Raw genomic sequence first — 54,040 nt, 5'->3', positions numbered from 1 at the left:
GCACCAACGGGCCCGCCTTCCTCGCCGCCATGCAGGGGTGGATCGCCCAGCACCCCGAGGCCGTGGGCTATGACTGGCTCTACGACATGCGAATTTATCACGGCACGGTCAGCCACGACGACATGACGCAGTTCGCACGCGCCTATGCCGCCATCGCGGACGAGCGGGACATGGGCCGCTACGCCGTCTTCGTCTCGCCGGATCCCGGCCTGCCGCTCTGGATCCGCGCCTGCGCGCTGCATTTCCCGCGGCGCATCTTCACCGTGGTCCGGACCATGGCCGATGCGGAGAAGCTGCTGAGGCGCGACTTCTCCGCCAAGTAGGGCTTCAGCCCGGCAGTTCCAGCACGTTCTTGCTGATGATGTTGCGCTGGATCTCGTTGGTGCCACCGTAGATCGAGGTCGGCCGCGCCTGGATGTAGAGCGCGCCGGGATTGAGGTTCCGGTTGCCCTCCATCGGCCCGAAGAGGCCGGCATTCTCGCCGGCGATCTCCATCATCGTCTCGGTGATGCGCTGGAAGAGCTCGGACTGGATGACCTTGAGCTGCGAGACGTCCGCGCCCAGCGGCCGGCCCTGCTTCAGCACCTCGACATAGCGGCCGTAGAGGGCCTTGAGGTCCTCCAGGTCGCAGCGGTGGCGGGCATAGCGTTCCTGGAAGGTGCCCTCTTCCGCCACGCCCATCCGCTCGGCGAGCTGCTTGAGCCGCGTCAGCGCATAGGCGCTCTGGCGGGGCGAGCCGAGATAGATGCGCTCGAAGGAGAGCAGCGCCTTGGCCATGTCCCAGCCCTTGTTGAGCTGGCCGACCAGGTTGGCCTTGGGCACCTTCACATTGTCGAAGAAGACCTCGCAGAATTCGTCGTGCATCTCGAGGTTGATGATGGGGCGCACGGTGATGCCGGGCGTGTTCATGTCGACGAGCAGGAAGGAGATGCCCTCCTGCTTCTTCGCCGCCTTGTCGGTGCGGACCAGGAGAAAGATCCAGTTGGCGTCCTGCGCGAGCGTGGTCCAGATCTTCTGGCCGTTCACGACATAATGGTCGCCCGCATCCACCGCCTCGGTGCGCAGCGAGGCGAGGTCGGAGCCGGAGTTCGGCTCGGAATAGCCCTGGCACCAGATGTGCTCGCCGCTCAGGATCTTCGGCAGGTACTGCTGCTTCTGCTCCTCCGTGCCGTAGCGGATGACCAGCGGGCCCAGCATGATGATGCCGTGGTCGTTGCAGCGGGCGCAGCCGTGGCGCTCCAGCTCCTCGGTGAAGATGATCTGCTTGGCCGGCAGCAGGCCGAGCCCGCCGTATTCGCGCGGCCAGCCGGGGGCGAGCCAGCCCTTCTCGGCGAGCTTGAAGTACCAGACCTTGTTCTCCTCCCAGTGCAGGCGCTTCTCCGGATTGCGGATCTCGGCGGGGTAGTTGGCCTCGATCCAGGCGCGGATATGCGCGCGGAAGGCGTCGTCGGGGAGGGCGTTGAGGTCTTCGGGCTCGCGGCCGGTGATGGCGTTCATGTCTTTTCCTCGGGTGCGAGGGGCTCCGCCCCTCCCTTCATCCTTCACCGCCGAGGGGACCGAAGCAATGGCCTTCGCGGCGCGCGGAAGGGACCCCCTGGAGGGCTGCTACGCCCCGGAGGTTCCTCGACCGCAGGAGCCCTGGCTGGCCGGCCTCGGATCACGGAAAGAGCCGCTAAGCTTCGGCAGCGACGGGCTTCCCCTGTCGGGAGCCCTGATGATTGGCCCAGGCCCGCGTGAACTCCGCGCCGGCCAGGAAGATCAGCCCTGAATAGTAGAGCCAGACGAGCACCACGATCATGGTCCCGGCCGCACCGAAGCCGGCAGCAACGTTGCTATGGCCGATGTAGAGCCCGATCAGGGACTTGCCGATGGTGAAGAGGATCGAGGTCACCAGCGCGCCGACCAGCACGTCGCGCCAAGCCAGCTTTCGGTCCGGTAGGACCTTGTAGATCGCCGCGAAGAGCAGCGTCAGAACCCCGATCGTGACTGCCAGGTTCAGTGCAAAGGCGACGGCGGCACCGCCCGGAAGGGACGCCTCGAGCCAGGAGCCGACGGCAACGATGGAGGCGCTGACCGCCAGCGAGGCGATCAGGATGAAGCCGGTCGCCGCCACGAGCCCAAGGGCGGCGGCCTTTGCCTTCACGAAACGCGACACCGTTTCCGTGATCGTGCCGGCCTCGGGCGTCTCCGTCTTCCAGATCAGGTTCAAGGCCGTCTGCAGCGCTCCGAACGCGCCGGCTGCCGTGAGCAGCAGCGTGCCGAGGCCGATGAGGATGGCCCAGCCTCCGCGTGCATCCCCCAGGGCCCCGTCGGCCATCTTGCGGAGATCCTCCGCCGCCTGTTGACCCATCATCCCGCTGAATTGGGCGGTGAGCACCTCGTCTACCTGATCGCGTCCGAACACCGCCCCGGCGATTCCCACGGCGATGAAGAGCAGGGGCCCCACCGAGAAGAGCGTGAAGTAGGCGATGCTCGCCGCCGTGGTGAGGCAGTTGTCGGCCCCGAACCCTTTGGCCGCATCCTTCAGAATTTCCCAGATTCGACCCATCGCCATGCCCCCGCCTGCTGGCAAAACCGACGTACCGCATGGAAGGTTTCGGTCGAGACTTAGATATTCGTGGTAGCTATCGCGCTTACAATCTTAACATAGATCATACCATGAGAAGAAATACTTACAAATGTTGTTAAGACTCCGGGGAGGCGTCAAGCAAAAGTCGCCTGCCGGCCCGAAATTCTGCTTGTCCGGCGGAAACCGTAGTTGGCCGCCGGGTTTGTGAAGGGGGGGACATCGTCCTCGCCGCCTTCATCGGAGATCGCCATGAGCGACAGATCGCAACCATCAACATCGTCTCGGGACATGCTCGACGACGTCGGAAGAGATGCAGGCGCCATAGCCGGCCGCGTTCAGGCACAGGCTTCGGAAGCGGTGGGCGCCGCAAGTCAGGCTGCGGGCAAAGCCGCCGAGGAAGCCAAGGCCCAGGGGGCGGAACTGCTCGGCCAGGCGCAGGAACGCGCCGAGGGCCTGGTGGAGGAAGGCAAGGCCGCGGGAGCCGAGCAGGCCTCCGGTCTGGCGCGGGCCGTTCATCGCGCCGCCGACGACCTGGAAGGCTCCTCGCCGGACATCGCCCGGCACGTCCGGTCGGCGGCGGATTCGCTGAACGGGATTTCCGAGGCGCTGCGCGAGCGGAGCGCGGGTCAGCTCTGCCAGGACGTGGCCGATTTCGCGCGTCGCCAGCCCAGCCTCTTCTTCGGTGCCGCCGCCGTCGCCGGCTTCGCCCTGGTGCGCTTCGCCCGAAGCTCCGCCGGCGAGCGGCAGGCGGCAGTCAGCGGGCAGTCTGCGCCGTCGCCGTCGCGGCCCAGCTCCGGCATGGCCCCGGGCTGGACCCGGGAAGGTCCCGGCGAGGTCGCACGGCCCGCGACCATGGCCGGCGCCTCCCTCGGCGGCGCCGCGGCACATCGGGCGGGCGATGCCGAGCCCGGCCAGATGCCGACCGCCGCCGCTGGATCGGTGCCGAAGCCGCGTCCCGTCACGGCGGGAGGCCAGACCGGCGGCAGGATCCCTGACGAGAGCTCGGAGTCGCCGCTATGAGCGACGAAACCCAGCGCTCCGTGCCCGACCTGCTGGGCGACCTCGTCACCCAGGCGACGACGCTCGTGCGTCAGGAAGTGCAGCTCGCCCGTGCCGAGATCAATGAGAAGGTCTCCTCGGTGGGCGCCGCCATCGGCGCCATGGCCATCGGCGGCATCCTGCTGCTGGCGGCCCTGATCATCCTGCTGCAGGCGGCCGTCGCGGCACTCGTCGAATATGCCGGGCTGCCGGCGACGATCGCTGCGCTCATCGTCGGCGTCGTCGTGGCCGTGGTCGGCTACATCGCGCTGCATGGCGCGATGGGCCGGTTGAAATCCGCCACGCTCGTTCCGCATCGGACGGCGGCGCAGCTCGGGCGCGACGCCGAGGTCATCAAGGAGCAGATCCCATGAGCAGCACCACCATCGACCCGGGCGGCAGGTCCCCGGCCGATATCGAGGACGATGTGGAGCGGACCCGGGCCAATGTCTCCGGCACGCTCGACGCCTTGCGGGAAAAGCTGGCGCCGAGCCAGATCGTGGACGAGGTGATCGACCGCGTCTCCGACTATGCGCGGGGCAGCGGCGGCGCGGAATTCGCCCGCAACCTGGGCAGCGCGGTGCGCGACAATCCGCTGCCCGTGCTGCTGATCGGCGCGGGGATCGGCTGGATGCTGCTGTCCCGCGGCGGCTCCGGCACGTCCATGCCGGAACGCGATCCGCTCCGCCTCCCCCCGCCCCGGCGCCCCTTCCAGGAGACGGGAGGACAGTCCTCCATGGTAAGCGGCGCGATGGAGCAGGTGGGCAAGGCGGCCAGCGCAGTCGGCGAGGCGGCGACGCGCGCCGGCTCCTATGTCAGCGAGACCGCCTCGCAGGTGGTCCAGGCCGGCTCGAGCCTCGCCAGCAGCGCCATCGAGGGCGGCGCGAGCGCCTCGCAAACCGCGGCCTCCCTGCGCGACAGCGCGGGCTCCGCCACGGAGCAGGCCACCGCCGCCGTGAAGGCGGGCTGGTCCTCGGCCACGGGGGCCGTGGAGGCACAGCCCTGGCTGCTGGGCCTCCTCGGCGTTGCTGTCGGCGCGACGCTTGGCGCGGTGCTGCCGCGCACGCAGGCGGAGGACGAATGGCTCGGCGAGGCGGCGGATGCCGCGACGGAGCGTGTCAGCCATCTGGGCCGGGAGGCCGTCGAGCAGGTTCGCGCCGTGGCGGGCGAGCATCTGCAGGGCGCGAGCGATACCGTCGCCGAAGGCTTTGCCAAGGTGAAGGAGCGGCTCGACGAGGGAAGCCTCTCGGGGGCCGGTGAAGCTCTCGGCGAAGCCCTGAGCACGACCGCGAAAGCCGCCGGGGACGCCGCCACGGGCCTGGCGGGGGAGGTCAACGACCGGTTGGCGAAGGATGAGACGCCGGCTGGCGAAGAGCGGAGAGGCTGACCACACCAGGTCGGTCCTTGCCGTCCAGGCACCGGCGGTGGCGGCTCGTCCGCTCTTCCGTTGGATCGGTGACGAGGCAAAAGGGCGCGTGGTTCACGCGCCCTTCTTCGCCCTTGAGGACTCCGAGCGAGCGCGCGCCGCGAGACAACGCCTCGCGACGGAAGAAAGGGCTGCCATGACCCCCGAAGGCGACGGGCTCGATGTGCTGGTGATCGGCGGCGGCCCGGTCGGCCTCACCGCGGCCATCTACCTTGCGCGCTTCAAGCGCCGCTTCGCCGTGATCGATGCGGGAGAGTCCCGGGCGGCCAGCATCCCGGAGAGCCACAACATCCCGTTCTTCGGGGACGGCATCCCTGGCAGCGGCATCCTGGCGCGAATCCGGGCGCATGCCGGCCAGTATGGCGTGGAGCCCCGGATGGGACGTGTGACCTCGCTGCTCCGCGACGGCGCCGCGCTGATGGCCGAGATTCGCCTGAGGGATGGCGGCCGTTGCCGGATGAGTGCCCGGCGGATCCTCCTGGCCGCGGGATCGAGGGACATCGAGCCGCGACTGCCGGACCTGCCGGATGCTGTGCGGCGCGGACTCGTGCGCTATTGCCCCATCTGCGACGGCTTCGAAGCGCGGGACCGGCGGATCGCGGTCATCGGCCATGGCACGCGGGGGTTGGCGGAAGCGGCCTTCATCGCCAGGACCTATTCGAACGACGTTTCGCTGCTGAGCCTCGGGGAGAAGCTGCTTCTCTCTCCCGAAGAGCTCGAGATCGCGCGCCGCCACCGGATCCGCCTCGTGGAGGAGGCGATCGCGGGGCTCGACGTGCGGGACGGCCGCATCATGGCCCTGCGCACGGGCGGCGGCGCGGAGCTGCGCTTCGACCTCCTCTACTCGGCGCTGGGCCTGCACTATCGCACCGAGCTGGCCGTCGGTCTGGGGGCGCGATGCGACGATTCCGGCGCGCTCGTCGTGGACGGGCACGGCCAGACGAGTGTCCCCGGACTTTACGCCGCGGGCGACATCGTGCGGGGGCTGGACCAGATCGTGGTCGGCATGGGCCAGGCGGCTGTCGCGGCGACGCATATCCATAACCACTGCGAACTGCCCCTGGACGGCGAAACCCGAACCATCGGCGCCGGAGGTGAGCGTCGCGCGGGGACGACGCTGGGCGAATGAGGGGGGGACGATGCCCCCCGGTTCACTTCCCCGTGAAGGCCGGCTTGCGCTTGCCCAGGAAGGCCTCGCGCCCCTCCTTGTGGTCCTGCGTCACGAAGAGCGTCGCCTGGAAATCGGCCTCGCGCGCCAGCGCCTTGTCGAGATCCTCGGCGAACCACTGCCGCGTGAAGGCGATGGGCAGCGGCGCGGATTCGGCCAGCGCCTGCGCCTTCTCCATCGCGACCTCGAGCGCCCGGCCCGGTGGCACCACGTAGTCGACGAGACCGATCTCCTTGCCCTCCGTGCCGAGATACTGGGTGTGGTGCAGCAGCATGTCGCGCGCGCGGCCGACGCCGATGCGGGCCGGCAGCGTCGCCGGCATGCCCATGTCCGCCATCAGGCCGATCTTGTGGAAGCCCGCCATGAAGCGCGCATTCTCTGCCGCGACCACCGTGTCGCAGAGCAGCATCAGCGAGAGGCCCGCGCCCACTGCCCAACCCTCGACGGCGGCCACGATCGGCAGGTTGCTGCGCGCCATGATGCGCACGAGGCGGTGCGTGCGGCGCATGCGCTCGCGCCCGTCATAGGGGTTCTCAATGTTCATCCCGGAGATGTCGCCGCCGGCGCTGAACACCCCGCCCGCGCCGGTGAGCACGAGGCAGCGGATGCTCCGGTCCGTGTTGGCGCGCTCGATCGCCTCCTCCAGCTCCTGCCGCAGCGGAACGGCCAGCGCGTTGCGGCGCGCGGGATAGTCGATGGTGAGCACGAGGACGGCGCCGTGCCGCTCCTCGGCGATGCGCATGACGGGCGCTTCGGTCACGTCGTTCATTCCTCGGTCTCCGGCGCCAGGGCCATGAAGCGCTTGCGGTGCAGCGCGGCGCCGCCGAGGGCAGGGGCCTGGACCATGGCGCGGCGCATGTAGAGGCCGGCATCGTAGTCGTCGGTGTAGCCGATGCCGCCATGCAGCTGCACGCAGGCCTGGGCGACGAGCATGGACGCCTCGCTGGCGCGCGCCTTGGCGCGGCTCACGATCGCCTTGGCCGCATCGCCGGACACCCCGTCATCCAGCGCGGCGGCCGCCTGCTCGACGGCCGCGCGGGTGAGCGCCACCTGCATCTTCGCATCCGCCGCCTTGTGCTGCAGCGACTGGAAGGTGCCGATGATCCTGCCGAACTGCTGCCGCGTGCGGAGATAGTCCAGCGTCATCGCGAAGCTCGCCTCCATGCCGCCGAGCAGCGACGCCGCGGTGGCGAGCGCCGCGCGGTCCAGCGCCTCGGCGAGCGCGGCCTTCACGTCGTCGGCGATGTGCGTCCCGGGACCGTGGCCGGTCCAGGGCTTCGGCACGATCGTGCCGAGATGGCCGCCATCCTGCGTGGATTCGGCCGTGATCTCGACCTGGTCGCGCGTCAGCACGTGCAGCATCACGCGGGCGCCGTCAGCGACGGGCCAGAGGATGTGCGTCGCGCCCGCGGCCATCGGCACGAAGCCGCGCGCGCCATCCGGCGTCTCGGCCAGGGCCAGCGTGTTCGCGCGGTCCTGCCAGGCGGTGAGCACCACGGCCTCGCCGGCGAGGAGCTGGCCCAGCAGCTCCGTGGCGCCGGCCGCGGCCAACAGGTCGGCCGAGAGGGCGCAGCCGATCAGCGGCTCGGGCGCGAGCGAGCGGCCGATCTCCTCGGCCAGCGCGACCATCTCGCCCATGCCGAGGCCGGTTCCGCCGGCATCCTCGGAAACGGCGAGGCCGATCCAGCCCGCCTCGCCCATCTGCCGCAGCAGGGCGGGGTCGAAGCCCGGCTCGGTGAAGCGCAGCCTGCGCACGCGCGCCATCTCCGCGCCCAGCAGGCCGCGCGCGGAATCGCGGATCATCTCGATGCTCTCGGCGCGGTCGCCCGCGAAGGGCGCGACGCCGGCGGCCGAAGCGCTCATGCCCCCGCCCTCACGACTGCGTGTGGAGCTTGGCGGCGCTCTTTGCCTGAAGCTCCTCCAGGCTGATCCTGTCCGCGATGTCGCGCACGACGAAGCCGAGGCCCTGCACCACGTCCAGCACGGCGAGGTTGGTGTAGACGCGGCTGACATTGCCCAGCGCCGTCAGCGGATAGCCGCACTTCTCCACGATCTTCGGGCGGCCGTCCTTGGTCGTGTGGTCCATCACGACCCAGAGGCGCTTGGCGCCGGCGCCGAGGTCCATCGCGCCGCCGACGGCGGGGGCCGTGTCGTTCTCGCTGGTCGCCCAGTTGGCGAGGTCGCCATTCTCCGCGACCTCGAAGCCGCCCAGCACGCAGAGGTCGATATGCCCGCCGCGGATCATCGCGAAGCTGTCGGCATGGTGGCAGAAGGAGCCGCCGGCGCGCAGCGTGACGAACTGCTTGCCGGCATTGATGAGCCAGGGCGTTTCCTTGCCCTTTTCCGGCGCCGGGCCCATGCCCAGCACGCCGTTCTCCGACTGGAAGAGGACCTCGCGCTCCAGCGGCACTTCGTTGGCGATGAGCGTCGGCATGCCGATGCCCAGATTGACCACCCAGCCCTCCGGAATATCGGCGGCGGCCTTCGCGGCCATGTCGGTGCGGCTGTAGGGCATTGGATGGTCCTCCTGAGGCCGTCGAAGCTAAGCCCGCGGCGCGCGGAGGTCCAGCGTGGGGCTTATGCGCGCCTTACGGGGCGGGACCGCGAACCGCATCGCGCCGCGACGCCCGCCAGGCGCAGCTTTCCGGCATGGAGAGGACCATGCCAGACCCTGACCGACCTGCCCGTTTCAACCCCACGGGCGACCTGCTCGACCTCGCCGAGGCGCGCCCCGGGGACCGCCTGCTGCTCGTGCATGGCGGACCGGAGCTGCTCTGCTCCGCGCTGCGCCATGGCTGCCGCTCCGCGGTCAGCCTGGCCGCGCCGCCACGCCATCCCGAGCCCGCCGACCTCGTGATCGCGGAGGGCGTCGCGAGCCAGGCCGAGGCCGTCGCGGTGGCCGAGAGCGCCCGCCGCGCCCTGGGCCGCGGCGGGAGGCTCGCCCTGACGCTGCGGGGCGCCGCCGCCCAGGCCGCGCGCCGCCTAGTCCGCAGCCTGCACGAATACGGCTTCTCCCGCGTGCGGCGCCGCGCCGGCCTGGACGGCGTGGTGCTGCTGCTCTGCCGCCAAGGGGCGGACCGGGGAGCGGTCCGATGAGCGGCGCCGGTTCGTTCGACGCGCTGCGCGGCGCCATCCCCGCGCTCGTGACGCCCTTCGGGGGCGGATACGCTGGACCTCGACCTGCACGTGCTCGCGCGTCTCGCCGACCGTGCCGTGCTGCGCGGCGCCGGCGGCCTCGTGGTCTGCGGCACGACAGGCGAGGCGCCCGCAATGCGGCCCGAGGAACAGGCGCGCGCGGTGCATGCCGTCGTCGAGGCGGTGGCCGGCCGTGTGCCGGTGATTGCCGGCATCGGCGCGCCCTGCACGGAGGCCGCCGTGGCCCTGGCCGAGGCGGCGGGCCATGCCGGCGCCGCCGGCCTGCTGATCTCGGCGCCGCCCTATGTGCGGCCGGGTCAGGAGGGGCTGCGCGCGCATGTCCGCGCCGTGGCCGCGCGAAGTGGCCTGCCGGTGATGCTCTATGACGTGCCTTCGCGGGCGGGCGTCGCCTTCAGTGACGAGACCGTCGCCCGGCTCTGGGAGGAGGGCGCGATCGCCGCGATCAAGGACGCGACGTCGGACCTCTCGCGGCCCGCGCGGCTGCGCCGGCTCTGCGGGGCGTAGTTCCCGCAATTCTCCGGCGACGACGGGACGGCCGCGGCGCATCTGGCCATGGGGGGCGAGGGCTGCATCTCGGTGACGGCCAATGTCACGCCCGCCCTCTGCGCCGCCATCGACAGCGCATGGCGGGCGGGCGACCTGCACCGCTTCGCCGAGCTGCGCGACCTGCTGGCACCGCTGCACGAGGCGCTTTTCGCCGAGACCAACCCGGTGCCGGTGAAGGCCGCGCTGCAGCTGCTGAGCCTCTGCCCGGCCGTGCCGCGGCTGCCTCTGACCAAGGCCGGCGAGGCGACGCTCGCGCGACTGGCGCGCGCGATGGCGGAGATCACGCCGCGGGAGGAGACGCGGGCCCGGGCCATGGCGCGCTCGCGCGAGTTGGCGCTGCACTGGCGGCGACCGGCGGCGTAGACGGCTGCCGAGGCGAGGGAGCGCATCCGCGGGAGGGCGAGCCCTCCCGCGCCGCCGGCATCACGGCGCCCAGGGCGCCCCGCGATCCACCCGCACCACGCGATTCACGTAGATGCCCGGCGTGGCGATTGCCTCGGGATCGAGTTCGCCGAGCTCCACGATGTGCTGCGTCTGGCAGATGGTCAGCTCCGCCGCCGTCGCCATCACGGGATTGAAGTTCCGGCCGGACTGATTGTAGACGAGATTGCCCCAGCGATCGGCCTTCCAGGCCTCGATCAGCGCGACATCGGCCTTCAGCCAGCGCTCCATCACGTATTTGCGGCCCTCGAACTCGCGCTCCTCCTTGCCCTTGGCGAGCAGCGTCCCGTGCGAGGTCGCGGTGAAGAAGGCGGGGATGCCGGCGCCGGCGGCGCGCATGCGCTCGGCCATGGTGCCCTGGGGCACGATCTCCAGCTCGATCTTGCCCTCGCGGTACAGCTCCTCGAAGACCACGCTGCCGGCGCTGCGCGGGAAGGAGCAGATGATCTTGCGGACGCGGCCAAGCTCCATCAGCCGGGCCAGGCCGACATGCCCCGTGCCGGCATTGTTCGCGACGCAGGTGAGGTCCTTCGCGCCCTGCTCGATCAGCGCCTCGATCAGCTCGTCCGGCTGGCCGGCGCTGCCGAAGCCGCCGATGAGCACCGTGGACCCGTCCTTCACGCCGGACAGGGCGTCGACCAGCGAGTCGACGATCTTGTTGATCATGTAGAGTTCCGCCCCCGAGTGCCGGCATCGCGGCGCACGGCGCGCCGCCCTTCTTCGCGGCGGATACTGCGGCGTCGGGCCGCAATCTCCAAGGGGGGCATCTGGGCGGTCGGTCGGGCGACCCTTCGACATTGCGCCGGCGATGTCAGCCGCGCGTCGGCAGGAGCTCCGTCACCTCGGCGCTGGTGGGCGCCCCGCCCATGATGTCGAAGTCGCCCGCCCTGAGGCGCCGCGCCGCGCCCACCATCGCGCCCATCGCCTGGCGATAGAGCGAGCCGCCGAGCGACACGCGGCGCACGCCGGCCGCCGCCAGCACCGCAAGCGGCACCGGGCCGCTGCGCGGGCCGAAGACCACGTTCACGGGCTTGGGCGCCACCGCCTTCACCACGGCCTCGATGGCCGCCATGTCGGGCAGGCCGGGCGCGTAGAGCACGTCGGCGCCGACCTCGGCGAAGGCCTGGAGGCGGCGGATGGTGTCGTCCAGGTCCGGGCGGCCGTTGAGGAAGTTGTCCGTCCGCCCGGTCAGGACGATCCTGCCGCGCGCGGCCTTTGCCGCCGCCTTCACGCGGGCCACGGCCGCGTCGAAGCCGTGGATCGGATCGGCCGGATTGGCCGTGGTGTCCTCGATGCCCAGGCCCGCGAGGCCAGCGGCGATGGAGGCCTCGACGGTCCGCACGCAGTCTTCCGGCGAGGGGCCGAAACCGTCCTCCAGGTCGCCGTTCACGGGCAGGCCGGTGAGGCGGTGGATCATCGCCGCGTTCTCGATCGAGACCTCGCGGCTCAGCAGCGCACGCCCGTCCGGCACGCCCAAGGCGAAGGCGATGCCGAGCGAGGTGGAGCCCAGTGCCGCGAAGCCCTCGCGCGCCAGGAGCACCGCCGATGCGCCATCCCATGGGTTGGGCATGACGAAGCAACCCTTCTGGTGCAGGTCGCGGAACGTTTCATAGGCGGCGCTCATGCGGCTTTCCTCCCTTGGGAGGCATGAGCCTAGACGGCTGCGGGCGCCGGACCGTTCGGCGTTTTCCGAAGCTCAGCCCTGCTTGGCCCTATTCGCCTTCCTCGGCATAGGGATTTTCCGTCCCGCGCAGCTGCAGCCGGATCGGCACGCCGGGCATGTCGAACTCTTCCCGGAAGCCGTTGAGCAGGTAGCGCTGGTATTCCTGCGGCAGCTGCTCGGCGCGCGTGCCGAAGATCGTGATGGTGGGCGGCCGCGCCTTGGGCATGGTGGCGTAGCGCAGCTTGAGGCGCCGGCCCTCGACCAGCGGCAGCTGATGCTTCTCCAACATATGCGCGAACCAGCGGTTCAGCGCGCCCGTGCCGATGCGGCGGTTCCACCGCTCATGCGTGCGGCGGACGGCGGGCATCAGCTTGTCCACGCCCGCGCCGGTCGCGGCCGAGATGGTCACGACCTCGATGCCGCGCAGCTGGTTCAGCGAGGTTTCCAGTGTGTCGGAGATGCGCTGGCGGGCAGCGGCGTGGTCCTCGACCGCGTCCCACTTGTTCAGCGCGATCACCACCGCGCGGCCCTCGCGCTCGGCGAGGCGGGCGATGCGGATATCCTGCTCCTCCAGCCCCAGCAGGGCGTCGAGCACCAGGATCACCACCTCCGCCTCGCGCAGCGCGCCGATGGAGGAGGCGACGCTCATCTCCTCCAGCCGATGCGTGATGCGCGCGCGCTTGCGCATGCCCGCGGTGTCCACGATGCGGATCGGCCCATGCTCGTCCTGCCACTGGCTGGCGATGGCGTCGCGCGTGAGGCCGGGCTCGGGGCCCGTGATCATGCGCTCCTCCCCCAGCAGAGTGTTCAGGAGCGTGGATTTTCCGGCGTTCGGCCGGCCGAGGATGGCCAGGCGCAGCAGCTTGGCGTCGCCCTCCTCCTCGATTTCGGGCTCGAGCTCGGGAAGGTGCTCGGCGATGGCCTCCATCAGCCCCGCGATGCCCTCGTTGTGCTCGGCGGAGACGGCGATGGGATCGCCGAGGCCGAGCTCATAGGCCTCCATGGCATTGGCAGCGCCGCCGCGTCCCTCGGCCTTGTTGGCGACGAGGATCACCGGCCGGCGCGCCCGGCGCAGCCAGTTGGCGAAGGCCCGGTCGGAGGCGGTGATGCCGGTGCGGGCATCCACCACGAAGACGGCGACGTCGGCCTGATCGAGCGCCGCCTCGGAGCTCGCCCGCATGCGGCCGTACAGCGTCTCGGGCGCGGCCTCTTCCAGCCCGGCGGTGTCGACCAGCAGGATGTCGCGGCCGCCCATCTGGGTCTCGGCCTCCTTGCGGTCGCGGGTCACGCCGGGCGTGTCGTCCACGATCGCGAGGCGCCGCCCCACGAGCCGGTTGAAGAGGGAGGATTTGCCCACGTTCGGCCGGCCCAGAATGGCGACCACCGGAAGGCTGTCGGAGTCCTTGCGCGGCCGATTCAGACCGTCGCGCCCGCCGGCGCTCCGATCATCGGACGCGGCCATTATCCTACACCGCGAAGGGCGACGACCGAGCCGCCGTCCGTCATCAGGTACACGCTGTTGTTGGCCACCACCGGCTGCAGCGTCGCGCCGTCGGGCAGGCGCAGGCGCTGGAGGGTCTCGCCCGATCCGGCATCCACCTCGATGAGCTGGCGGTTGCTGGACGAGAGCAGCAGGCGGCCGCCGGCCACCACCGGCGGGCCCCAGACGATCGGGCGGCGGCGGCGCGCCTCGTCCTCGAAGCTGGGCAGTTCGGAGATCCAGCGGACACGGCCGTTGTCGCGCTCCATCGCCATCAGCCGGTTGCCGCGGGTGAGGGCGAAGAACCAGTCGCCCGCGAGCGCCGGCGTCAGCGATCCGCCGACCTCCCGCTCCCAGACGCGGCGGCCGGAGCGCAGGTCGAGGCTGGTCGCCGCGCCCGCCATGCCGATGGCGAAGACCCGGCCGCGGTCGATGACCGGGAGCGCCGAGATGGCGCCGATATCGGCGATGGAGACGCCGCCCCGCGTGGTGCCGAGGCTCTCGCTCCAGAGCACGCGGCCGTCGGCGACGTTGAGCGCCACGATCTCGCCCGAGGCGAAGCCTGCCACGGCCACGTCGCCCTCGACGGCCGGGCTCGGCAGGCCGAGCGGCAGCGCCTGCACGGGCGAGGCGCGAAAGACCCAGGCGCGGGCGCCATTCTCGGTCGAGAGCGCGACGAGATGATTCTCGACGGTCGGCACCAGGATCTTGCTGCCGGCGATGGAAAGGCCGCCGCGGGCGGGCACGCCGATCGGCGCGCGCCACTTGATCTCGCCCGAGCCGGGATCGAGCGCCAGCACCTCGGCCAGGCCGGTGGCCACGTAGAGCACGCCGTCCGAATAGGCGATGGCGCCGCCCAGCGCGCCGTCGCGGTCGCGGCGGGGTCGGGTGTCGGTCTGCCAGCGACGCCCACCGCGGGCGACGTCGAGGCAGGTCACCCAGCCCAGCGCGTCGATGGCGAAGACCGCGTCGCCCACCACGAGCGGGGAGGCGGTGAGGCGCCGGCGATAGGCGTTGCCCGAGCCGATGGAGGTGCGCCAGACCTCGCCGATCGGGCGCGGCAGCGAGAGGTGGCCGGGCGCATGGCCCGCCGCGCCGCCGGCCGTCGGCCATTCGAGGTTGAGCGTGGGCGGCGGCAGCGTGAAGGCGCGGGCGGCCGCGGCCTGGTCGGCCGCGACCTCGCGCTCGGTGGAGAGCACGGGGCGGCGCTCGCCGGGCAGCGGGACCTTGGTGGTGCCGAGGAAGTCGTCCGCCCAGTCGCGGGCGGTTTCGCAGCCGGCGAGAAGGGCGGCGCCGCCCAGCAGGGCCGTGCGGCGACCCAGAAGTCGTTTCGTCGAATCCGGCATCAGCTTCCCAGTCCCTGGAGCAGGCGGCCGGCGCGGTCGCGCAGCCCCTGCGGAGTCGCTCCATCCGTCGTGATCGCCTGGAGGGTGGTCCGCGCCTGCTCGGTGTTGCCGGCCTTGAGGGCGGCGAGCGCCTGGACCTCCTGCGCCGAGGCGCGCCAGGGGGCGCCGGGCACGGCGAGGGGGGCGAGGCGGGCCTGGATCGCGGCCGCATCGCCCGAATCGAGCGCGCGCAGGCCCCACATCACGGTCGCGAGATCGCGGTAGAGCGGGTCGGCATCGGCATCGCGCGAAAGGGCGTCATAGGCGGCGAGCGCCTGCTCCGTCTGGCCGGTCTCGGCCAGGAGGGCGGCGGCGCGCAGGCGGGCGAGCGCGCGGTAGCCGGAGGGCGCGTCGGGCGCCATGGCGGTGAAGCGGTCGGCGACGGCCTTGAGGTCGGCGCCCTCCGCGGCGGCGTCGCGGGTTGCGGCCAGGAAGGATTCCGCGGCCTTGCCGGCCTCGCGCCGCTCATGCCAGCGCCAGGCCTCCCAGCCGCCCACGCCGGCGATGGCCAGCAGCACGACCCCGGTGATGAGGCCGCCATAGCGCTGCGCGAGCCTGCGCGCGCGCTCGGCGCGCATCTCCTCGTCAACCTCGTCGATCAGATCGGACAATACGGGTGCCTCAGCTTCGGGAGCAGGGGTATAGCGGCCCCTTTGCACGGCGTTAAGGCTTGCGGGCGCTTCATGGCGGTTGTGCGGCACCCGATCCCCCTCTCCCTGCCCCGATGGCCCCTGCTCCTGCTTCCCATCCTGGGAGGCTGCGACGGCCCGGCCCTGGTCGCGACGGCGGGGGTAAACGTGGCGTCGCTGACCCTGGTGGGGCGGACGGTGCCGGACATCCTGGTCTCGGGGGTGACGGGGCGGGACTGCTCGATCGTCCGGCTGGACCGGGGGATGTCCTATTGCGCGGCGCCGGCGCCGGCGCCCGGCCCGTCGCCCTATTGCACGCGCAGCCGGGGCAGCGTGGATTGCTGGGTCACCCGGCCGGGGACTATCCCGATGGTGCAGGGGGTGGTGGACGGGCCGGCGAGCCTCACCCCGGCGCAGGAGGCGGAGCGGGCGGCGCGGTGGCCGGGGCTGTGGTGACGCCCCGCTCGGTAACGCCCCGCTCGGTAACGCCCCGCTCGGTGACGCCCTGCTCGGTGACGATCGCGTCCATCGGAATGTCGTGCGGCTGGGGGAAGATCGTGGGGATGGCCGCGCGCGAGGTGCCGACGCCGAGGACCAGGGGTTTCTTCGTCATCGCAGCCAGGGTCCGGTCGAAGAAGCCGCCGCCATAGCCGAGCCGGTAGGCGCCGGGATCGAAGCCCACCACGGGCGCGATCACGATGTCGGGCACGACCTCCGCGCCTTCGGCCGGGATGGGGATGTTCCAGATGCCGCGCGCGAGGGGCGCCCCGGGCCGCCACTCCCGGAAGACGAGGGGACGGGCCTTCTCCACCACCACGGGCAGGGCGCAGCGGCCGCCGCGGGCGTGGACCCGCTCCAGCCAGGAGCGCAGGTCCGGCTCGCCGCGGAAGGGCCAATAGGCGCTGACGATGCGGCCGGCGACCTCGCCGATCACCGAATCCAGCCCGCCGGCGATGCGTGCCGTCTCCTGCCGGCGGGTTTCGGGATCGACCGCGAGGCGCTGCGCGATCAGCCGCTCCCGCTCGGCCTTCCGCCAGCGCGCCACGTCGCGGCGCTGCTCGGCATCGGGCTCGGGCGCATAGCCGAGATAGTCTGGATCGACCTCGTGCAGGAAGCAGGCGGGCGAGGCGTAGTCGCGGAATTCCGGCGGCTTGCTCACCGCTCCGGCTCCCGGCGGAACCGCTCGTCCTTGCCGAGCAGCACGCCCTGGCCCGCGGCGATGCCCATCTCCAGGCTCTGCGCGATGCGGCGGGCGCGGTCGACGAAATGCTCGGCCGCGGCCGGCGGGCAGGTCTCGCGCGCCGTTTCCCCGAAGAGCGCCAGCCAGCGGTCGAAATGCGCGGCGTCGATGGGGAGCGGCAGATGCAGCTCCATGGGATTGCCGCGATACGCCCCCGACATCAGCGCGACCGAGGACCAGAAGGCGAAGATGCGCTGCAGATGCGGCTCCCAGTCGGTGATCCTCGCATTGAAGACCGGCCCGATCAGGGTGTCCTCGCGCACCTTGGCGTAGAAGCGGCGCGTGAGGTCCTCGATCATCGCGGCATCGATGCCGGTGCGCGCGACGATCTCGGCGGTGGCCCTTGCGCGTCGCTCGGCGGCGTCGCGCGCCTCGCTCACCGGAAGGCGACCGGCTTGCCGATCGGGGCGCCCAGCACCTCGTCGTCGCGCATCGCCACATGGCCGCGGAGGATGGTTCCCACCGGCCAGCCCTGGCAGCGATAGCCGTCGAAAGGCGTCCAGCCGCACGGGCTGGCGATCCAGTCGTTGGTGATCTCGCGGGCCTTCTTCATGTCCACCAGCGTGAAGTCGGCGTCGTAGCCGACGGAGAGGCGGCCCTTGTTCACCGCGCCGTAGATCCGCGCGGGCCCGGCGCACATCAGGTCCGCCAGGCGCACGAGGCTGAGGCGGCCGGCGCTCACATGGTCCAGCATGACGGGGACGATGGTCTGCACGCCGGTCAGGCCGGCGGCGGTGTTGGGCCAGGGGCGCTCCTTGGCCGCGCGGGAATGGGGCGCGTGGTCGCTGCCCACCACGTCGACCGTGCCGTTCCGCACGGCGGCCCAGGCGGCCTCGAGATGGCGCTGCTCGCGGATCGGCGGGTTCATGACCGCATAGCCGCCGAGGCGGTCATAGGCCTCGTCCGTCTGGGTGAGGTGGTTCATCAGCACCTCGACCGAGCAGATGTCCTTGAAGCCGCCGAGGTATTCCAGCTCCTCGGCCGTCGAGACGTGCAGGATATGCGCCGGGCGGCCGGTCTTGCGGGCGATGGCCATCAGCCGCTTCGTGCCCAGCATGGCGCATTCCACGTCGCGCCAGACCATGTGGTTGCGGTGCGGCATGCCCTCGGTGAAGAGCGGCTTGCGCTCCTGCAGGCGGTACTCGTCCTCGGAGTGATAGCAGATGCGCCGGCGGCCGGAGCGCATCACGGCCTCCAGCGTCGCGTCGTCCTCTATCAGCAGGTCGCCCGTGGAGGAGCCGGCGAAGACCTTCACCGCGCAGACATTGTCCTCGGTCTCCAGCTCGGCGAGCTCGGCGATGTTCTTCTTGGAGGCGCCGACATAGAGGCCGATGTCGCACCAGGAGTGCTCGGCCACATAGGCGCGCTTCCAGGCCAGCTGCGCCGAATCCGTGATGGAGGGCGCGGTGTTCGGCATGTCGAAGACCGTTGTGAGGCCGCCGAGGATCGCGGCCCTGGTGCCGGTCTCAATGGTCTCGACATTGGGATCGCCCGGCTCGCGCAGGTGGACGTGGGCATCGATGAGCCCGGGCAGCACGTGGAGATGCGTGCAGTCGATGACCTGCGTCGCCTCGGACTTGCCCAGCGCGCCCATGGCGGCGATGCGGCCGTCGCGCACGCCGATGTCAAGCGGCTCGATGCCCCAGGGCAGGACGGCCTGGCCGCCGCGCAGGATGAGATCGAAATGGGGCATCGGGGGAAGAACTCCGCAGGTCGGGAAACGGCCGCAATCTGACGGGTCCGGCGGGGCGCGCAAGAGCGGCCCGTTGAGATCGGGCATAAGGATATGTCGATGAACGGTGGCAGCGTCGCGCAGCCTTACGGAACTGCTCGGCCTTGATGGGGGTGACGGGGCCCGCCATCGGCCGCATATCCCCGCCATGTCCCAGGCGCTGATCGTCGAGAACCTCGTGAAATCCTATACGGCCGGCCGCGCCCCCGCTGTGGACGGGCTGAGCTTCGCCATGCCCATGGGCGCGACCTATGGGCTGCTGGGCGGCAACGGCGCCGGCAAGACGACCACCATCGCCATGCTGCTGGGCCTGCTGGTGCCGAGTTCCGGGCGCATCGCGGCACTAGGGCACGACATGGCGAAGGACCGTTTCGCCGCGCTGGCGCGGATGAACTTCTCGTCTCCCTACATCGCCTTGCCGCACCGGCTTTCGGTCGCGGAAAACCTGCGCGTCTACGGCCATCTTTACAATGTGCGGAACGCCGAGGCGCGCATCGCCGAGCTGGCGCGCGACCTCCAGCTGGAAGACCTGCTGGACCGCCCCGCCGGCCAGCTCTCGGCGGGGCAGAAGACGCGCGTGGCCCTGGCCAAGGCGCTCATCAACCGGCCCGAGCTGCTGCTCCTCGACGAGCCCACGGCCAGCCTCGACCCCGACACGGGCGACTGGGTCCGCACCTGGCTGGAGCGCTACCGGGCGCAAACCGGCTGCGCCATCCTCCTCGCCAGCCACAACATGGCCGAGGTGGAGCGGCTCTGCGACCACGTGCTCATGCTCAAGCAGGGCCGCGTGGTGGACGAGGGCAGCCCGGCGGAGCTGGTCGAGCGCTTCGGCCGCGGCGACCTGGAGGAGGTCTTCCTGGACATCGCGCGGGGCACGCGCGCGGAGGCCGCGCAGTGAACGGCTCTCTCCGCCGGGTCTGGGGCCTGGTCTACCGCCACCTCGCGCTCTACCGCCGCTCGCTGCCGCGGCTGATCGAGCTCATGTACTGGCCCATCCTCCAGATGGTCGTATGGGGCTTCATCACCGCCTATCTGGCGGGCGTGCAGGACAATCTGGGCTCCGTCGCGGCCGGCGTGCTGCTGGGCGGGGTGCTGCTCTGGGAGGGTGCGCTGCGGAGCCAGATGGGCTTCTCCGTCTCCTTCCTGGAGGAGATCTGGTCGCGCAACCTCGGCCACATCTTCGTCTCGCCGCTGCGGCCGGGCGAGCTGGTGGCAGGCCTCGCGGCCATGGCCGTGCTGCGCACGATGATCGGCGTGATCCCGGCCATGCTGCTCGCCTGGTTCCTCTATTCCTTCAACATCTTCGCCCTCGGCCCGCTGCTGGTCGCCTTCTTCGCGGCGCTGATCATCATGGGTTGGGCCGTCGCCCTGGGCGTGACGGCGCTGATCCTGCGCTATGGCGCGGGGGCGGAGACGCTGGCCTGGTCGGTGCTCTTCGGCATCACGCCCTTCGCGGCGGTCTTCTATCCGGTAAGCATCCTGCCGGCCTGGCTGCAGCCCGTCGCGCTGGCGCTGCCGGCGGCGCACATCTTCGAGGGGATGCGCGCGGCGCTGACCCAGGGCGAGATCGCCTGGGGCCATCTGGGCGCGGCCTATCTGCTGGACGCCGCCTGGATCGCCGCCATGGGCTGGGTCTTCATGAGCCAGTTCCAGGCCGCGCGGGTGAAGGGCGCATTGCTGAACATCGGCGAGTAGCCTGGAGGGGCAGGTCAGGGGCCGGCCAGCCGGCCCGTGGCCGCCAGGAAGGCGAGGATGCGGTCCACGGCCACGAGCGTCATTCCCGCATCCGGCCGGGCCAGCACGCGCGGCCCTTCGGGCGCGGCCGGATGCACGGCGCGCAGCGCGGCGCCCGGCACCACCAGATGCGTGGCGTCCCAGGCATAGGTCGCCCCGGCCAGCACGAGCTGCCTCGGCCGCGCCATGGGGGAGAGGGCTGCCAAGAACGCGGCGCAGGACTCGGGCGGATTGGCCGGGTCGGCATCGCCATGCAGCAGCAGCACGGCCGCTCCCTGGGTGGCGGGCGTGGCGCGGCGGGCCGTCTCGGCCAGCGCCGGGTCGCAGCCTGGGTACAGCAGGGCGAGCGCAAGGATCGGCGTCCCCGCCGCCCATTCGCGCAGGACGACCCGGGCCCCAGCTCCCAGAGCGACGGCTGCCAGCCGGGCCAGGTCCAGCCGGCGATCCGCGGCGAGCGCTTCCCTGACATCGGGCAGCAGCCTGCGCGGCGTATCGCTCTCCGCGTAGGATTCGGCGACGGCGAAGCCGTTCTCCAGCAGCCGCAGGGCATAGGTGTCGGTCCGCGGGCCGGGGCCGCCGGTATCGGCGACCAGCACGACGAGCGGAAAGCCGCGGGGCGGCGCGGTGCGACGCGGCACCGACAGCATCAGGACGCGCGGCGATCCGCCTTCCGGCAGCGCGACCAGCTCCATCGTCGCGGCAGCCGCCGGCTGGGCGCGGGCGGGTGCCGCATGGAGCGGCACGGCGATCGCGAGGGCGGCAAGGCACAGCCAGGCTGAGGACGAACTCGTCGGCGGCATCGCGGCCCTTCGATCGAAGCGCCGGAATGGTAGGTTTCAGTGCCCGCGGCCTAAAGCGAAATAGAAGGCGCAGTAAGGAATTCCGTCATGCCAGGAATTCGAAGACGTCGCCTTCGGCGCGGCGCCCCTCGACATGGCGGCGATGCCAGATCGCATAGAACAGCAGATGCCAGGCCGCGTTCCCCAGCCGCCTCTCGGCCGCATGGCGGAAGAGCTGCTCGACCTTTCCGGGCAGGCACAGCTCGGCGATGCCCGGCTGCCGCGCCACCAGCGGACCGAGCCTGTCGGCGCGCCGCGCGATCCAGGCGCCGATCGGGACCGTGAAGCCCTGCTTCGGACGATGCGGCTCGGAGGCCGGAAAATGCCGCGCCAGCCATTCGCGCAGCAGCCATTTCCCGGTGTTCTTCCGCACCTTCAACGCGTCCGGCAGGCGGAAGGCCGCTGCCGCCACGCCCGGATCCAGGAAGGGCGTGCGGCCCTCGACGCCATGCGCCATGAGGCAGCGGTCGAGCTTGGTCAGCAGGTCGTTGGGCAGCCAGTCGGCGACATCCACGGCCTGGGCGGCCTGCAGGCGCGTGCGCCCGCCGGTCGCGGCCTCGGTCTCGGCGGCGGCGATCCCGTCGCGCCAGGACCGTGGCTGGCTGCGCAGCACCTCCAGCCGGTCGAAGGCTCCACGGGCGCGCATGGCGCGGCCCCAGAGCCACCAGGGCCGCATCGCCGCGCGGTAACGGCCATAGCCGCCGAAGATCTCGTCGCCGCCCTCGCCGGCCAGCACGACCTTCACGTCCTGCCGGGCGCGGCGGGCGAGGAACCAGGTGGGGATGATGGCGTAGTCGGCCGCCGGGTCGTCCATGGCGCCGACGATCTCGGGGAGGTGCTTCCAGACCATCTCCTCGGTGACCTGCACCTCGACGTGCTGCGCGCCGGCGGCCGCGGCGGCCTGGCGGGCGGCCGCGCGCTCGTCGGCGGCGCCCTTCACGTCGAAGCCGGCGGTGAAGGCCATGACCGGCGTGTCGTTGAGGCGGGCCATCATGGCGAGGATCGCGGCCGAATCCGTGCCGCCCGAGAGGAAGAGCCCGTAGGGCACGTCGCTGCGCTGGTGCAGCAGGACGCTCTCTTCCAGCGCCGCGTCGAGCCGGGCCAGGGCGGCTTCCTCGGAAATGGTCTCGGGCGGGCCCTCGGGCAGGGCGGCGCGGCGGTGGCGCTCGACGATCCGGCCGTCGGCGATGCAGAGGCTCTCGCCCGGCAGCACGCGGTTGATGCCCTCGAAGATGGTCTCGGCGCCGGTGGTGAATTGCAGCTGCAGCAGCTCGTCGCGCTCCTCGGGCCGGATCCGTGGCTGGACCAGGCCGGCGGCGATCAGCGCCTGCGGCTCCGAGGCGAAGGCGATGCCGGCCGCCGTCTCGGCGATGTAGAGCGGCTTGATGCCGAAGGGGTCGCGCGCCAGCACGAGGCGGCGGGTGGCGCGGTCGTGCAGGGCGATGGCGTACATGCCGCGCAGCCCGTCCACGAAGCGCAGCCCGTCGCGGCGATAGAGGTGCAGCGGCGGCTCGCAGTCGGACTGGGTGGCGCAGACGAGCTGGTTCCGCTCGCGCAGCTCCCGGTAGTTGTAGATTTCGCCGTTCGCGACGAGGGCGGCGCCTCCGGCGAAGAGCGGCTGGTCGCCCGTCACGAGGTCGATGATGGACAGGCGCGTGTGCGCGAGCGCCACGCCGCCCGCCATGTGATGCCCGGCGCCGTCCGGCCCGCGATGGGCCAGGGCGGTCGTCATCGCCTCCAGTGCCGCGGCGGGCAGGGAAGCGCCCGGGCGCAGGGCGAGGCCGGCGAGACCGCACATCGTCTAGAGCCTTTTCCGTTCGCAAGTGCTCACTGCAAAGCCTCTAGCTCGTCGATGTGAGGGCATGACTCAGGCTTCCGGTGATTGCCCCTGCAGCGACCATGCTCCAGGGACGACCTTCATCGCTGCACCTTGTGCAGGAAATCGCGCCACTGCGCGAGGACGGGGGCCTCGGCGAAGGATTTCTCGAATTCCTTCCGGCCGTTACAGGCCAGCCGCGCGGCATCCTGCGGATCGGCCAGGGCGGCCCGGATGGCATCCGCCAGCGCCTCGGCCGATTCGGCGGGGACCAGCAGTCCGGTCTCTCCGGGGTCGATGAGTTCGCCCGGCCCCTGGGCCGCCGCCGCGACGACCGGCCGGGAGGCGGACCAGGCCTCCAGCACGATATTGCCCAGCGGCTCGTGGCGCGAGGAGCAGACGAAGAGGTCGCAGGCCGCCAGCAGCGCGCCGGCGTCCTCGCGCCAGCCGAGGAGATGGACGCGCTCCGCCACGCCGCAGTCCCGGGCGAGGGCGGTCAGCGCCTCGCGCTCTGGGCCTTCGCCGCCGATGCAGAGCGTCGCGCCGGGGAGGAGCGTGAGGGCGCGGATCGCGAGGTCGAAGCCCTTGTTGCGGTGGAGGCGGCCCATGGCGAGCAGGCGCGGGCCTTCGCCGGGCAGCGCGGCCGGCGCGACGCCGGCGAAGTCCGCGGCGAAGTTGGGCAGGTAGTGGGCGTTCGCCGCCGGGCAGCCCTGGGCGACGATCCAGTCGCGCAGGTCGCGCGTGTTGCCGACCAGGTGGTCGCAGCTTTGGTAGTATCTGAGGTCGTAATAGCCGCCGAGGCGGCCGACCGTGGGCCAGGGCGTCGGCTCCGGGCCAGGGGGCGTCTTGCTGGCGGCGCGGTTCATCCAGGCCATGACGACGCCCGGCTGGAACTTCTTCAACAGCAGGCCGAGGCGCGGGCGGGTGACGATGTCGATCGGTCCGCCGAAGCGGAGCTCCACCGGGCTCAGCCCGCCGGCCGCCAGCCGTGCGGCGCGCTCCGGATCGCGGCGGATGATCGGCAGCACCTCGTCGCCCGCGCCGTGCAGGGCGAGGGTCAGGCGCTCGTAGAAGGCCTCGGCGCCGCCATGCCTGGCGCCGGCCATGATATTGGCGAGGCGGATCATGCCAGAGCCTCGAAGCGGGCGGCGATGTCCCCCCAGCCGGGGCCGGGGCCTCGCGCCAGGGCGGCGCGGTGCATGGCGAGCCAGGCCGCGTCGTCGGTGAGCACGCGGCGCGCGGCCTCGATGAAGGCGTCGGGCCCGCGGGCCACGATCCCGGTCACGCCGTCCTGGATGCGCTCGGCCACGGCGCCGCGGTTCATCACCACGCAGGGCAGGCCAGCGGCCTGGGCCTCAGCCAGCGCCAGGCAGAAGGTTTCGCCTTCGTCGCCGAGGTAGAGCATGCAGCGGGCCTCCAGGAGTCGTTCGCGCAGCTCCGCGCGAGGGACCGGGGAAAGGATGCGGGCGCCATTCGCCGCGGCGCGCCCCAGGATGGGCGCGGCCCGCTCAGCAAGGCGCGCATGGCCGCCATAGGTCGCGGCGCCGGAATAGGCGTGCAGCGCGCCCACGCCGATGCGGGGCCAGAGGGCGGCCAGCTCGTCCAGCCCGCGCGTCGGGTTCGAGGTGAAGACCGCGACCGGGGCGGGCGGCGACCGCTCGGCCACGGGCTCGTCAAAGGGGGGAGCCACGGCGAGGGGGATCTGCACGCGCCGGCCCGGCAGCCAGCCCGGCAGCGTCCCGGCGTGATGAGGGCCGAGCGTCACCAGAGCCGGCCGCGCGCGCAGCAGCGGCCAGGCGTGGCGGGGCTTGCGAAGGTAGCGCGCCGGATTGTGCAGCCAGAGCACGCGCCGGCCCTTCGGGAGCTCCGCGAAGAGGCGCGGCACGCGCGTGGCGATGACGAGGTCGGCGTGATCGGGGAGGGGCGCCGCCTCGCCCTCGAAATGCAGGTGCAACTCGTGTCCCCGCGCGGAAAACGCCCTCGCCAGCAGCGCCACCGCCGTCTCGACCCCGCCGAGCGGCCGTTGGCCGATGGCATCGGCCTCGATGCGCGGGCCCTCATTGGCGAGGACGATTCTCAATGGCTGGGCCTCAAGGCCGGTGCCGCTCCGGCTCCAGCCGGGCCTTGAGATGCGAGAGCAGGGGGAAGAGCCCCGCGCAAAGCGCGATCAGCAGGCCCCAGCCGCCCTCCTTGTAGCCCTTCCGCCCGATCAGGCATTTGAAGGTCCGCGAGACGAAGCGGCGCAGATTGTTGCCCAGCGTGCCGATGTCGCCGGCCTCCAGCAGGTCCGCCGCCTTGGCGCTGCTGTAGCGGTCGAGCCGGCGCAGCATGTCGGAGATGTCGCGGTCCACCTCGTGACGTATGCCGTGGGCGGTGATCCGCGCGCCCTCGCTGCCGGTCCAGTCCAGGCCCGGATGCACGCGCTGGGCCCGCCAGTGCTTGGCGCCCTTGCGGAAGAGGATGGGCTTCAGGGTCGTGCCGAAGCTGCCGCCCCAGCCGTGCAGGATCAGCCGCTCGCCCACATAGTTGTCGATGCGGATGCGGTGGAAGGCGTCGGCGCTGGTCTCGATGGTCTGGCGGATCGCGGCGCCGAGCTCGGGCGGGACGCGCTCGTCGGCGTCGATCTCGAGGATCCAGTCGCCGGTGCAGGCGGCGATGCCGGCGTTGCGGCGGTCGCCTTCCAGGGTCCATTCGCCCTGCAGCACGCGGGCACCCGCCCCACGGGCGATCGCCGCGCTCGAATCCGTGCTGCGGTCGAGCACGACCACGACCTCGTCCGCGAAGCCGAGGCCGGCGAGGCAGGCAGGCAGGCGGGCCTCCTCGTTGCGGGCGACGACGAGGGCGGAGAGCTTCATGCGGGCACCGGGGCAAGCAGGCGCGTCGCGGCCTCGACCACGGCTTCCACCTCCAACCGGTCCATCGGCGTGACGGCGGGCCGGCCATCGGCCAGCACGGAAGCGGCGCGGGCGCCGACGGGGCCGTATTCGCTGGCCGGGGTCGGGCCGAAGAGGCCGAGCGTGGGCACGCCGGTCGCGGCGGCGATGTGCATCAGGCCCGAATCATTGCCGACATAGAGCGCGGCCCGCGACAGCACGGCCGCCACCTCGGGCAGCGACAGCCGGCCCACGAGATCGACGGCTCCGGGCAGGGCCGCCAGGACCGGCTCGGCCATGCGCCGCTCCTGCGCGCCGGGCCCGCCCAGGATCGCGACATGGGCCCCGGGCAGCAGGCCGCGCGGGCCGGTCAGGCGCTGAACCAGCTCGACGAAGCGCTCCGCCGGCCAAGTCTTCACGTGCCAATTGGCCGTGGGGCCGAGGATGAGGCAGGGGCCATGGGGCAGTGCCGCCCCGGCGCGCGCCGCGTCCCCGGCATCGAACCAAACGACCGGGCGCGGGGCGGGCGAGACGCCCAGCGCCTCGGCGAGGTACTGGATGCGATGCCCCGGCCGCCGGCCGCCGCGCATCACGGCGCGGCTCCGCGTCCACAGCAGCCAGGCCATGGCCGAGCCGCGCAGGTCCACCACCAGGTCCCAGCGGCGGAAGGCGACCTTCCACCAGAGCTCCGGCCAGTGCAGCGACCAGCGCTTCTTGGTCAGGGGAATGATGCGCTCCAGCCCGGGCATGCGGGCGAAGATCCCCTCGGCCACGATGCCGCAGGCAATGGTGATGCGGGCCTCCGGATGCCGCCGCAGCAGGTGGTCGAGCAGGCCGGTCGAGAGCACGGCATCGCCGATCCGCGTCGAGGTGATGAACAGGATGCGCACCGCGCCCATCTAGCAGAAAGCGTCCTGGTTGAACCCCCTGTTGGAACTGCCACATTCCAGTCCATGCCAGTAGCGACGCTCTCCGACCGTGCCGTCCTGGAAGTCACCAGCGAGGACCGGCTGGCCTTCCTCCAGGGCCTGATCTCCAACGACGTGACGGCGATCCCGGAGGGGGAGGCGCTCTGGGCGGCCCTGCTGACGCCGCAAGGCAAGTGGCTGGCCGACTTCTTCCTGCTGCCCCGGGCCGACCGGCTGCTGATGGATGCCGAGGCCGCGCAGGCCGAGATGGTCATGGCCCGGCTGCTGCGGTTCAGGCTGCGCTCCAAGGTCGCGATGGCGCGGCTGGAGGGGTTTTCCGTGCAGGCGGGATGGGGAGAGCCGGTGCCCGCCGGCGCGGTGGCCGACCCGCGGCTGGCCGGGGCGGGGTGGCGGCTCGTCACCGACGCGCCACTGCCGGCGACGGCCTCGGCGGCGAATTACGACCTTCACCGCCTGTCCCTGGGCTTGCCCGACGGCAGCCGGGATCTGCAGGCCGAGCAGTCCATCCTGCTCGAGGCGGGGTTCGACGAGCTGCACGGCATCTCCTGGTCCAAGGGCTGCTACATGGGCCAGGAGCTGACGGCGCGGACCAAGTATCGCGGGCTGGTCAAGCGGCGGCTGGTGCCCGTCGAGGTCGAGGGGCCGCTGCCGGCCCGGGGCACGCCGGTGACGCGCGGGGGCGCGGAGGTCGGCGAGATGCGCTCGGGCCAGGGGGTGCGGGGGATGGCGCTGCTGCGGCTCGCGGCGCTGTCCGGCGAGCTGCGCTGCGGCGAGGCGGTGCTGCGGCCGCGGGTTCCGGCCTGGATGAAGCTGCCGGAATCGACGGAGGCGTGAGCGGCTTCACCGGCCGTTAACCTCCCCGCGGTAGTGTCGCGGCGTGGAACAGATTCGCGCCGCCGCCCAGGCTCTCCCCGTGCAACGCGTCCGCGCGGCTGTGACAGGCGGCGGATTCCAGCTCGCCATGGCCCGGGCCCGGGAGGGGACGGCACCGGCGCGGAGCGTGCCCCTCTCCGGCACCGCGACGGTGACGCGCGCCTGGGAGACCTGGCCCAACGGCGAGTTCCGCCAGCGCATCGCCCAGGCCGAGCGCAGCGCCGAGCAGGCGCAGCACGGCTACGGAATCCGCAACCCGCGATCCGGGGCGATGGGGCGCTATCAGCTCCTGCCCAACACGCTGCTCGACATCGGCTGGAAGGACGGTCAGGGGAACTGGACCGCCACAGCGCGGCAGGCCGGCGCGAGCAGCGATGCGGAGTTCCTGGCCAACCCCTCGGCGCAGGAGGCAGCCTTTTCCGCCTATCTCCGCCGGACGGAAACGCTGATCGACCGCAACGGAGCGCTGGCGCAGCGGGGAACGGTGATCCGCGGGGTGAACGGACAGGACATCATGCTGATCGAATCCGGCATGGTCGCGGCCGCGCATCGGCGCGGGGCGGGCTCGCTGGCGCGCTATATCGCGCACCGGACGAACACGCCGGAGGCGCCGGTCGCCGCGCGCGACCGGCGGGCCTTCGCGGCGGTCGCGCGCCGCCTGCAGGATTTCGGCGAGGTGGCCTATGCGAGCCTGCGCCCGGCGCCGCGCGCGGTCGCCGGGCTGGAGCCACGGTCCAGGGATTTGTAGTCCCGCTCAGGCCGTCCTGTCGATGCCGCCGCCCGAAAGCGCGGCCTGCGCCGCCGCCAGCCGCGCGACCGGCACGCGGTAGGGCGAGCAGGAGACGTAATCCAGGCCGACCGTCTCGCAGAACTGGATCGAGGACGGATCCCCGCCATGCTCGCCGCAGATGCCAAGCTTCAGCGCCGCCTTCACGCTGCGCCCCTTCTGCGCGCCGATCGACATCAGCGCGCCCACGCCATCGGGGTCGATGGAGACGAAGGGATCCTTCGGCAGGATGTTCTTCTCCACATAGGCCGGCAGGAACTTGCCGGCGTCGTCGCGCGAGAGGCCGAAGGTGGTCTGCGTCAGGTCGTTGGTGCCGAAGCTGAAGAAGTCGGCGCTCTCGGCGATGCTGTCGGCGGTCAGGCAGGCGCGCGGCAGCTCGATCATGGTGCCGACCAGGTATTCGATGGCCGTGCCCGTCTCCGCGAAGACCTCCTGGGCGATGCGGTCCACCTGGGCGCGGGTGATGTCGAGCTCGCGCTTCACCATCACGAGCGGGATCATGATCTCGGGCACGGGCGCGAGGCCGGTGTCCTTGGCGACGGCGACCGCTGCCTCGAAGATGGCGCGGGCCTGCATCTCGTAGATTTCGGGGAAGGTGACGCCGAGCCGGCAGCCGCGATGGCCGAGCATCGGGTTGGCCTCCGAGAGCTCCGAGGCGCGGCGCTGCATGGCCGTGGCCTCGACGCCGAGGCTGGCGGCGACCTCGGCGATTTCCTCCTCGGTGTGCGGGAGGAATTCGTGCAGCGGCGGGTCGAGCAGGCGGATGGTGACCGGCAGGCCGGCCATGATGCGGAAGAGCTCGGTGAAGTCGGCGCGCTGGAAGGGCAGCAGCCTGGCGAGCGCGGCGCGGCGACCCTCCTCGGTCTCCGACATGATCATCTGCCGGACGGCGCCGATGCGCTCGGGGTCGAAGAACATGTGCTCGGTGCGGCAGAGGCCGATGCCCTCGGCGCCGAACTTCCTCGCGGTCTCGGCATCGAGAGGGGTCTCGGCATTGGCGCGCACCTTCATGCGGCGGACCTTGTCGGCCCATTCCATGAGGGTGGCGAAATCGCCGGAAAGCTGGGGCTCGATCATCGCGACGGAGCCGAGGAAGATCTCGCCCGTCGCGCCGTCAAGCGTGATGGTGTCCCCCGCGCGCACGATGTTGCCGCCGGAGGAGAGCGCCTGCGAGGCATAGTCCACCGCCACGCCGCCGGCGCCGGCCACGCAGGGCCGGCCCATGCCGCGCGCCACCACCGCCGCGTGGCTGGTCATGCCGCCGCGCGTGGTGAGGATGCCGCGGGCGGCGTGCATGCCGTGGATGTCCTCGGGGCTCGTCTCGATACGGACCAGGATGACGCTCTCGCCCTTCTGCGCGCGCATCTCGGCCTCCTCGGAGTTGAAGACCACCACGCCGCAGGCCGCGCCCGGCGAGGCGGGCAGGCCCTTGCTCAGAAGCTTGCGCGGCGCCTTGGGGTCGAGCGTTGGGTGCAGGAGCTGGTCGAGCGAACCGGGGGCCACGCGCGTCACCGCCTCGGTCTCGTCGATCAGCCCCTCGCGGCACATATCCACCGCGATCCTGAGCGAGGCGGCCGCGGTGCGCTTCCCGTTGCGCGTCTGCAGCATGTAGAGGCGGTTCTGCTGGACCGTGAACTCGATGTCCTGCATGTCCTTGTAGTGCTTCTCGAGCACGGAGCGGACGCGGACGAGCTCCTGATAGGCGGCGGGCATCACCTCTTCCATCGGCCTCTCGCCGGGCTTGGCGCGCTCGGCGGCCATGGGCTGCGGCGTGCGGATGCCGGCCACGACATCCTCGCCCTGCGCGTTCACCAGATACTCGCCGTAGAAGATGTTCTCGCCCGTCGAGGGGTCGCGGGTGAAGCAGACGCCCGTGGCGCAATCTTCGCCCATATTGCCGAAGACCATGGCCTGCACGTTGACCGCGGTGCCCCAGCTCGCGGGGATGTCGTTCAGGCGGCGATAGGTATTGGCGCGGGCATTCATCCAGGAGCCGAAGACGGCGCCGATCGCGCCCCAGAGCTGGGCACGGGGATCCTGCGGGAAGGGCTCGCCAGTGGCGTCGGCCACGACGGTCTTGAAGCCCATGGCCACGTCCTGCCAGTCCGCGGCGGTGAGCTGGGTGTCCTCGGCGACGCCGCGGTCCAGCTTCACATCCTCGATGATCTCCTCGAAGCGGTGATGGTCCACGTCGAGCACCACCGAGCCGTACATCTGGATGAAGCGACGGTAGCTGTCCCAGGCGAAGCGCTCGTCGCCGCTGGCCTTGGCGAGGCCTTCCACCGTCTGGTCGTTGAGGCCGAGGTTCAGCACGGTGTCCATCATGCCCGGCATGGAGACGCGCGCGCCCGAGCGGACGGAAACGAGCAGCGGCTTCTCCGTGTCGCCGAATTTGAGGCCGACCGCCTCCTCGATGCGGGTCAGCGCGGCGGCGACGGCGTCATCGAGGTCGGCGGGGTACTGCTTCCCGTGGTCGTAGAAATAGGTGCAGACCTCGGTCGTGATGGTGAAGCCGGGCGGCACGGGCAGGCCGATCGCCGCCATCTCCGCGAGGTTCGCGCCCTTGCCGCCGAGCAGGTTCCGCATCCCGGCGCTGCCCTCGTTGTGGCCGGCGCCGAAGCTGTACACCCACTGTGTCATGCGCGGTTTCCTTCAGGCTTCGATTTTCGACAGGTCGCCGACGGCGTCCATCGCGGTGCGGAGGCGGGAGAGTAATCGCAGGCGGTTGCGGCGTAATGAAGGCTCGGGGTCGTTGACCATGATCCGGTCGAAGAAGGCGTCGACCGGCGGGCGCAGGGCGGCGAGGGCGGACATGGCCGGGCCGAAACTCTCCGAGGCCAGGAGAGGTTGCACCTGCGCCTCGGCCGAGGCGAGGGCGGTGTTCAGCGCCTTCTCCTCGGGCAGCGCCAGCAGGGCTTCGTCCACCGGCCCGGAATGCGGGCCGTCCTTCTTCTCCTCGATGCGAAGGATGTTCTGGGCGCGCTTATAGGCGGCGAGCAGATTCTTCCCGTCCTCGGATTCGACCAGGCTCTTCAACGCCTCGGCGCGGGACAGGATACGGAGGATGTCGTCGTCCTCGCCGATGCTGGCGGCGACGAGGTCGTGTCGCGCGCCCTCGGCGCGGAGCTGGACGCGGAGGCGATCGGTGAGGAAGTCCACCACGCCTGCCGCGAAGGCCGCGACCATGGGGGGATGGCGGCTCTCCTTCGGCGCGCCGGCCTTGATGCGCTCCTGCGCCACGGCCATGCCGAATTTGGGGGAGGCGGTGCTGCCGGTCGCCTGCGGGAAGCCGAAGAAGGCCTCGCCGACGATATCGGCAGGCCGCAGGCGCAGCCCGTTCTCGCGCAGGATGCGGATGACGCCGAGCGCGGCGCGGCGCAAGGCGAAGGGATCGCCGCTGCCGGTGGGGCGCTCGTCGGCGGCGAAGAAGCCGGCGAGCTGGTCCAGCTTGTCCGCCAGCGCCAGGGCGATCGCCACCGGCTCTGTGGGCACCGCGTCCGTCGGGCCGAGGGGGCGGTAGTGCTGCGCGATGGCATCGGCCACGCGCGGATCCTCGCCCTGCTGGCGCGCGTAGTAGCCGCCCATCACGCCCTGAAGTTCGGGGAACTCGCCCACCATGCCGGAGACGAGGTCTGCCTTGGCCAGCCGCGCCGCGCGCTCGGCCAGCGGCGCATCGGCGCCGACCATGTGCGCGAGGAAGGCCGCCAGCTTGGCGATGCGCAGCACCCGCTGGCCCTGCGTGCCGAGCTTGGCATGGAAGACCACGCCGTCCAGCTTCGGCAGGAATTCCTCCAGCTTTTGCTTGCGGTCCTGGTCCCAGAAGAAGCGGGCGTCGGAGAGGCGGGCGCGCAGCACGCGCTCATTGCCCGCGACCAGCGCCTTGCCGCCATCCGTCGCCGCGATATTCGCCACCAGCGCGAAATACGGCGCGGCCGAGCCGTCCGGCCTGCGGAGCGCGAAGTAGCGCTGGTTCACGCGCATCGAGGTGCGCATGACCTCGGCAGGCAGGTCCATGAAGGCGTCGTCGATGCGGCCCAGCAGCGGCACGGGCCATTCGACGAGGCCGGCGACCTCGGCGAGCAGCCCCTCGTCGGGCACGACCTCGATGCCCTCGGCCGCGGCCAGGGCCGCCACCCCATCGCGGATGAGGGTGATGCGCTCCTCCGCCTCCGGCACGACGAAATGGGCGCGGAGCTTTTCCGTGTAGTCGGCGAAGCCCGTCACCGCGAAGGCGCCGGGCGCGTGGACGCGATGGCCTTCGGTCAGGTCGGCGGCCACGAGGCCATGCGCCGCATCCTCGCCACGAGCGAAGGCCACGGGGACCACCTTGCCGTCGAGCAGGCAAAGGACGCGCTGGAGGGGACGCACCCAGGCCAGCGCGGAATTGGCCCAGCGCATGCTCTTGGGCCAGGGAAAGGACCAGACGATCTCGGGCAGGGCGCGGGCCAGCAGGGCCTCGGCCGTGATGATCTCGCCGGGCTTCATGAGCACGAGGAAGCCGTTCTGCTCCGCCAGCATCTCGCGCGCGGCATTGTGCTTCTTGAGGAAGCCGGCCAGCGCCTGCTCGGGCGCGCCGATGCGCGGGCCGCGTTCCTCCTTGGCCGGCGTCTCGGCCGAGAGCGCCATCCCGGCGACGAGGCCGATGCGGCGGGGGCCGTGGAAGCCGCGCGGCTCGCCTTGGATGAGCGGCGCGAGGGCGGCCTTGGCCAGCCGGCACAGATCCTCGGCGGCGCGCGCCTGCATGCGCGCGGGGATTTCCTCGGTGAGGAACTCGATCAGCAATTCGGGCACTAGATGGCGGCCTTCACATCGGTCTGGGCGAAATCATCGCCCTTGAAGAGGAGGGGTTCGTCGCGGCTCTTAGCGAGAGCATAGGCAAAGCAGTCGCCGAAATTGAGGCCGGCGGGGTGGCGGCCCTTGCCGTAGCGGCGCCAGCCGTCCTGGGCGATGCGGGCCTGCTCCGCCGTGACCGGCACGATCTCCACGCCGGCGTCATGCAGAAGCGCCTCCAGCTGTCCCACCATCTGCGGGGTGCTCCGCCCTTCGGAGACGATCGTCGTCTCGACCAGCGTGACGGCGGATATGACGGGATTGCTGGCCGCGCCCAGCGCCACCGTGAAGCGTGGCGCATCCGCCTCCCGGAAGAGGATGGAAATCAGCGCTGAGGTGTCGACGATCACTTGGGCGCGCCATGCTCGTCGTAGAGGTCGGAGTGATCGCTCGTCCTGCCTGGCAAGACATGCTTGCTCGCTTCCTCCGAAATGGCTCGGATCGCCGCGATGCGGCGGGCGATCTCCGCCTCGTCGCGCGCCAGCGCCTCGTCCAGCGCCAGGCGTAGGGCGCCCGTCGTCGTCGTGCCCCGCCGCTCCGCCAGGCGCTTGGCCTTGGCGATGAGCTCGTCGTCCTTGATGTTCAACTGGCCCATGGTAGAACCTCCGCGAAGATTCTACCCTAGGCCGCGCCCGCCAGCCAGCTTTCGCAGCAGGCCTTCGCCAGCGTCCGCACGCGGCCGATATAGGCGGCCCGCTCGGTCACGCTGATGGCGCCGCGCGCGTCCAGCAGGTTGAAGCGGTGGCTCGCCTTGATGCACTGGTCATAGGCCGGCATCGCCAGGCCGTGCGAGACGAGGGCGGCGCATTCCTGCTCCGCCTCCTCGAACTGCCGCTTGAGCAGCGTCACGTTAGCGAATTCGAAGTTGTGGGCGCTGTATTCCTTCTCGGCGCGCAGGAAGACCTCGCCATAGGTCACGCCGCGGCCGTTGAAATCGAGGTCGTAGACGTTCTCCACGCCCTGGATGTACATGGCCAGCCGTTCGAGCCCGTAGGTGAGCTCGCAGGACGGCACCTCGCAGGGGATGCCCCCGACCTGCTGGAAATAGGTGAACTGCGTCACCTCCATCCCGTCGCACCAGACCTCCCAGCCGAGGCCCCAGGCGCCCAGGGTCGGGCTTTCCCAGTCGTCTTCCACGAAGCGGATGTCGTGCAGGGCGGGATCGAGGCCGAGGGCGCGGTAGCTCTCCAGCAGCATGGCCTGCGGGTCGCGCGGGCTCGGCTTCATGATGACCTGGTACTGGTAGTAGTGCTGCAGCCGGTTCGGGTTCTCGCCGTAGCGGCCATCGGAGGGGCGGCGCGAAGGCTGCACATAGGCCGCGCTCCAGGGCTGCGGGCCGAGGGCGCGCAGGGTGGTCGCCGGATGAAAGGTGCCGGCGCCCATCTCCATGTCGTAAGGCTGAAGGATCAGGCAGCCCTGCGACGACCAGTAGTCGTGCAGGGTCAGGATCATCTGCTGGAAGGAGAGGGGCTTTTTCGTCATCGCGCGCTTCATAGCCCCGTGGAGGCCGAAAACCAACGGAGCATCCGTTGGCTTCAGGCCTTCGGCGCATCCGGCCAGAACCGCACCCCGCTCCGCGCCGGCCCGCCGCCGATCGCCACCGGCGCGCCGTCAGCCCGCCAGCAGGAGGCGCCCTCCATCAGCCCATCTGCGTGCCAGCGGATGGCGCCCATCCCGCCCGCAACATGCGGCATCGCCACCGGCTGGTGCCCCATCGCCTCCAGCGCCGCCCGCGTCCCGGCGGAGAAGCCGCCCTCCATCTCCACCGGCCCGCCCATGGTCCAGAGGCGCGGGGCCTCCACCGCCTCCTGCAGCGACATGCCGTGGTCGATCAGGTTCATCACCGCCTGGAAGGTCGAGGCGAAGATGCGCAGCCCGCCGGGCAGGCCCAGCGCAGCATAGGGCTTGCCGTCCCTGCGTAGGATCAGCGGCGACATGGAGGTGGTGATGCGCTTGCCCGGCTCGATGGACTGCGCCAGCCCCGGGCGCGGGTCGAAGAGCGCCATGTAGTTGTTCGGGATCAGCCCGCTCTCCGGCAGCATGATCTTGGCGCCGAAGAGGCTGTTGATCGTATGCGTGCAGCAGGCGATCCGCCCTTCGTGATCGGCCACCGTGATATGCGTGGTGTTGGCGCTCTCCATGGCCTGGAGGCCCGGCGACCAGGCCCTGGCACGGGCCAGGTCCAGGAAGGCGCGGCGCTCGGCCGCGTAGTCCTTGCTGATGAGCTTGGCCACCGGAACGTCCACGAAGGCCGGATCGGCCGTCGCCACCGCGCGATCTGCGAAGGCCATCTTCAGGGCCTCCGCGATGAGGTGCAGCGTCCCCGGCGTGCCGAAGCCGCTGGCCGCGATGTCATAGGCCTCCAGCAGGTTCAGCATCTGCAGCACGTGCACGCCGCCGGCCGAGGGCGGCGGCGGGCCGTAGACCTCGATGCCGCGGTAGGTGCCGCGCACGGCCTCGCGCCGGATCATGCGGGCGGCGGCGAGGTCGTCGGTGGTGATGATGCCGCCCTTGCGCGCCAGGTCGATGGAGGCGGAGGTGCCGAGGTCGCCCTCGTGGAGGGCGGCCGCGCCCTCCCGCGCCACGGCGCGCAGGCTGTCGGCCAGCGCCTCGTTGACCACGCGCGTGCCGGCGGGGATGGGCGCGCCGTCGGCCAGGAAGATGCGTGCGATGGTGGCGTCGAGCCTGAGGTCGGCAGCGGTCTCGGCGATGCATTCGTGCAGGTAGCCGCTCGCCTCGAAGCCCTTGGAGGCGAGGCGGATGGCCGGCTCGATGACATCGGCCATGGAGAAGCGGCCGTGCCGCTTCAGCCCGGCCTCCCAGGCCAGCAGGTTGCCCGGCACCGCGACCGATAGCGCGCCCAGCGTCTGCCTGCGCGGGTCGCGCCCCTCGAACATCTCGGGCCGCGAGTTGAGCGGGCAGGTGGCCATGCCGTCCAGCACGTCGTGGCTGCCGTCGGGCGAGGCGATGTGCATGAGGCCGCCGCCGAACATCCCCACCATCATCGGCTCGCAGACGGTGAGCGCCAGGATGGCGGCGACGGCGGCGTCCACCGCGTTGCCGCCCTCGGCCAGCATCTGGGCGCCGGCGGCGCTGGCGGCGGGATGGTTGGTGACGACCATGCCGCGCGCGCCGAAGGCGGGCTGCTTCTGGGTGGAGAAGGTGGTGCCCGCGCGGGCCTGCCAGGATGTCATGCGGCAGGCTCGCCCGAGGCCGGGGATGCCGCAAGGGGGATGCCGCTTTCCGCGTCAGGCTGCACGCGCCGGCATCCGCCGGTGACCGGCAGCGCGATCCCGCCGCACCCGCCGACCTTCACGCCGCCGCATATGCACGCACTATGGGCGGGCAGGACATCCCGATCGCGGCAGCGCGCGCCCGTCATCCAGAACTTCCGCCGGCATGGTGCAGGTCACCGCGCCGGCTGGCCGGAGAACGCAGAATGAGCATTCCCTTCTCGCCAGACCGCTTCTGGCGGAGCCTCGAGGAGATGGCGCGCATCGGCGCGACGCCCGATGGCGGCGTCAGGCGCCTCGCCCTCTCCGCCGAGGATACCGAGGCTCGCGCGCTGCTGCGCGACTGGGGCCTGGCCGCGGGCTGCAGCGTGGAGGTGGACCGGCTCGGCAGCATGTACCTCACCTATGCGGGCGCCGATCCCGGGGCCGCGCCGGTCGCCGTCGGCAGCCATCTCGACAGCGTGCCCACCGGCGGCAGGTACGACGGTCCCTACGGCGTGCTGCTGGGGCTGGAGATCCTGCGCGCCTTGCATGAGGCCGGGCGGCGCACGAGGGCGCCGATCACCGTGGTGAACTGGACGAACGAGGAGGGCTCGCGCTTCAGCCCCTCCATGTCGGCGAGCGGTGGCGCGATGGGCCTCATCGACGAGGCGAAGGTGCTGGCCGCGCCGGACAATTTCGACCCCTCGATCACCTATGGCGATGCGCTGCGGCAGACGGGCTGGGCCGGCGACGCCGATCCGGCGATGGCCCGGAACTTCGCCGCCTATTACGAGGCGCATATCGAGCAGGGGCCGATCCTGGAGCGCGAGGGCATCCCCATCGGCATCGTCACCCATTGCATCGGCGTCGAGCAGTGGACCCTGGTGTTCACCGGCCGCGACGGGCATGTCGGCTCGCCCATGGCGGGGCGGCAGGATGCGTTGGCGGCCGCCTCGGAGCTGGTGCTGGCCCTGGAGCGCATCGCGATCGCGACCGGCGGCATGGCCACGGCCACGCGCCTGACGCTGGAGCCGGACGCGCGCGGCAACATCCCCTCCGTGGTGCGCGTCGCGGCGAATATCCGCCATCCGGATGAGGACGGGAATGCGCGCATGACGGCCGCCTTCCGCGAAGACGTCGCCGAGCTCGCCGCTCGCCGGGGCGTGCGCGTCGAGATCGAGCGCGCGGGCGGCTATCCGCGCGTCCCCTTCGCGCCGAAGCTGCTCGATTCCCTGCGGCGCGCGGCAGGCGCCGCGCAGCTGCGGCATCGCGACATGCCGGGCCCGATCCCGCAGGATGCGCTGCATGTCGGGATCGTGGTGCCTTCGGCGCTCATGTTCATTCCGTGCGATGGCGGCGTCAGCCACCATCCGTCCGAGAGCATCTCGCGCGAATGGTGCGCGGCGGGCCTGGCGGCCATGGGGCCGGCCGTGATCGAGGCGGCGGGCGGCCTGGCGTGAGCGGTCTGCGGGGACGGCCGGAGGAGCCTAGGCTTCCATCGTCGAAAAAGGCGGGCCGGTTTCGGTAGCCAGCCCGTCCTACCCCGCGCGGGTGGTCTGATGAGCATGCCTGGGAGATCGCCTGGAATCCCGCCTGGCGCATCGAGGGGCGCGGCCTCGTCACCTTCGGGCTGTCGAATCGCAGCCCAAGGTCGGGGCCCGGGCGGCGACATGCGGCAGCTTGCCGCCGTATCGCCGGAAAGAGGCCTCCGCGAAGGCGGCGAACCGCGTCGCGAGACATGGCGGCCATCAGAAGGTGAAGGTCGCCAGCAGCCGCACGGCGCGCCCGGGCAGCAGCACCTCGTCCTTCTTGAAGGAGGCCGCGTTTCGCATGTCGGAATCCAGCAGGTTGCTGCCGATGACGGAGAGGTTCACCGCCCGCGTGCCGCCCAGCTGCCGCGTGTAGCCGACGCGCAGGTTCAGCAGGTCGTAGCCCTCGGTGCGGGTTTCGTTCGCGCCGGTGCGCGTCTGGTCGAAGGCGTGCAGGTAGTCCAGCGCCGCGTTCCAGGTCGGGCTGCGCCACCAGACGCCCGCGCCTAGCCGATGCGGCGGGATGCGCGGCACATTGCCGGCGCCGTTGGCGAATTCGGCGCGCACGAAATCGTAGCGGGCGGAGACGCCGGCCGTGCCGCCACCGAGCTGCAGCACGTCCTGCTCGGCCCGCCCCTGGAAGCCGTAGAAGCTCGCGTCGCGCTGGCCATAGGCGACCTGGCGGAACTCGCCATCGCCGCCCGGGGCGCAGGAGGAGAAGGACTCGCCGCAGCTGTTGCCGGTCAGCGCGCGGGTGATGAAGCCGTTGAAGCGCGAGTAGTAGGCGCTGGCGTCGAAGCGGAAGCCGCCGGCCTGGCGCGCGAGGCCGAGCTCGAGCGTCGTGGCCGCTTCCTTGCGGAGGTTCGGGTTGCCGATGTCGAAGGTGCCGGAGGCATGATGCGCCCCCCGCGCGAAGAGTTCGGCGGCGCTCGGCGCGCGCTGCACGTACTGCGCCGTGGCCCTTGCCTGCAAGCCCCAGGGGAGGTCGTGCAGGGCACCGAGGCTGAAGCTCACGGGGGTGAAGCCGCGCCGCCGCGCGGCGTTCTCCAGCTCCTGGTCCCCGGAGAGCGGGAGGTTGCCTTGGGGGAATCCGGCGGTCGAGCCATCGAGCCGCACGAATTCGATGCGCGCGGCCGCCTGCAATCGCAGGGCCGGCGTGAGACTCAGCTCCTCGAAGACGTAGCCGGCGTAGCGCTCGGTGGTGGCGGGCGGAAGGTATTCCAGGAACTCGCCGGTGGTGCGCAGGGCCTCGCGCTCGATTGAGAAGCCCAGCGTCCCGTTCAATTCGCCCAGGCGGATCGCGGCCGGCATGTGCTGAAGCTCCAGCCGGCCGTCCCATGACCGGTTGCGGAACGAGCCATGCACATGCCGGCCGCGGGCGGCGGGCTCCGCGTGGTCATGATCGTGATCGTGATCGTGATCGTGGTGATGGTGGTGGGCGTGATCGTGCTCCGCGCCGATCTCCTCGTGCCGGTAGGTCGTGTAGCCCAGCCAGAAGTTCACGCTGCGGACCGGGCCGGAGCCGGGCCTGTATTCGCCGCGGCTCGCCCAGCGGGTCTGCTCCATGCGGATCTGGGTGCCGAGCGCCGCCTCCTCGCCGCCGGGGATGCCGTAGAGGCTGGTGAAGCGGGAGACCGAGGCGCCGATGAAGCCCTGGTCGAAGAAGTAGCTGAGGCCCATCGAGCCGCCATCGGTCCGCACGCCGCTATTGGCCTGCCGCCGGCCGCCCGGGATGGCGTAGTCGCCGTCGTGGCGGCCGAAGACGTCGCCGTGCACCACCACATTGCCCGCGCGGACATCGGCGCTGGCAACGCCGTCCCAGCCGCGGCTGCCGCTGTTCCAGCCGCCGGAGACGCGGCCCTTCACCGCCTGGTCGGGCAGGCTGGTCGGGATGCGGTTGTTGATGACGTTCACCACACCGCCGATCGCCTGCGAGCCCCAGCGCAGCGAGGCCGGGCCGCGGATCACCTCGATCCGCTCGGCGCTCATCGGATCCAGCGGCACGGCATGGTCCTCGCCATAGGCGGAAACGTCGCCGGCGCCGAAGCCGTTCTCCTGGAGGCGTACCCGGAAGTTGTCGAGGCCGCGGATGACGGGACGGCTGGCGCCGGGCGCGAAGCTGGTCGAGGTGAGCCCGGGCTCGTCGCGCATCAGGTCGCCGAGGGAGCGGGCTGGGTCGGCGGCGATGCGCGCCTGGTCGAGGGTGGTGACGGGGAGGAAGCTGCCGGGCTGGTCGCCCGCGACGGGGCTGGCGGTCACCGACATCTGCGGCAGGGTGATGGAATCCACGGCCTGGGCGAGCGGCGTCCCGATCGAAGCGAGCGGCGGCACGAGGCCGGCGAGAAACCAGATCGGCGAAAGGCGCATGACAGGACCCCTGAGGCGTTCAGGGGATATGTAATACTATAACATTCTATCTGACAAGACGGATGCTATAACATCCACGACGCCGCGGCCAGGGCCAGCGCCTGGCCATCGGCATAGGCGGCTTGGGCCTGCCCCTCGGGCGTGGCCAGCAGCTCCGCCGCCAGGGAGGTCGGGGACCGGCCGCCCTCCAGCTCATCGAGCCAGTGCAGGAAGGCATCCCGGCCCGGCGCGCCCCCCAGCCCCAGCTCGCAGAGCCGGGCGAGCAGCAGGGCGTCCGCATCCGGCACCCAGAGGGGCTGGTCGAGCCCGCCTTCGCGCGGCGCGTCGAGCGCGGCCTGGATCTGGAGACGAAACGCCTCACCCGCACCCGTCGCGAGGCTGCCCGCCAGCGCTTCGGCCGTGCCGCCGGCCTGCAGCGCGGCGGATTCGCGGATCATCTCGGCGGCCGTGGGTGCATGGCCCGTGGCGGCCAGCCAGAGGCGCTGCACCAGCGCGGCCGGGTCCTCCGCCGTCAGGAACCAGTCGCCGTCGCGCAGGTCGATAACCTCGATGCCGTCATACTGATCCTCGCCGTCCTCCAGGCCGATACGCTGGAAGCGCGTGTCGAGGCTCACCTCGGCGCGCAGCAGGTCGTAGCGGATCGTGTCATGGCCGGGGCCGCCGTAGAGGAGGTCGCGCCCGGGGCTGTCCATGAGGATGTCGTCGCCGCCGAGACCGTCCAGCCGGTCGTCGCCCGGGCCGCCGAAGAGCCGGTCGCCGCCGCTGGTGCCGGTCACGCGAAGTGCGCGGAGGCCGAGCTCCTCGATGACGATCCGCTCTTGCGGCGGTGGCTGGTGGAAGGCCGGCTGCTCCGACAGGACGGCAGACGGCGGCGGATCGGGGCGAGGCGGCTCGGCCATCACCGCTGGCGGAGCGGAGGGCGCGGGAGCCGGGACCGCCATGGCCTGGGCCGCCGGAAACTCCAAGGGCAGGAAGGACAGGCTTTCACCGATCGGCGCTGGCCAGGAGAAGGCATCGGGAAGGCGTGGGGTCGGCAGGATCGGGATCGCGTCACGCGCGGCGACGAAGATGCCATCCGGATCGTTGTCGCTGCCCAGGATCGGCTTGGCGGGGCGCGACGGGAGCGGGGCGTTCATGGCTTGGAAATAGATGAAGGCCCGACGAAGCGTCAATCATTTTTTGGATTTGTGCCGGAAACTGATCTCATTCTTCGGAAGATGCGCCCGCCCGGCAGGTCCGCCCCTTCGCCAGCCGTCCGCAGCGCGCCCCAGACCGAGACCGCCACGGAATCCAGCACGAGCGGACCCAGCCGCGCCTCGAGCCCCGGCGCGCCTGGAAGCCCGCGGAAGTTGGTGCAGTGGATGATCACCGCATCGGTCGGCGCCTGGGCCACCGCCTCCTCCACGAGGCGGTCGACGGTCCCGGCCGAGTGCAGGGCGAAGCTGTAGTTGCCGGGATCCTCCAGGTGCCGCTCGGCCGTGACCTGGAAGCCCTCGCGCGCCAGATTGGCGAGGATCGCGTCCTGCACCTCGGCGAGATAGGGCGTCACCAGCGCCACGCGCCGCGCGCCCGCCAGGCGCAGCGCATCGCGCAAAGCGAGTGTGGCCGTCGTCGCCGGGATGCCGGTCCGCTCCGTGATGGCGGCGCAGAGCGCCTCGTCCTGCGCGAAGCCCAGCCAGCTGCCGGAGGTGCCGGCCCAGCAGATCGAATCCACCTTTGCATCGGCCAGCAGCTCCGCCGCTGCCAGGACCGGCGCCGGGTCGAATTGGCTGTTCGCCTGCGCGCCGAGGTTGATCGCCAGCACGCGGAAGCGCGCGAAATGTGCGGTGATCGCCGGATGGTCGCGCAACAGCGCGGCAACGGCCGGTTCCAGCACGGTGTTGGAAGAGGGGGTCAAGAAGCCCAGCCGCATGTATCCTCCGAAATCCATCGCGAATCCATGAGCCTGCATTGCCCCGGGGCGCCCGCGGCACCATTCTTCCGGGGTCGTCGACCGAGGAGCAAGCCATGTCCGGTGTGCCTGATGTTTCGCCCGCCGAGGCCTGGGCCGCGCTGGGATCCGATCCCCAAGCCGTGCTGGTCGATGTCCGCACCGATGCCGAATGGAACTTCGTCGGCGTTCCCGACCTCTCGCCCCTCGGCAAGCAGGTGGTGCTGATCCCCTGGCAGGTGTTTCCCGGCATGCAGCTCAACGGCCACTTCACCGAACATCTGCGCAAGGCCGGCGTGACCGCCGACAGCCGGGTCTACTACCTTTGCCGCTCGGGGGCGCGCAGCCTCGCGGCCGGGCAGGCCGCGCAGGCGGCGGGTTTCCCGCACGCCTTCAACGTGGCGGACGGCTTCGAGGGGCCGGTGGACGGCGAGGGCCATCGCGGCCGGACCGCAGGCTGGAAGGCGAGCGAGCTGCCCTGGCGCCAGCGCTGACGGCGCGCCATGCTCGGCTTCCAGGAGGAACCCAAGCATGGCTGAACTGCTGCCGCTCGTTTCCGAGCATCTCTTCACGATGGAGCTGACCACGGGCAAGGCCCAGATGGTCGGCAAGGGTCCGGACGGGATGGACCTGCGCATCGTCAAGGTCACGGGCGGCTCCGTGACCGGCCCCAGGCTCCGGGGCAGGGTCCTGAGCGAAACCGCCGCCGACTGGCTGCGCGTCGAGGCGGACGGCACGGCCCATATGGACGTGCGCCTCACCATCGAGGCCGAATCCGGCAGCCTGGCCTATGTGCATTACACCGGCATCCGCACCGGCCCGCTGGAGGTGCTGGAGCGGCTCAACATCGGCGAGGCGGTGCCGCCGTCGGAGTATTATTTCCGCGTGGCGGTCCGCTTCGCGACGGGCGCGGCGGATCTCGCCTGGCTGAATCGGGTGATCGCCGTCGGCGTCGGCCAGCGCCCGCCGACCGGGCCGCGCTACGACGTCTACGCGATCCGATAGGCTTCAGGAGCCGGAGCCCCTCGCATCATCCGAGGCTGATGGAGATTCGCCCCACGGGCGGAATCGCGGCCGCCCATTTCGTGCCCGCGAGGGGCGGCGATCCCGTCGCCAGCCCGGTCACCACCAGCACCGCGCCGGCCGGCAGCCCGCCCCATCTGGCGGCGGCCGCGCCGGCCTGCCGCATCAGCGCCGCCAGCGGCGCGCGCAGCGGCCGCGGCCGGTCGCCGGTCAGGCCGATGCGGGCCTCGCCTTCCTCCGGCAGCGCGCCGATCCAGCGCTTGCCCACGATCACCCATCCCAGCCCGCCGAGATCGGCGACCTGATGCGCGGCATCGGCCTGGGGCGCGGCGTAGCGGCTCGCCGCGATGTCGATCACCGGGTGGAAGGCGGAGAAGACGGGCGGCCCGTCCTCCAGCGGCTCCGCGAGCACGCCGAGGAGGCCGGCCGAGATGCGCGCATGCCGCAGCGCGGCCATCGCCACGGGCGTGCCCGCGCGCAGCATGCGCGGCTCGAGCATCGGCGCGGCGAGCAGCGTCAGCCCGTCCGGCGCGGGGGCGAGCCGCAGGCCGCAGACGGGCAGGGCCAGTGCCTCGACCAGCTCGGCCGCGACAGCCTCGCCGGCCGCGACATCCACGGGGGCCAGCCCGGCGGGGAAGGGGGCCAGGGGATCGCCGGAGGTCCAGGCCTCGGCCAGGAACTGCGCCGCTTGCGCGGCGGGGGTCTCACTCATTGCAGGGGAGGCAGTTCGGGCATCTCTTCTTCCTGGAAGCCGCCCGCCGGCGCTGCATCCATCTGGATCGCGGGCGGGCCGGATTGGCCGCCGTAGAGCTTGTTCGGCAGCCAGGTCACGATTCCGGGGACGATATAGACCATCAGCATGGTGAAGACGACGATGTAGATGAAGGGCATGCAGCCCCGGAAGATGTCCTCGATCTTCACATGCTTGGGCGCCACGCCCTTGAGGTAGAAGGCGGCCATGGCCACCGGCGGCGAGAGGAAGCTCGTCTGCAGGTTCAGCGCGATCATCACGCCGAAGAACATCGGGTCCACGCCGAAATCGTCGAGCAGCGGCAGGAAGATCGGCACGAAGATCACGATGATCTCCGTCCATTCCAGCGGCCAGCCCAGGATGAACACGATCGCCTGGGCGAGCAGCATGAAGGTGAAGGTGTTGAGCGGCAGCGACTTGACGAATTCCTCCACCACGCCCTGGCCGCCCAGATAACCGAAGACCGAGCTGAAGATGTAGGAGCCGACGAAGAGCCAGCAGACCATGGCGCTGGTGCGCGCGGTGAGGAACACGCTCTCCTTCAGCTTGTCGAAGGAGAAGGCGCGGTAGGCGACGGCGAGGACGATCGAGCCGAGGCTGCCCATCGCCGCCGCCTCGGAGGGCGTGGCCAGCCCCATCAGGATCGCGCCCAGCACCATGGCGATGAGCAGCGCGAGCGGGAAGAAGCTGGTGAGGAGCGCCCAGAGCAGCTTGAGGAAAGGAACCTTCACTTCGTCCGGCGGCAGGCGCGGCGCGACGCTGGGCTTCACGATGGCGAGGATGATCACGTAGAGGATGTAGAGCCCGGCCAGCATGATGCCCGGCAGGAAGGCGGCGGCGTACAACTGCACGACCGAGACGCCGGCCGTGGCGCCATAGAGGATCAGCATGATCGAGGGCGGGATCAGGATCCCCAGGCAGCCGCCCGCGCAGACCACGCCGGCCGCGAGCTTCGGGTCGTAGCCCGCGCGCAGCATGGCCGGAAAGGCGAGCAGCCCCATCAGCGTCACCACCGCCCCCACGATGCCGGTGGCCGTGGCGAAGAGCGCGCAGGTGGCGAGCGTCGCCACCGCGAGGCTGCCGGGAATATTGCCCGAGGCCATCTGCAGCGAGCGGAACAGCCGGTCGAGGATGTTCGCGCGCTCGATGATGTAGCCCATGAAGACGAAGAGCGGGACGGAGATCAGCACGTCGCTGCTCATCACCGCGTAGGTGCGCTGGATCAGCAGGTCGAAGACCCGGTCGCCCATGCCGAGATAGCCGAAGAAGAGGCCCATCGCCATCAGCGTGAAGGCGATGGGGAAGCCCAGGAGGATGAAGAAGAGGAAGAGGAGAAGCTGCGTCAGGCCCAGGCCGGCATCAGAGATCATCTGGCGTCAGTGTCCCTTGTGGAGCACGGCGTCGCCCTGCGCGAGCTCGCGCGCGAGCTCCTCGGGGGACTTCTCGGCGGCCTGCGCCAGGATGATCTGGTCGAGTTCCTCCACGTCGTGGAGGCGCTGCGGCCATTCTCCGGTGCGGATGCAGCGCACGCAGCGCACCACCTCGACGAGACCCTGCAGCAGGAGGAGGAAGCCCACGACCGGGATGATGCCCTTGAAGGGCCAGATGATCGGGCCCGAAGGGGAGAACATGCTGTGCTCGTTCTGCATCCGGCTCAGCTCGAAGAAATGGAAGCCGGCCACCATGAAGGCGAAGATCGCGGGGAAGAAGAACAGGATGTAGAGCAGCAGGTCGAGCATCGCCTGCCGCCGCGCGGACATCATCCGGTAGAGGAAGTCGCCGCGGACATGCCCGTTGCGGCTCAGCGCATAGGCGCCGGCGAACATGAACAGGACGCCGTAGAGCATGTACTGGCTGTCGTAGCCCCAGTTCGTCGGCGCGGCGAAGAATTTCCGGGCGACGACCTCATAGGCGATGGCGAAGGTCAGCAGCAGGATGCACCAGGCGAAGGTCTGCCCGACGAGGGTGGACAGCCTGTCCACCGCGAGCAGCGCGCGGCCCACCAGGGCGCTGCCGGAGAAGGCGATGCCCACGATCAGCGCGGCCACGACGAGACAGGCCAGTCCGGCGGTGAAGATGCTGTCGGTCAAGGTGCCCCGCCTCCCCCAGTTCGGCAGAAAATCGGCCCGGGGTTGCCCCCGGGCCGTGCAAGCCTAGCCGGAACGGGTTCAGCGCTGGGCAAAGAAGTGATTGTAGGAGACGACCGGGCTGACCTGGTAGCGCAGCTCGAAGTTGCCCACGCGACGGCACCAGTCGCGCTGACTGTCGCAGATCTTCTTGAAGAGCGGGCCGTTCGCGGGCGTGCTGTTGTCCCCCTCCATCTTGGCGATCACGCGGTCCCAGGCCTGGAGCTGCGCGTCGAGGATGGGGCGCGGCGTCGGGCGCACGTTCACGCCCTGGGTCTGCGCCATGGCGAGCAGGTCGCGCGAGTAGCGGTCCTGCAGCTTCCAGGACATGTCGGCCGAGGCGGCCTCGGCGCAGATCCGCAGGATGGCCTGCTGCTCCGTCGGGAGTGCCTCGAGCTTGGTCTTGTTCCAGAGGATCTCGAAGCACTCGACGGCCTGGTGGTAGCTCTGGATGTAGAAGTTCTTGGCGACGTCGGGGAAGCCGAGCACGCGGTCGGAGGAGGGGTTGTTGAACTCCGCCGCGTCGATGACGCCGCGCTCCAGCGCCGGGACGATCTCGCCGCCCGGCAGCGCCACGACGGCCGCGCCCATTTCCTGGAAGAGGTCGGTCGCGAGTCCGACGGTCCTGTAGCGCAGGCCGCGCACCTGGTCGGCGCGCTCGATCGGATTGCGGAACCAGCCGAGCGGCTGCGTCGGCATCGGCCCGGACATGAAGCCCGCGACGTTGAGGCGGAGCACGTCCGTCAGCAGCTCCTTGTAGAGCGCCTCGCCGCCGCCGTAGTAGAACCAGCCGAGCAACTGGTTGGCGTCGCCGAACCAGGGGGGCGTGGTGCCGAAGAGGCTGAAGGCCTTGTTGCGGCCGAACCAATAGGCCGAGACGCCGTGGCCGCCGTCGAGCGTGCCGGTATGCACCGCGTCCAGGAGCTGGAAGGCGCCGACCACGGCGCCGGCGGCGAGCAGCTCCACGCGCAGGCGGTTGCCGGCCAGGCTGTTCACGCGCGTCACATAGTCCTGCGCGAATTCATGGAAGATGTCGCGCTGCGGCCAGGTGGACTGGAAGCGCAGCGTCACGGTCTGCGCGCGGCTGACGCCGGGCGTCGCCAGCACGGCCGCGCCCGTGGCGGCAACGGCGGTCGCCTTCAGCAGCCCGCGACGGCTGCCGATCGTGGAATCGGACATCGATTTCTCCCGTTTCGCTCCGCTCGAACGGCGGATCGCTTACCGATAAAGAGTCGTGCCTTTGCGTGCAATGGTTCTGACCGGCAAAACTGCAGTCATCTATGCTTGACTTGCAGCGCCGCCCCGGGCGACGAAGTGCATGGAAAGCCGGGATTCATGAGCGAGATCTGCGACGAAGCCTCGCCTTTGCAGCAGCCCCGGACCAGGGCGGCCTACAGGCTCGACGCCTCGGCAGGGCATCTGCTCCGGCGGGCGCACCAGCGCTACCAGTCGCTGTTCCAGGAATGCTCGGCCGGCCTGGGCGTGACGGGTCCGCAATTCGCGACGCTGGTGCGGCTCTCGGAACTCGGGCGGGCCACGCAGAATCATCTCGGCCGGGCGGCGGCCATGGATTCCGCGACGGTCCAGGGCGTCGTGCGCCGGCTGATCGAGCGCGGACTGATCTGCACCTCGGCCGATCCGATGGACCGCCGCATGCGCGTCCTCACCATCACCCCCGAGGGCGAGGCGCTGCTGCGCGAGGCCCAGGCAGCCGGCCAGCGCGCCAACGAGGCGCTGACGGCGGCGCTGAGCGCGGAGGAGAGGGCGAGCCTCCTCGAAATGCTGCGGCGTCTTTCGGAAGGCTAGGGCATGACCGCCGCAGGCGGAATCGCGGGACGCTGGCCCGGCCAGCCGGCCCGCTCGAACCGCTGGACCTCCAGCGTGTAGCCGGCCGGATCGGAAAAGAAGAAATGCGTGATGCCATGCGCCTCGGAATAGACCGGCGGCGGCATGTCGAGGCCCTTTTCCGTCAGGAAGGCGTGCCAGTCCTCCACCTCCTGGGTTACCAGGGTCAAGATCACGCCGCCGGCGAGGCGCGGATCGTCGAAGAGGCGGGGGCCGCGCGCGCGGCAGACGCCCAGAAAGGCCCGGCCGCCGCCGGCGCCGCCCTCGACGGCATAGATGCGCACCATGCCCTGGTCCTGGACGAGCGGCAGCTCCATCACTTCCTCGTAGAAGCGCCAGGAGGCCTCGGCGTCCTCGGCGTAGAGGAAGGTGATCTGCTGGTCGATCGGCGGGCGGGTCATGCCCGCCTCATGCCCGCGCGCGGGCCGCGCGGCAAATCCATCGCTTGCGCCGGTCACGGCCCATCCGCTGGAATGCTTCGAACCTTCGCGGAGAGCACGCCATGCAAGCCCCCATCAACATCTCCCAGCCGCAATGGCTGAAGGACTTCAAGGCCTTCATCATGCGGGGCAACGTCATCGACCTCGCGGTGGGCCTGGTGATCGGCGCGGCCTTCACCGCCGTCGTCAGCTCCATGGTGGAGGATCTGCTGAACCCGCTGCTCGGCCTGCTGCTGGGCGGGATCGACTTCTCGAACCTCTTCGTCGTCATCGTGGGCGAGCGCCGGCCGACGCTGGAAGCAACCCGCGAGGGCGGCGCGGCCGTGCTGGCCATTGGCCGCTTCATCAACGCGATCATCAAGTTCCTGATCGTGGGCTTCGCGGTCTTCTGGCTGATCAAGGTGCTGACGCGCGTCGGCCTCGAGGCGGGCAAGAAGGCCGGCCCGCCCGCGCAGGAGGTGCTGCTGCGCGAGATCCGTGACGAGCTGCGGCTGCAGAACGAGAAGGGCGGCGCGGCCGTGCCTGGCGCCTGATCGGCGCCGGTTTCCTTGAGGGACGATTCGCCGCCAACGGATCCTGTCCTACTCCGCCGCCAGCTTAGCCTCTTCGGCCATGGCCAGCCGCAACATGCCATCCCGCGTCTGCGGCAGCTTGCGGCCCAGGAGCTGCTCGGCCACCTGGTTGCGCAGGATCTGCGCGGTTCCGCCCGCGATCGGGAACATCCGTGCGTCGCGCACGGCGCGCTCCATCGGGTTCTCGCGCGAATAGCCCGCCGCGCCCCAGAGCTGCAGCGCCGCGTTGGTCACCTCCACCGCGCTGTCGGCGGCCAGCACCTTGGCGCGGGCGGCCATCAGCCGGTCCGGGAAGCCGTTCGGACCGGCGGAGGCCGCGGCCTGCCAGATGAGCGCGCGGCTCGCCTCCAGCTTGATGGACATGTCGGCCAGCATCCAGCCGAGGCCCTGGAACTCCGCGATCGGCCGGCCGAACTGGCGGCGCTGCTGCACGAAGGTGAGCGCATGGTCATAGGCGCCGGCCGCGATGCCCAGGGCGGCCGTGGCCGCGCCGACGCGCTGGCCGTTATAGGCGTCCATCAGCTTGCCGAAGCCGCGCTTGAACCCACCCGGGGCACGGAGGACCATCGTGTCCGGCACTTCGAGCTCGGAAAAGTGCAGCTCCGCCTCGGGCATGCCGCAAAGGCCCATGGACGGGATGCGCCGCTTCACGACGAGCTGCGCCGGATCGTTCTCGCCGTTGCGCACGACGAGGAAACCGCCGATCCCCTGGTCCACGCCGTCCTCGATGGCGCGGGCGAAGATGAGGTGCAGGCGCGAGACGCCGCCGCCCGTGATCCAGTGCTTCACGCCGTTGATGATCCACCTGTCGCCCTTGCGGACGGCGGTGGTGGTCATCTCGCCGGCGGCGGAGCCCGCCTCCGGCTCGGTGATGCAGATGGCGGGCTTGTCGCCGGCCAGCACGAGTTCCGCGGCGATGCGCTTCTGGTCCTCCGTGCCATAGGCCATGACGGCGCCGATCGCGCCCATATTGGCCTCGACGGCGATGCGGCCGCAGACGGCGCAGGCCTTGGCCATCTCCTCGACCAGGAGCACCGCGTCCAGATAGGAGCCGCCCCGGCCGCCCCATTCGCGCGGGATGGTCAGGCCCATGAAGCCCGCCTCCGTCATGCGACGGACCATGGGCCAGGGATATTGCAGGCTGCGGTCCGTCTCGGCGGCCTGGGCGGCAGCCTCCTGCGCGAGTTCGCGGGCGGAATCCCGGAGGCGCGCCTGTGCGTCGGTCAGCGTGAACATTCTAGCTCCCCAGCCTTTGTTCGATCGCCGCGATCGCGGCCTTGTCCAGCTTCAGTGCCACCCCGAGCCGGTCCAGCCAAGCCCGCTCCTCCGGGCTGAGCTCGCCCGCGGCGCCGAAGGCGGCGGCGTAGAGCTGCGCGGCGAGCATCGGATCGCGCGCGCCGGCGGCCAGCTCCCCGATGCTCGCGGGGCGGTCGAAATCGGCGAGGACGCGGTCGCGCTCGGCCGCCGTGAGCCCGGCGGCGTCGAGCTGCCTGGAGATGGCTGCCCGCTCCTCCCGGTCCACTGCGCCGTCCGCCCGGGCGGCGGCGATCATGGCGCGCAGCAGGAGCCGCGACTCGGCCGTCTCCACGGAGGCGGAGAGCTCCACCCTGGCCGGCGGCTCGCGCGGCGCGACGTCGGGGATGCGGCGCGGCGGCCGGCGCCCGGCGGGATCCTGGGGAGGTTCCTGGGGATAGGGGCGGGGCGCCGGCGCGGAGGGCCGGGACAGCGCCTCGATGGCGATGGTGGCGAGGGTGCCGATCGCCCGGCCGGCCTGCCGGGTCTGCGTCTGGTTCATGCCGAGAGGGCCGGTCCCGCGTCGCGTGGCGCGCGCCCGCGGCCGCTGCGTGGCGCCGCCCAGCACGGCGCCGAGAATTCGTCCGAAATCCATGGGCTCAGCCTACCCCCTCCGCGATGGCCGGCGCCAGGGAGCGGAACTCCGTCGCGCGCGGGCTGCGCGGGCGCCAGGCCAAGGCGAGGGTGCGCGAGGGCGTCGACTCGCCCGGCGTATCGGGGGCCACGGGGCGCACCACGAGGTCGGTGCCGCCCAGCACGCCGCCTTCCACCGCCAGGCGCGGAAGCAGGGTGAGGCCGAGCCCGCCCGCCACCATCTGCACCAGCGTGTGCAGCGAGGTGGCGGCGAAGCCCTCGGTGGAGAGGCCGCGCGGGAGGCCGCAGGCCTCCTGGGCCTGGGCGCGCAGGCAATGCCCGTCCTCGAGCAGGAGGATGCGCTCGCCGGCCAGCGCGCCCATCGGCACCTGCGGCAGCTGGGCGAGCCGGTGGTTCCCCGGCATGGCGAGGAGGAAGGGATCGGGCGCGATGGGCTCGATCTCGGCGGCCGCGCAGTCGCAGGGCAGGGCCAGCAGCAGCAGGTCCAGCTTGCCGCCGTCCAGCTGCGCCATCAGCCGCTCGGTCATGTCCTCGCGCAGGTAGAGCTTGAGGCGCGGGAAGGCCGCGCGCAACGCCGGCATGAGCCGCGGCAGCAGGAAAGGACCGACGGTCGGGATCACGCCGAGCCGCAGCGGCCCGGAGAGCGGGTCGCGCGAGGAGGCCGCCGTCTCGGCCACCGCCTCCAGCGCCGCGAGCGCCGAGCGCGCCCGGGCCACGACCTCGAGCCCGATCGGCGTGAAGACCGGCCGCTTGGTGGCGCCGCGCTCGATCAGGGCGGTGTCGAGCTGCCGCTCCAGCGCCAGGATGCCGGCGGAGAGGGTGGATTGCGTGACCGCGCAGGCGGTGGCGGCACGGCCGAAATGCCCGTGATCGGCGAGCGCGGTCAGATAGCGAAGTTGTTGGGGGGACGGCAGGATCATCCAAGGAAACGATCATCTGAAATAGAATAATTCATTGGACCGTAGGATTTGCCGGAGGGCAAGCTTGCCCCGCTTGGCAATTCCGGGCGGAGGGAGCGCCTGGGCAGGGATACATTCATCGTGTCCCGGCCGCGCCTTTTGGGGCGGATGCGAAGTGGTCTGGTCCGCAAGGGCCGCAACACGGCAGAGGTTGGAGAGAAGAATGGACGGAGATCAGGGGCAGGGAACCGCCAAATGCCCATTTGGCCATGGTGCCAGCAAGTTTACCATCGGCGGCGGCACCAACAGCTCGCATTGGTGGCCCAGCTCGCTGCGCGTGGACCTGCTGAACCAGCATTCCTCCAGGTCCGATCCGCTCGGCAAGGGCTTCGACTATCGTGAGGAATTCAAGAAGCTCGACTACGAGGCTCTGAAGGCCGACCTGCGCGCACTGATGACGGACTCGCAGATCTGGTGGCCCGCCGATTTCGGCCATTACGGCCCGCAGATGGTCCGCATGGCGTGGCATTCCGCCGGCACCTATCGCCTCGCCGACGGGCGCGGCGGCGGCGGGCGCGGGCAGCAGCGCTTCGCGCCGCTCAACTCCTGGCCGGACAACGTCAACATCGACAAGTCGCGCCGCCTGCTCTGGCCGATCAAGCAGAAGTACGGCCAGCAGATCTCCTGGGCCGACCTCTTCATCCTCGCCGGCAACGTCGCGCTGGAGACCATGGGCTTCCGCACCTTCGGCTACGGCGGCGGGCGCGAGGATGTCTGGGAGCCCGACCTCGACGTGAACTGGGGCCTGGAGACGGCTTGGCTGCAGCATCGTCCCCTGGACGACTTCGGCGCGCCGCTCGGCGCCACCGAGATGGGGCTGATCTACGTGAACCCGGAAGGGCCGGGCGCGAATGGCGATCCTGTCTCGGCGGCGCATTTCATCCGCGAGACCTTCAAGCGTATGGCGATGAACGACGAGGAGACCGTCGCGCTCATCGGCGGCGGCCATACCTTCGGCAAGACGCACGGCGCGGCCGCCGAATCGCACAAGGGCCCGGAGCCCGAGGGCGGGCCGATCGAGGCGCAGGGCTTCGGCTGGACCAGCGGCTACGGCACCGGCCACGGCGCGGACACGATCAGCTCCGGCATCGAGGTGACCTGGACGCAGACGCCGACGCAGTGGAGCAACTTCTTCTTCGAGAACCTCTTCAAGTTCGAATGGGTGCAGACGCGCAGCCCCGCCGGCGCGATCCAGTGGGAGGCGAAGGACGCCCCGGACGTCATCCCCGACCCCTTCGATCCCTCGAAGAAGAAGAAGCCGACCATGCTCACTACCGACCTGTCGCTGCGCATGGACCCGGAATACGAGAAGATCTCGCGCCGCTTCCTGCACAATCCGCAAGCCTTCGCCGAGGCCTTCGCGCGCGCCTGGTTCAAGCTGACCCATCGCGACATGGGGCCGCGCGTGCGCTATCTCGGGCCCGAGGTGCCGAAGGAGGTCCTGGTCTGGCAGGACCCGGTGCCGGATGCGGATCATCCCCTGATCGACGCCGATGACGCGGCGGCGCTGAAGGCGAAGATCCTCGACACTGGGCTGAGCGTGTCCGAGCTGGTCGGCACGGCCTGGGCCTCGGCGTCCACCTATCGCCACGGCGACAAGCGCGGCGGCGCCAACGGCGCGCGCCTCCGCCTCGCGCCGCAGAAGGACTGGGACGCGAACCAGCCCGAGCAGCTCGCGAAGGTGCTCAAGGCGCTGGAGCGCGTGCAGTTCGAGTTCGGGCAGGAAGCCAAGGACGGCAAGAAGGTCTCGCTCGCCGACCTGATCGTGCTCGCGGGCGATGCGGGCGTGGAGCGGGCGGCGCGCGCGGGCGGGGTCGAGATGAGCCTGCCCTTCTCGCCGGGCCGCACCGACGCGACCCAGGCGCAGACCGACATCGAGGCCTTCGACGTGATGGAGCCGGTGGCGGACGGGTTCCGCAACTTCGAGCGGCCGGGCGTACCCGTGCCGGCCGAGGTGATGCTGGTCGACAAGGCGCAGCAGCTGACGCTCACCGCGCCGGAGATGACGGTGCTCGTGATGGGCCTGCGCGCCATCAACATCAACACCGGCGGCACGGCGCATGGCGTGCTGACCAATCGGCCGGGCGCGCTGACCAACGAGGTCGTCGTCAACCTGCTCGACATGGCGACCGAGTGGAAGCCGAGCAACGAGGAGAAGACGCTGTTCGACGGCACCGACCGCGCCACCGGCGCGGCGAGGTGGACGGCGACCCGCGCCGATCTGATCTTCGGCTCGAACTCG

General features: G+C 71.0%; 53 protein-coding genes and 1 pseudogene (2 of these 54 only partly in view). 18 read left to right on the top strand and 36 right to left on the bottom strand.

All coding sequences use genetic code 11. The features are described from left to right. Positions 1-323 carry the 3' portion of a hypothetical protein gene (locus EJV46_RS15260; RefSeq protein ID WP_131549551.1) on the top strand. It extends 16 nt beyond the left edge of the window, so the window shows 323 of its 339 coding nt (coding positions 17-339); its start codon lies off the left edge, out of view; the stop codon is at positions 321-323. A 4-nt stretch (positions 324-327) separates the two neighbouring features. On the opposite strand, the gene EJV46_RS15255 is transcribed toward EJV46_RS15260, so the two are convergent. Both EJV46_RS15255 and EJV46_RS15250 read right to left on the bottom strand, forming a co-directional pair. Then, positions 328-1,497 (bottom strand): acyl-CoA dehydrogenase family protein, encoded by a 1,170-nt coding sequence (locus EJV46_RS15255; protein ID WP_131549550.1) that lies wholly within the window; start codon positions 1,495-1,497, stop codon positions 328-330. A 175-nt stretch (positions 1,498-1,672) separates the two neighbouring features. Next, entirely contained in the window at positions 1,673-2,554 is an 882-nt protein-coding gene (locus EJV46_RS15250; RefSeq protein ID WP_131549549.1) for a YihY/virulence factor BrkB family protein, read from the bottom strand. A 303-nt stretch (positions 2,555-2,857) separates the two neighbouring features. Between EJV46_RS15250 and EJV46_RS15245 the strand changes: the two genes are divergently transcribed. The 4 genes from EJV46_RS15245 to EJV46_RS15230 all read left to right on the top strand — a co-directional run bounded on the left by EJV46_RS15245 (position 2,858) and on the right by EJV46_RS15230 (position 6,162). Further along, positions 2,858-3,589 carry a hypothetical protein gene (locus EJV46_RS15245; RefSeq protein WP_131549548.1) on the top strand — a complete coding sequence of 244 codons (732 nt, stop codon included), beginning with the start codon at positions 2,858-2,860 and terminating at the stop codon, positions 3,587-3,589. Next, positions 3,586-3,981 carry a phage holin family protein gene (locus EJV46_RS15240; protein WP_131549547.1) on the top strand — a complete coding sequence of 132 codons (396 nt, stop codon included), beginning with the start codon at positions 3,586-3,588 and terminating at the stop codon, positions 3,979-3,981. Before EJV46_RS15245 ends, EJV46_RS15240 begins: the two co-directional genes overlap by 4 nt. Continuing rightward, positions 3,978-4,994, top strand: a complete 1,017-nt coding sequence (locus EJV46_RS15235; protein ID WP_131549546.1) for a DUF3618 domain-containing protein — start codon at positions 3,978-3,980, stop codon at positions 4,992-4,994. Before EJV46_RS15240 ends, EJV46_RS15235 begins: the two co-directional genes overlap by 4 nt. A gap of 175 nt (positions 4,995-5,169) precedes the next feature. Then, complete coding sequence (locus EJV46_RS15230; RefSeq protein ID WP_131549545.1) at positions 5,170-6,162, top strand: NAD(P)/FAD-dependent oxidoreductase; 993 nt, start codon at positions 5,170-5,172, stop codon at positions 6,160-6,162. A gap of 22 nt (positions 6,163-6,184) precedes the next feature. On the opposite strand, the gene EJV46_RS15225 is transcribed toward EJV46_RS15230, so the two are convergent. From EJV46_RS15225 to EJV46_RS15215, 3 genes are read right to left on the bottom strand one after another with little or no spacing between them, the layout of a single operon-like run. Next, positions 6,185-6,970 carry an enoyl-CoA hydratase/isomerase family protein gene (locus EJV46_RS15225; RefSeq protein WP_131549544.1) on the bottom strand — a complete coding sequence of 262 codons (786 nt, stop codon included), beginning with the start codon at positions 6,968-6,970 and terminating at the stop codon, positions 6,185-6,187. Next, positions 6,967-8,064: an acyl-CoA dehydrogenase family protein gene (locus EJV46_RS15220; protein WP_131549543.1), complete on the bottom strand. Its 1,098-nt coding sequence runs from the start codon at positions 8,062-8,064 to the stop codon at positions 6,967-6,969. Before EJV46_RS15220 ends, EJV46_RS15225 begins: the two co-directional genes overlap by 4 nt. A 10-nt stretch (positions 8,065-8,074) precedes the next feature. Next, positions 8,075-8,716, bottom strand: a complete 642-nt coding sequence (locus EJV46_RS15215) for a 3-oxoacid CoA-transferase subunit B (RefSeq protein ID WP_131549542.1) — start codon at positions 8,714-8,716, stop codon at positions 8,075-8,077. Between the two features lie 146 nt (positions 8,717-8,862). Here EJV46_RS15215 and EJV46_RS15210 point away from each other — a divergent pair, with 146 nt between their 5' ends. Both EJV46_RS15210 and dapA read left to right on the top strand, forming a co-directional pair. After that, positions 8,863-9,297, top strand: coding sequence for a hypothetical protein (locus EJV46_RS15210; protein ID WP_131549541.1), 435 nt, complete (start codon positions 8,863-8,865; stop codon positions 9,295-9,297). A gap of 90 nt (positions 9,298-9,387) precedes the next feature. Then, positions 9,388-10,266, top strand: a pseudogene (gene dapA / locus EJV46_RS15205) (4-hydroxy-tetrahydrodipicolinate synthase). Positions 10,267-10,326: 60 nt separating this feature from the next. Here the strand turns inward: dapA and EJV46_RS15200 are convergent. From EJV46_RS15200 to EJV46_RS15180, 5 genes are all read right to left on the bottom strand, one after another. Next, the gene (locus EJV46_RS15200) at positions 10,327-11,010 is read right to left on the bottom strand and encodes a 3-oxoacid CoA-transferase subunit A (protein WP_131549540.1); all 684 of its coding nucleotides are present in this window, start codon (positions 11,008-11,010) and stop codon (positions 10,327-10,329) included. Positions 11,011-11,155: 145 nt separating this feature from the next. Further along, positions 11,156-11,968, bottom strand: coding sequence for an isocitrate lyase/phosphoenolpyruvate mutase family protein (locus EJV46_RS15195; RefSeq protein ID WP_131549539.1), 813 nt, complete (start codon positions 11,966-11,968; stop codon positions 11,156-11,158). A gap of 88 nt (positions 11,969-12,056) precedes the next feature. Continuing rightward, positions 12,057-13,391, bottom strand: coding sequence for a ribosome biogenesis GTPase Der (der, locus tag EJV46_RS15190; RefSeq protein ID WP_240782579.1), 1,335 nt, complete (start codon positions 13,389-13,391; stop codon positions 12,057-12,059). A gap of 77 nt (positions 13,392-13,468) precedes the next feature. Beyond that, a complete protein-coding gene (locus tag EJV46_RS15185) occupies positions 13,469-14,833 on the bottom strand; it encodes a PQQ-binding-like beta-propeller repeat protein (protein WP_131549537.1) in 1,365 nt (454 codons plus the stop codon). Beyond that, entirely contained in the window at positions 14,833-15,483 is a 651-nt protein-coding gene (locus EJV46_RS15180; protein WP_131549536.1) for a tetratricopeptide repeat protein, read from the bottom strand. The genes EJV46_RS15185 and EJV46_RS15180 overlap by 1 nt, the downstream gene beginning before the upstream one ends. A gap of 72 nt (positions 15,484-15,555) precedes the next feature. Here EJV46_RS15180 and EJV46_RS15175 point away from each other — a divergent pair, with 72 nt between their 5' ends. After that, positions 15,556-15,957, top strand: coding sequence for a hypothetical protein (locus EJV46_RS15175; RefSeq protein ID WP_131549535.1), 402 nt, complete (start codon positions 15,556-15,558; stop codon positions 15,955-15,957). Here EJV46_RS15175 and EJV46_RS15170 read toward each other — a convergent pair. Genes EJV46_RS15170 through EJV46_RS15160 form a run of 3 tightly spaced genes read right to left on the bottom strand, consistent with a single transcriptional unit; the run spans position 15,905 to position 18,434 of the window. Continuing rightward, entirely contained in the window at positions 15,905-16,660 is a 756-nt protein-coding gene (locus EJV46_RS15170) for a 5-formyltetrahydrofolate cyclo-ligase (RefSeq protein WP_131549534.1), read from the bottom strand. The two genes, EJV46_RS15175 and EJV46_RS15170, sit on opposite strands and share 53 nt — an antisense overlap. Next, entirely contained in the window at positions 16,657-17,121 is a 465-nt protein-coding gene (locus EJV46_RS15165) for a group III truncated hemoglobin (protein WP_240782578.1), read from the bottom strand. Before EJV46_RS15165 ends, EJV46_RS15170 begins: the two co-directional genes overlap by 4 nt. Continuing rightward, positions 17,118-18,434: a dihydroorotase gene (locus tag EJV46_RS15160; protein ID WP_131549533.1), complete on the bottom strand. Its 1,317-nt coding sequence runs from the start codon at positions 18,432-18,434 to the stop codon at positions 17,118-17,120. The genes EJV46_RS15165 and EJV46_RS15160 overlap by 4 nt, the downstream gene beginning before the upstream one ends. A 187-nt stretch (positions 18,435-18,621) precedes the next feature. Here EJV46_RS15160 and EJV46_RS15155 point away from each other — a divergent pair, with 187 nt between their 5' ends. Further along, positions 18,622-19,371, top strand: a complete 750-nt coding sequence (locus EJV46_RS15155; protein ID WP_131549532.1) for an ABC transporter ATP-binding protein — start codon at positions 18,622-18,624, stop codon at positions 19,369-19,371. Next, positions 19,368-20,168: an ABC transporter permease gene (locus tag EJV46_RS15150; RefSeq protein WP_131549531.1), complete on the top strand. Its 801-nt coding sequence runs from the start codon at positions 19,368-19,370 to the stop codon at positions 20,166-20,168. Before EJV46_RS15155 ends, EJV46_RS15150 begins: the two co-directional genes overlap by 4 nt. Positions 20,169-20,182: 14 nt before the next feature. Here EJV46_RS15150 and EJV46_RS15145 read toward each other — a convergent pair whose 3' ends face one another. From EJV46_RS15145 to EJV46_RS15120, 6 genes are all read right to left on the bottom strand, one after another. Beyond that, positions 20,183-21,007, bottom strand: a complete 825-nt coding sequence (locus EJV46_RS15145; protein ID WP_131549530.1) for a hypothetical protein — start codon at positions 21,005-21,007, stop codon at positions 20,183-20,185. Between the two features lie 85 nt (positions 21,008-21,092). Then, entirely contained in the window at positions 21,093-22,844 is a 1,752-nt protein-coding gene (gene asnB / locus EJV46_RS15140) for an asparagine synthase (glutamine-hydrolyzing) (RefSeq protein ID WP_131549529.1), read from the bottom strand. 119 nt (positions 22,845-22,963) lie between these two features. Beyond that, positions 22,964-23,989 (bottom strand): glycosyltransferase, encoded by a 1,026-nt coding sequence (locus EJV46_RS15135; protein WP_206020830.1) that lies wholly within the window; start codon positions 23,987-23,989, stop codon positions 22,964-22,966. Beyond that, positions 23,986-24,942, bottom strand: coding sequence for a glycosyltransferase (locus EJV46_RS15130; protein ID WP_165585562.1), 957 nt, complete (start codon positions 24,940-24,942; stop codon positions 23,986-23,988). The genes EJV46_RS15135 and EJV46_RS15130 overlap by 4 nt, the downstream gene beginning before the upstream one ends. Before the next feature lie 10 nt (positions 24,943-24,952). After that, positions 24,953-25,717, bottom strand: a complete 765-nt coding sequence (locus EJV46_RS15125; RefSeq protein WP_131549527.1) for a glycosyltransferase family 2 protein — start codon at positions 25,715-25,717, stop codon at positions 24,953-24,955. After that, positions 25,714-26,634 (bottom strand): glycosyltransferase family 9 protein, encoded by a 921-nt coding sequence (locus EJV46_RS15120; protein WP_370323088.1) that lies wholly within the window; start codon positions 26,632-26,634, stop codon positions 25,714-25,716. Before EJV46_RS15120 ends, EJV46_RS15125 begins: the two co-directional genes overlap by 4 nt. A 54-nt stretch (positions 26,635-26,688) precedes the next feature. Here EJV46_RS15120 and EJV46_RS15115 point away from each other — a divergent pair, with 54 nt between their 5' ends. Together EJV46_RS15115 and EJV46_RS15110 are read left to right on the top strand one after the other, a co-directional pair. After that, positions 26,689-27,498: a folate-binding protein YgfZ gene (locus tag EJV46_RS15115; RefSeq protein ID WP_131549526.1), complete on the top strand. Its 810-nt coding sequence runs from the start codon at positions 26,689-26,691 to the stop codon at positions 27,496-27,498. Between the two features lie 79 nt (positions 27,499-27,577). Continuing rightward, the gene (locus EJV46_RS15110) at positions 27,578-28,285 is read left to right on the top strand and encodes a hypothetical protein (RefSeq protein ID WP_131549525.1); all 708 of its coding nucleotides are present in this window, start codon (positions 27,578-27,580) and stop codon (positions 28,283-28,285) included. A 6-nt stretch (positions 28,286-28,291) separates the two neighbouring features. On the opposite strand, the gene ppdK is transcribed toward EJV46_RS15110, so the two are convergent. From ppdK to ggt, 6 genes are read right to left on the bottom strand one after another with little or no spacing between them, the layout of a single operon-like run. Further along, positions 28,292-30,964 carry a pyruvate, phosphate dikinase gene (gene ppdK, locus EJV46_RS15105; RefSeq protein WP_131549524.1) on the bottom strand — a complete coding sequence of 891 codons (2,673 nt, stop codon included), beginning with the start codon at positions 30,962-30,964 and terminating at the stop codon, positions 28,292-28,294. A 12-nt stretch (positions 30,965-30,976) separates the two neighbouring features. Then, a complete protein-coding gene (gene glyS / locus EJV46_RS15100; RefSeq protein ID WP_131549523.1) occupies positions 30,977-33,115 on the bottom strand; it encodes a glycine--tRNA ligase subunit beta in 2,139 nt (712 codons plus the stop codon). Further along, the gene (locus EJV46_RS15095; RefSeq protein ID WP_131549522.1) at positions 33,115-33,504 is read right to left on the bottom strand and encodes a type II toxin-antitoxin system VapC family toxin; all 390 of its coding nucleotides are present in this window, start codon (positions 33,502-33,504) and stop codon (positions 33,115-33,117) included. The genes glyS and EJV46_RS15095 overlap by 1 nt, the downstream gene beginning before the upstream one ends. Then, positions 33,501-33,749: a type II toxin-antitoxin system VapB family antitoxin gene (locus tag EJV46_RS15090; RefSeq protein ID WP_131549521.1), complete on the bottom strand. Its 249-nt coding sequence runs from the start codon at positions 33,747-33,749 to the stop codon at positions 33,501-33,503. The genes EJV46_RS15095 and EJV46_RS15090 overlap by 4 nt, the downstream gene beginning before the upstream one ends. Before the next feature lie 26 nt (positions 33,750-33,775). Further along, complete coding sequence (locus EJV46_RS15085) at positions 33,776-34,636, bottom strand: glycine--tRNA ligase subunit alpha (protein ID WP_131549520.1); 861 nt, start codon at positions 34,634-34,636, stop codon at positions 33,776-33,778. A gap of 53 nt (positions 34,637-34,689) precedes the next feature. Next, positions 34,690-36,348, bottom strand: coding sequence for a gamma-glutamyltransferase (gene ggt / locus EJV46_RS15080; RefSeq protein WP_131549519.1), 1,659 nt, complete (start codon positions 36,346-36,348; stop codon positions 34,690-34,692). Positions 36,349-36,593: 245 nt separating this feature from the next. Between ggt and EJV46_RS15075 the strand changes: the two genes are divergently transcribed. After that, a complete protein-coding gene (locus EJV46_RS15075) occupies positions 36,594-37,829 on the top strand; it encodes a Zn-dependent hydrolase (protein WP_165585561.1) in 1,236 nt (411 codons plus the stop codon). 288 nt (positions 37,830-38,117) lie between these two features. Here EJV46_RS15075 and EJV46_RS15065 read toward each other — a convergent pair whose 3' ends face one another. The 3 genes from EJV46_RS15065 to EJV46_RS15055 all read right to left on the bottom strand — a co-directional run bounded on the left by EJV46_RS15065 (position 38,118) and on the right by EJV46_RS15055 (position 42,195). Beyond that, entirely contained in the window at positions 38,118-40,265 is a 2,148-nt protein-coding gene (locus tag EJV46_RS15065) for a TonB-dependent receptor (protein ID WP_131549517.1), read from the bottom strand. 65 nt (positions 40,266-40,330) lie between these two features. Continuing rightward, a complete protein-coding gene (locus EJV46_RS15060; RefSeq protein ID WP_131549516.1) occupies positions 40,331-41,401 on the bottom strand; it encodes a hypothetical protein in 1,071 nt (356 codons plus the stop codon). A 32-nt stretch (positions 41,402-41,433) separates the two neighbouring features. Further along, positions 41,434-42,195 (bottom strand): aspartate/glutamate racemase family protein, encoded by a 762-nt coding sequence (locus EJV46_RS15055; RefSeq protein WP_206020829.1) that lies wholly within the window; start codon positions 42,193-42,195, stop codon positions 41,434-41,436. Positions 42,196-42,272: 77 nt separating this feature from the next. Here EJV46_RS15055 and EJV46_RS15050 point away from each other — a divergent pair, with 77 nt between their 5' ends. Together EJV46_RS15050 and EJV46_RS15045 are read left to right on the top strand one after the other, a co-directional pair. Further along, the gene (locus tag EJV46_RS15050; RefSeq protein ID WP_131549515.1) at positions 42,273-42,689 is read left to right on the top strand and encodes a rhodanese-like domain-containing protein; all 417 of its coding nucleotides are present in this window, start codon (positions 42,273-42,275) and stop codon (positions 42,687-42,689) included. A gap of 37 nt (positions 42,690-42,726) precedes the next feature. Next, entirely contained in the window at positions 42,727-43,200 is a 474-nt protein-coding gene (locus EJV46_RS15045; RefSeq protein ID WP_131549514.1) for a DUF3237 domain-containing protein, read from the top strand. Positions 43,201-43,225: 25 nt separating this feature from the next. Here the strand turns inward: EJV46_RS15045 and EJV46_RS15040 are convergent, their stop codons facing one another. The 4 genes from EJV46_RS15040 to EJV46_RS15025 all read right to left on the bottom strand — a co-directional run bounded on the left by EJV46_RS15040 (position 43,226) and on the right by EJV46_RS15025 (position 47,274). Then, complete coding sequence (locus EJV46_RS15040) at positions 43,226-43,930, bottom strand: hypothetical protein (RefSeq protein ID WP_131549513.1); 705 nt, start codon at positions 43,928-43,930, stop codon at positions 43,226-43,228. Next, entirely contained in the window at positions 43,927-45,339 is a 1,413-nt protein-coding gene (locus EJV46_RS15035; RefSeq protein WP_131549512.1) for a TRAP transporter large permease subunit, read from the bottom strand. Before EJV46_RS15035 ends, EJV46_RS15040 begins: the two co-directional genes overlap by 4 nt. 6 nt (positions 45,340-45,345) lie before the next feature. Continuing rightward, positions 45,346-46,059, bottom strand: coding sequence for a TRAP transporter small permease subunit (locus EJV46_RS15030; RefSeq protein WP_240782577.1), 714 nt, complete (start codon positions 46,057-46,059; stop codon positions 45,346-45,348). Positions 46,060-46,137: 78 nt separating this feature from the next. Further along, positions 46,138-47,274, bottom strand: a complete 1,137-nt coding sequence (locus EJV46_RS15025) for a TRAP transporter substrate-binding protein (RefSeq protein ID WP_131549511.1) — start codon at positions 47,272-47,274, stop codon at positions 46,138-46,140. A gap of 156 nt (positions 47,275-47,430) precedes the next feature. On the opposite strand from EJV46_RS15025, the gene EJV46_RS15020 reads away from it, so the two are divergent. Then, positions 47,431-47,901 carry a MarR family winged helix-turn-helix transcriptional regulator gene (locus tag EJV46_RS15020; protein ID WP_131549510.1) on the top strand — a complete coding sequence of 157 codons (471 nt, stop codon included), beginning with the start codon at positions 47,431-47,433 and terminating at the stop codon, positions 47,899-47,901. Here EJV46_RS15020 and EJV46_RS15015 read toward each other — a convergent pair. Beyond that, the gene (locus EJV46_RS15015) at positions 47,898-48,341 is read right to left on the bottom strand and encodes a VOC family protein (RefSeq protein WP_131549509.1); all 444 of its coding nucleotides are present in this window, start codon (positions 48,339-48,341) and stop codon (positions 47,898-47,900) included. The two genes, EJV46_RS15020 and EJV46_RS15015, sit on opposite strands and share 4 nt — an antisense overlap. A 101-nt stretch (positions 48,342-48,442) precedes the next feature. On the opposite strand from EJV46_RS15015, the gene mscL reads away from it, so the two are divergent. Continuing rightward, on the top strand, positions 48,443-48,913 hold the full coding sequence (mscL, locus tag EJV46_RS15010; RefSeq protein WP_131549508.1) for a large conductance mechanosensitive channel protein MscL: 471 nt from the start codon (positions 48,443-48,445) through the stop codon (positions 48,911-48,913). A 48-nt stretch (positions 48,914-48,961) separates the two neighbouring features. Here mscL and acdA read toward each other — a convergent pair whose 3' ends face one another. The 3 genes from acdA to EJV46_RS14995 are packed head-to-tail and all read right to left on the bottom strand — an operon-like array spanning position 48,962 to position 51,759. Next, positions 48,962-50,188, bottom strand: a complete 1,227-nt coding sequence (gene acdA, locus EJV46_RS15005) for a 3-sulfinopropanoyl-CoA desulfinase (RefSeq protein ID WP_131549507.1) — start codon at positions 50,186-50,188, stop codon at positions 48,962-48,964. Position 50,189: 1 nt separating this feature from the next. Then, positions 50,190-50,840: a DUF533 domain-containing protein gene (locus tag EJV46_RS15000; protein ID WP_131549506.1), complete on the bottom strand. Its 651-nt coding sequence runs from the start codon at positions 50,838-50,840 to the stop codon at positions 50,190-50,192. A gap of 4 nt (positions 50,841-50,844) precedes the next feature. Beyond that, a complete protein-coding gene (locus tag EJV46_RS14995; RefSeq protein ID WP_131549505.1) occupies positions 50,845-51,759 on the bottom strand; it encodes a hydrogen peroxide-inducible genes activator in 915 nt (304 codons plus the stop codon). A 202-nt stretch (positions 51,760-51,961) separates the two neighbouring features. Between EJV46_RS14995 and katG the strand changes: the two genes are divergently transcribed. Then, positions 51,962-54,040, top strand: the 5' portion of a protein-coding gene (katG, locus tag EJV46_RS14990; RefSeq protein WP_131549504.1) for a catalase/peroxidase HPI. The gene runs 117 nt beyond the window's last position; only the first 2,079 of its 2,196 coding nucleotides appear in the window; it begins with the start codon at positions 51,962-51,964; the stop codon falls past the right edge of the window.

The organism is Roseococcus sp. SYP-B2431, from assembly GCF_004336745.1.
In the GTDB taxonomy this organism is placed as follows: domain Bacteria; phylum Pseudomonadota; class Alphaproteobacteria; order Acetobacterales; family Acetobacteraceae; genus Roseococcus.
The sequence above is the reverse complement of the archived record's forward strand: the minus strand, read 5'-3'. Positions and strand labels throughout refer to the sequence as shown.

What these genes read in the sequence shown, in the direction of transcription:
- EJV46_RS15255 (WP_131549550.1), bottom strand. Translation starts at nt 1,497, where the DNA reads ATGAACGCCATCACCGGCCGCGAGCCCGAAGACCTCAACGCCCTCCCC.
- EJV46_RS15250 (WP_131549549.1), bottom strand. Translation starts at nt 2,554, where the DNA reads ATGGCGATGGGTCGAATCTGGGAAATTCTGAAGGATGCGGCCAAAGGG.
- EJV46_RS15245 (WP_131549548.1), top strand. Translation starts at nt 2,858, where the DNA reads ATGCTCGACGACGTCGGAAGAGATGCAGGCGCCATAGCCGGCCGCGTT.
- EJV46_RS15240 (WP_131549547.1), top strand. Translation starts at nt 3,586, where the DNA reads ATGAGCGACGAAACCCAGCGCTCCGTGCCCGACCTGCTGGGCGACCTC.
- EJV46_RS15235 (WP_131549546.1), top strand. Translation starts at nt 3,978, where the DNA reads ATGAGCAGCACCACCATCGACCCGGGCGGCAGGTCCCCGGCCGATATC.
- EJV46_RS15230 (WP_131549545.1), top strand. Translation starts at nt 5,170, where the DNA reads ATGACCCCCGAAGGCGACGGGCTCGATGTGCTGGTGATCGGCGGCGGC.
- EJV46_RS15225 (WP_131549544.1), bottom strand. Translation starts at nt 6,970, where the DNA reads ATGAACGACGTGACCGAAGCGCCCGTCATGCGCATCGCCGAGGAGCGG.
- EJV46_RS15220 (WP_131549543.1), bottom strand. Translation starts at nt 8,064, where the DNA reads ATGAGCGCTTCGGCCGCCGGCGTCGCGCCCTTCGCGGGCGACCGCGCC.
- EJV46_RS15215 (WP_131549542.1), bottom strand. Translation starts at nt 8,716, where the DNA reads ATGCCCTACAGCCGCACCGACATGGCCGCGAAGGCCGCCGCCGATATT.
- EJV46_RS15210 (WP_131549541.1), top strand. Translation starts at nt 8,863, where the DNA reads ATGCCAGACCCTGACCGACCTGCCCGTTTCAACCCCACGGGCGACCTG.
- EJV46_RS15200 (WP_131549540.1), bottom strand. Translation starts at nt 11,010, where the DNA reads ATGATCAACAAGATCGTCGACTCGCTGGTCGACGCCCTGTCCGGCGTG.
- EJV46_RS15195 (WP_131549539.1), bottom strand. Translation starts at nt 11,968, where the DNA reads ATGAGCGCCGCCTATGAAACGTTCCGCGACCTGCACCAGAAGGGTTGC.
- EJV46_RS15185 (WP_131549537.1), bottom strand. Translation starts at nt 14,833, where the DNA reads ATGCCGGATTCGACGAAACGACTTCTGGGTCGCCGCACGGCCCTGCTG.
- EJV46_RS15175 (WP_131549535.1), top strand. Translation starts at nt 15,556, where the DNA reads ATGGCGGTTGTGCGGCACCCGATCCCCCTCTCCCTGCCCCGATGGCCC.
- EJV46_RS15160 (WP_131549533.1), bottom strand. Translation starts at nt 18,434, where the DNA reads ATGCCCCATTTCGATCTCATCCTGCGCGGCGGCCAGGCCGTCCTGCCC.
- EJV46_RS15155 (WP_131549532.1), top strand. Translation starts at nt 18,622, where the DNA reads ATGTCCCAGGCGCTGATCGTCGAGAACCTCGTGAAATCCTATACGGCC.
- EJV46_RS15145 (WP_131549530.1), bottom strand. Translation starts at nt 21,007, where the DNA reads ATGCCGCCGACGAGTTCGTCCTCAGCCTGGCTGTGCCTTGCCGCCCTC.
- asnB (WP_131549529.1), bottom strand. Translation starts at nt 22,844, where the DNA reads ATGTGCGGTCTCGCCGGCCTCGCCCTGCGCCCGGGCGCTTCCCTGCCC.
- EJV46_RS15135 (WP_206020830.1), bottom strand. Translation starts at nt 23,989, where the DNA reads ATGATCCGCCTCGCCAATATCATGGCCGGCGCCAGGCATGGCGGCGCC.
- EJV46_RS15125 (WP_131549527.1), bottom strand. Translation starts at nt 25,717, where the DNA reads ATGAAGCTCTCCGCCCTCGTCGTCGCCCGCAACGAGGAGGCCCGCCTG.
- EJV46_RS15120 (WP_370323088.1), bottom strand. Translation starts at nt 26,634, where the DNA reads ATGGGCGCGGTGCGCATCCTGTTCATCACCTCGACGCGGATCGGCGAT.
- EJV46_RS15115 (WP_131549526.1), top strand. Translation starts at nt 26,689, where the DNA reads ATGCCAGTAGCGACGCTCTCCGACCGTGCCGTCCTGGAAGTCACCAGC.
- ppdK (WP_131549524.1), bottom strand. Translation starts at nt 30,964, where the DNA reads ATGACACAGTGGGTGTACAGCTTCGGCGCCGGCCACAACGAGGGCAGC.
- EJV46_RS15090 (WP_131549521.1), bottom strand. Translation starts at nt 33,749, where the DNA reads ATGGGCCAGTTGAACATCAAGGACGACGAGCTCATCGCCAAGGCCAAG.
- EJV46_RS15085 (WP_131549520.1), bottom strand. Translation starts at nt 34,636, where the DNA reads ATGACGAAAAAGCCCCTCTCCTTCCAGCAGATGATCCTGACCCTGCAC.
- ggt (WP_131549519.1), bottom strand. Translation starts at nt 36,348, where the DNA reads ATGACATCCTGGCAGGCCCGCGCGGGCACCACCTTCTCCACCCAGAAG.
- EJV46_RS15075 (WP_165585561.1), top strand. Translation starts at nt 36,594, where the DNA reads ATGAGCATTCCCTTCTCGCCAGACCGCTTCTGGCGGAGCCTCGAGGAG.
- EJV46_RS15065 (WP_131549517.1), bottom strand. Translation starts at nt 40,265, where the DNA reads ATGCGCCTTTCGCCGATCTGGTTTCTCGCCGGCCTCGTGCCGCCGCTC.
- EJV46_RS15060 (WP_131549516.1), bottom strand. Translation starts at nt 41,401, where the DNA reads ATGAACGCCCCGCTCCCGTCGCGCCCCGCCAAGCCGATCCTGGGCAGC.
- EJV46_RS15055 (WP_206020829.1), bottom strand. Translation starts at nt 42,195, where the DNA reads ATGGATTTCGGAGGATACATGCGGCTGGGCTTCTTGACCCCCTCTTCC.
- EJV46_RS15050 (WP_131549515.1), top strand. Translation starts at nt 42,273, where the DNA reads ATGTCCGGTGTGCCTGATGTTTCGCCCGCCGAGGCCTGGGCCGCGCTG.
- EJV46_RS15045 (WP_131549514.1), top strand. Translation starts at nt 42,727, where the DNA reads ATGGCTGAACTGCTGCCGCTCGTTTCCGAGCATCTCTTCACGATGGAG.
- EJV46_RS15040 (WP_131549513.1), bottom strand. Translation starts at nt 43,930, where the DNA reads ATGAGTGAGACCCCCGCCGCGCAAGCGGCGCAGTTCCTGGCCGAGGCC.
- EJV46_RS15035 (WP_131549512.1), bottom strand. Translation starts at nt 45,339, where the DNA reads ATGATCTCTGATGCCGGCCTGGGCCTGACGCAGCTTCTCCTCTTCCTC.
- EJV46_RS15025 (WP_131549511.1), bottom strand. Translation starts at nt 47,274, where the DNA reads ATGTCCGATTCCACGATCGGCAGCCGTCGCGGGCTGCTGAAGGCGACC.
- EJV46_RS15020 (WP_131549510.1), top strand. Translation starts at nt 47,431, where the DNA reads ATGAGCGAGATCTGCGACGAAGCCTCGCCTTTGCAGCAGCCCCGGACC.
- EJV46_RS15015 (WP_131549509.1), bottom strand. Translation starts at nt 48,341, where the DNA reads ATGACCCGCCCGCCGATCGACCAGCAGATCACCTTCCTCTACGCCGAG.
- mscL (WP_131549508.1), top strand. Translation starts at nt 48,443, where the DNA reads ATGCAAGCCCCCATCAACATCTCCCAGCCGCAATGGCTGAAGGACTTC.
- acdA (WP_131549507.1), bottom strand. Translation starts at nt 50,188, where the DNA reads ATGTTCACGCTGACCGACGCACAGGCGCGCCTCCGGGATTCCGCCCGC.
- EJV46_RS15000 (WP_131549506.1), bottom strand. Translation starts at nt 50,840, where the DNA reads ATGGATTTCGGACGAATTCTCGGCGCCGTGCTGGGCGGCGCCACGCAG.
- EJV46_RS14995 (WP_131549505.1), bottom strand. Translation starts at nt 51,759, where the DNA reads ATGATCCTGCCGTCCCCCCAACAACTTCGCTATCTGACCGCGCTCGCC.